The organism is Hymenobacter convexus (genome assembly GCF_030580955.1).
In the GTDB taxonomy this organism is placed as follows: Bacteria; Bacteroidota; Bacteroidia; order Cytophagales; family Hymenobacteraceae; genus Hymenobacter.
On record NZ_JAUQON010000007.1, the window covers coordinates 1 to 56,530 of the forward strand.

Genomic DNA, 56,530 nt, shown 5'->3' on the forward strand with positions numbered 1-56,530 from the left:
ATTCAGAAAAAAAACATCAAGCACAACAGCCGCCCGCGCACCCGAAGCATCTCTACTGCAACAGTAAATCTGATTACTTGCGCAGTAGAGATGCTTCGGCTGCGCGGACGCCAGATGAGCATGACGTGCTCCTTTCTGTAAATCTAACTACTTTCTGAACGCAGCCGGGGCGGGCGCATCGGGCAGAATGGCACCGGGCTTGGGCAGCACCGGGCTTTCCAGGTCGTCATCGCTAAAATACGGCGCCAGCTGCTGCTGGATGCTTTCCGGGATGGGCACGGGCCGACCGGTGGTGGTTTTCACAAACACCATGAGCGTGTGGCCTTCGGTGAGCAGCTCGTGGGCTTCGTTGTAAATCTCGTACTCAAACAGCACCCGCGTGCCTTCGGGCGGCTGGCGCAGCAGCAGGCGCACGGTCAGCAGGTCGTCGTAGCGCGCCGGGCGGCGGAAGCGGGTGCGCAGCTCCCCTACTGGCATGCCCACGCCATCGGCCTCCAGCTCCTTGTAGCTGATGCCGAGCTTGCGAAACGCCTCGGTGCGCGCCACTTCAAAATACGCCGCGTAGTTGCCGTGGTAGACGTAGCCCATCTGGTCGGTTTCGGCGTAGCGCACGCGGATTTGGATGTCGGATTGATACATGGGCTTATATTTCTTCGGTGGAATTTAGGTCGTAGAGGGTAACCAAATCCAACAGGTAATGGCCAATTATTTTCACCAAATGCAAATCGATGACTAGCACCAAAAAAGCATTTTCATCATCTGTAGAAACCGATACGTGTAGGTACTGACCTGATGGGCTCTGATAGACATAGCGGACTATCCCATCTAATAAATTGAAGCCTTCTAAATCCGATTCTGGTACTGCTTCAACATAGGGCCAAATGTCTAGAACAGGCTCCGCAGTTTGCGACACATCCAGCATCGGTGCCGCGAATGTTTCTTGATATTCTTCGTAGCTCAGCTTGTGTGTTTTCATAAACGCACGCCGGTTATTTAATACCAGCTCTGTTCAGCGCCGCTTGGTAGCGCCGCGCATTGGCAATGTGCTCCGTCTCGTTTGTAGCAAAGGCGTGGTAGCCGCTGAAATCCTCTTTGGCGCAGAAATACAAGTAATTGTTGCTCTCCGGCTTGAGCACCGCGTCGATGCTGGCGATGCTGGGCAGGTTGATGGGGCCGGGCGGCAGGCCGGCGTACTTATAGGTGTTGTAGGGCGAGTCCTTTTGCAGGTGCACGTTGAGCACGCGCTTGATGGTGAAGTCGTGGTTGGCGTAGACCACGGTGGGGTCGGCCTGCAGCTTCATGCCGCGCTTGAGGCGGTTCAGGTACACGCCGGCGATGCGGGGCCGCTCGTCGGCGTGCTGCTGCTGCTCGGCTTCCACAATGCTGGCCAGGGTGCTCACCTGGGCGCGGGTAAGGTGCAGCTTCTCGCGCTCGGCGTCGCGCGCCGGCGTCCAGAATTGCTCATAGGACGTTTTCAGCCGCTGCATCAGGCGCTTGGCCGAGGTGTTCCAGTACACATCGTAGGTATTCGGGATGAACATGGTGAGCACCGTGGTGGTATCGAAGCCCAGGCTTTTGGTGTAAGCCGGGTCGCGCAGCAGCGAGTCGAGCCGGGCGGCGGGCACGTCGACCTGGCTGGCGAGCTTGGTCACCAGCTCGTTGCGCAGGCGCACGGTGTTGAAGGTGAGCTTCACCGGCGACTGGGCGCCGCTCTTGAGCACGTTGATGAGCTGGCGGTTGGTGAAGCCGTCCTTCAGCTCGTAGTTGCCGGGCTTCACGGCGCCGGGCTTGTCGTACTTCATCAGCCGGGCCACGAAGTGCAGCGAGAGCTTGTCGACCACGGCGCCGGTTTTGTCGATGGCATCGAGGGCGGTTTTCCAGGTGGCCCCGCGCGGAATCACCACGTAGGTAGGCTTGCCCTTGGTTTCGATGTTGGCGGTGAAGAACACCTGGTAGAAATAATACGAAAAGCACACCAGCGCGAGCGTGAACACGACGCTGACCACGCCCCAGCGTTTGCGACGTTTGAGGGCATCATCGCGGCGTTCGAGGACGGACTTTTGGGCAGGTTTGGCCATGGGAAATAAAGCGGATAGCAAAGGAGCGGGGCCAAAAGTACGAAGGCCGGCAACCCGGGCGCACACGGCCCGCGTAGTTGTTTCGTTTCGGCTAGGCGTAGTACCTTGCCCGCCTCTTCGGCACTGGCCGGCCCCGCGCCGCCGCCGGGAGCTGTCCATTGCCGGCTGCGGCTGGCCCTCACGCATTCAATCATCCCCCACCTCATGCCCGCCACCCTTCTCCGCATTCACCCCGAAAATCCGCCACAAAACCGTATTCAGCAAGCTGTTGACGTGTTGCGCAAAGGGGGAGTTATCATTTACCCCACCGATACCGTGTACGGCATCGGCTGCGATGTAACCAATGCCAAGGCCGTGGAACGCGTGTGCCGCATCAAGGGCATCAACCCCGAAAAAGCCAACCTGAGCTTCATCTGCTACGACCTGTCGCACATTTCCGACTACGCGCACGGCATCAACACGGCCACGTATAAGGTCATCAAAAAAGCCCTGCCCGGCCCGTTCACTTTCCTGTTCGAAGCCAGCGCCAACGCCCCCCGCTTCGGCGGCACCAAGCGCAAAACCGTCGGCATCCGTGTGCCCGACAACCAGATTATTCGCCAGCTGGTGAAGGAGTTGGGCAACCCCATCGTGAGCACCTCGGTGCGCGAAAGCGAGGAAACCCTCGAAGAATACGTAACCGACCCGGACCTGATTTACGAAAAATACCGCCTGCTGGTGGACCTGGTAATTGACGGCGGTTTCGGCGGCAACACCCCCAGCACCATCATCGACTGCACCAACGACGACTTCGAGCTGGTGCGCGAAGGCGCCGGCGACATCGAGCCATATTTGTAGGCATTGGGCTCCGCCTGTCATTGCGAGGCCGCAGGCCGTGGCAACCGAAGGTCAGCGTAGCTAATCCGTTCTGTCAAAACCAGACACTTTCTTTCACCACAAAGCCCCGGCACTGCGCAGTGCCGGGGCTTTGTGCTTTGTTAAATGGGTTGATAGGCTTGTCATTTCTCAGGGCTAGTCGCTGAGAAATGGACGGATTGCCGCGTTTCGCTACGCTCTGCTCGCAATGACAAACGACTCTCTACCGTTTGTGCTTCCACCGTCGGTGCGTCCACAGATACTGCTCCGGCGAGGCGCGCATATCCGTTTCCAGCTGCCGGGCAAAGGATTCGGTGACCGGAAAGGTACCGGCCGGCGCCAATTTGGCCACCCGGCCATCGGGGAGTTCCGTGAACGTGACTTCGTAGTAGCCGCGCCGCACGCGGCGGATGCCCACGTAGAGCACCGCGCAGTCGAGCTGCACGGCCAGCCGGTCGGCGCTGGTGTAGAAGCTCGTGTCCTGATTCAGAAAATTGGTCCAGTAGGGCTTGTCTTCGGGGCCGGCGGCCTGGTCGGAGAGCAAGCTGAGGGTGTGGCCCTGGCCGCGGTGGGCCACCAAGTAGCGCAGCGTGGCCAGCATGGGCACGGCATCGGCACCGAGGCGGGTGCGCAGGCGCCGCATGAAGCTCTCGAAGAACAGATTATTCAACGGCTTATACACACCGGCCGCCCGGCCGGGAAACTCCAGCGCCGCCCCGCTCAGAATCCACTCCCAGTTGCCCATGTGCGAGCCTAGCGACAGCACCAGCCGCTTCTCATCAAAGTGGCGCGTCATCAACTCAGGATTGGTGAAGCGCATGCGCTGCCGCAACTCCTCGGGCGAAATGGCCGCCAGCTTCAGAATCTCGACTACTACCTGCGAAAAGTGACGATAGAAAGCCCGGCCCGTGCGCTCAATCTCGGCCGGCATTTTCTCCGGAAAGGAGTTGCGCAGGTTTTCCGTCACCACGCGCCAGCGGTAGCGCACCACGTAGGCCAGCAACAGGTAAATCAGCTCCGCAAACACATACAGCACCGCCAGCGGCAGGTGCGCCAGGCCCAGCAGCAGCCAGCGCAACGGCTCGAAGTACCAGGCATAGGGCCGGCCGGTGCCGGAAGAAGCGCCTTTCGTGGCCATGCCTATTTAGCGGCCGGGGCGCTTACCTGCCCAAACTCGGCCGAGGCGCGCTGGCCAATGGCGCGGTGCCCTGCGAGCAGCTTCTTGTTGCCGGGGCCGCCATACACCTCAATGAACAGCGTGAACGGCCCATCGGGCAGCGGCCCCAGTGGCATCTGACCCACGATGGTGGTGGGCCGGCCGCTTTGGGGGGTGAGGTCGGCGTCAGCATCGGCGGCTGAGCCGTCGGGGGTGGTGAGGTGGTAATGCACGCGCAGGGGCTGGCCCACGGGCGCGTTGTGCAGCTCGGTGTAGAAGAACACGTTATCGGCCCCGCGGCCATAGACGCCGCCGGCGGCGCGAGTGAGACGGTAGCCGCCGCGGGCGAAATTATCGTCGCCCCCACTCTTGGCGGCCGGGCGCGAGAGCAGCACTACATCCGAGATAAACGGGCCGGCCGGCCCTTCCAGCACCAGCGGCTTTTCGACGGTGGTTTCGCCGCCGGCACTGCGGTATTGGTCCTTCACGGTGCCGCGCAGGGTGTATTTGCCATCGGGCAGCAGGATGCGCTTGAGGAAGCTCTGCGGGTTTTTAATGGCAATGGTGGTGTCATTCAGCACCGGCGGCTTCAGCGTGATGACTTCGTGGTAGGCGGAAGTGCCATCGGCTTTGAGAATGTCCAGCGTGACCACGGCCGACGATTGGAACGCCTTGGGCGCCCGCTGCCGGTACTGCAGCGACTGGGTGGGTACCGTGACGTAGATTTCCACCTCGGCGCCTTTCTCCACCCGGTTCAGGTTGCGGAAGCGGGCCACGTCGAGCAGAATTTGGGGTGGCCCGGCGTGGGCAGCCAGTGTGGCGAAAGCGACGAGGAGAGTCAGGAAGTAGCGCATAAGGCAAAAGTACGGTGGGCGTGATGTAGCGTGGACTCTGCGAGTCCGCGCCCGGGCGAACATCTAAACAATGCGCGGACTCGCAGAGTCCACGCTACGATTCGTCCTGGCATGACGTTCTGTTCTATTTTTGTGCCAACAACCCGCCAAACATTTACCGCGCCCGCTTCGTTTACCAGCCGCTATGCGCTCTACCGTTGCCTTCATTCTGGGAATTCTGATGCTGCTGGGCAGCTTCGTGCCCGAGAATGACCTGGGCGAGCTGGCCAAGCTGCCCGAACTGGTGAAGCACTACGAATACCACCACTCGGCAGCCGGCGGCGGGCTGAATTTCGGCCAGTTCATTGCCGAGCATTACGGCGCGGGCACCAAGCACTACGCGGGCTGCACCCTCTCGCCCCGCCACCAGCAGGACCACCACAACCTGCCCCTGCGCTCCCACCACGGTTGCGGCACGGTGAGCTTCGTGGTAGCTTCCGTCACGCGGCTACTTTTTGTAGCCCGGCCGGAAATAGTGGCTGCCCCCGCCTACCGTGCCGCTGCTGCGCCGCGCTACGCCTTCAGCTTCAGCGCCTCGCTGGGCCAGCCGCCCCGAGCCTAGCCCGCCCGCGCCCCCGGACGCAGTGTGCCCGCGCCTAACCAGGTCCCGGCACCAAAATCCCGGCCCCTCCCCTCTCTTATTGGATTATCAGCGCCTCCCGGGCCGGCCATTGGCCGCGTCCGGGCCAGGCCATATTGCACCGTATTCGCATGATTTCGGCGATTATTAATTTCAGCATCCGCAACAAGCTACTGGTGGGTTTGATGCTGGCGGGCCTCATTGCCTGGGGCGTATTTTCGGCCGCCAGCCTGCCGCTCGACGCCATTCCGGACGTCACCAACAACCAGGTCCAGGTCATCACCCAAAGCCCCGCGCTGGCGGCGCAGGAAGTCGAGCAGCTCATCACCGTGCCGCTCGAATTGCAGCTGCGCACCATTCCGGGCGTCACGGAAATCCGGTCGATTTCCCGCTTCGGGCTCTCGGTGATTACCGTGGTGTTTGAGGAAGACGTGGACACCTACCACACCCGCCAGCTGGTGGCCGAGAAGCTCAAAGTGGCCGAAGCCGACCTCGGCCAAGGCCTGGGCGCGCCGGGCATGGCGCCCATCACCACCGGCCTGGGCGAGATTTATCAGTACACCATCAAAGTCAAAAAGGGCTACGAAAAGCAGTACGGCCTGGCCCAACTGCGCGAAATCCAGGACTGGCTGGTGAAGCGCCGCCTGGCCGGCGTGGACGGCGTGGTCGACGTGAGCAGCTTCGGCGGCTACGTGCGCGAGTACGAAGTGAGCGTGGACCCCGCCCGCCTGGCCGGCGCGGGCGTGAGCATGGCCGAACTCTACGAAGCGCTGCAGGCAAACAACGGCAACGCCGGCGGCAGCTACCTCGAGCGCGGCCCGCGCGCCTTCTTCATTAGGGGCGAGGGCCGGGCCACGTCGCTGCAGGATATCGGCAACATCGTGGTGAAGCCTGTGGCCCGGCCCGGCCAGGGCGGCGCGCCGCTGCTGGTGCGCGATGTGGCGGCCGTGCGCTTCGGTCACGCCGTGCGTTACGGGGCCATGGACCGCGACGGCCTCGGCGAAACTGTGGGCGGCGTAGTGCTCATGCTGAAAGGCGCCAGTTCCGAAGCCACCATCAAAAACGTGAAGGCCCGGGTGGCCGAAATCCAGCAAACGCTGCCTAAAGGCCTGGAAATTGACCCGTTTCTGGACCGCACGAAGCTAGTGGACAAGGCTATTCATACGGTGGTCAAAAACCTGATTGAGGGCGGCGTTATTGTGGTGGTAGTGTTGCTGCTCCTGCTCGGCAACCTGCGGGCCGGGCTGGTGGTGGCGGGCATGATTCCGCTGTGCATGCTCTTCGCACTGGGCATGATGCGAACCTTCGGCGTATCTGCCAACCTCATGAGCCTGGGCGCGTTGGACTTCGGTCTCATCGTGGACGGGGCCGTAATTATCGTGGAGGCCGTCATCGCCCACCTGCTGCACGAGCGCCTCAAAGCCGCCCACGAAACCATGGACGACATCACCGAGGGCGTCACCAACCGGCTCATGAAATCGGCCCTGTTCGGCCAACTCATCATCCTGATTGTGTACCTGCCCATCCTCTCACTCACCGGCGTGGAAGGCAAGATGTTTCGGCCCATGGCCCTCACGGTGAGCTTCGCCATTCTCGGGGCCATGATTATGTGCCTGACCTACGTGCCGGCCGTCACGGCCTGGGCTTTGAAGAAGAATATTAGCGAAAAGCCCAACCTGGCCGACCGCATTGTGGGCTTCCTGCACCGCGGGTACGACCCTATTATTCGGGCGGCGCTGGGGGCGCGCTGGCTAGTGGTGGGCGTGGCCGTGGGGCTGCTGGCGCTGGGCGGCTTCGTGTTTTCGCGGCTGGGCGGCGAGTTTATTCCGCAGCTCGACGAGGGCGACTTTGCCATGAACGTAACGCTCGCGCCGGGCTCTTCTTTGGACGAAAGCATCCTGCTCACGTCTCGGATACAGCGCATTCTGAAAAGCAAATTCCCGGAAGTCATTCAGGTGGTGGGCAAAATCGGCACTTCGGAAATCCCCACCGACCCCATGTCGCTGGAAGATTCCGACCAGATGATTATCCTGAAAGACCACGCCGACTGGACCAGCGCCCACACCCGCGAGGAGCTGGCCAACAAGATGCAGGCCGCCCTGGCTGGCGTGCCCGGCGTGAGCCTGGAGTTTCAGCAGCCCATCCAGATGCGGTTCAACGAGCTGATTTCGGGCGTAAAATCGGACGTATCGGTAAAGATTTACGGCGACGACCTCGACGTGCTTAAGGCCAAGGCCGACGAGGCCGCCGCGCTCATTCGCCCGCTACAGGGCGTGGGCGACATTAAAGTGGAGCAGATTATCGGCCTGCCGCAGCTGCGCGTGAGCTACGACCGCACCAAGCTGGCCCAGTACGGCCTGCGCGTGATGGACCTTAATACGCTGCTGCAAACCGCTTTTGCCGGCCAGACCACCGGCCAGGTGTACGAAGGCGAGCGCCGCTTCGACCTCGTGCTGCGCCTCGATTCGCTGCATCGCCGCGGCCCCGACGACCTCAACCAGCTCCTCGTCTCGCTGCCCGATGGCAACCAGATTCCCCTCAGCGAAGTGGCCACCGTGACGCTGAAACCCGCCCCGGCCCAAATCTCGCGCGACGACGCCCGCCGCCGCGTCAACATCGGCGTAAATGTGCGCGGCCGCGACGTGCAAAGCCTCGTGCAGGACATTCAAAGCAAGCTAAAAACCGGCTTGAGCCTGCCCGCCGGCTACAGCATCGTGTACGGAGGCCAGTTCGAGAACCTGAACCACGCCAAGGCCCGCCTGGCTATTGCCGTGCCGGTGTCGTTGGTATTGATTTTCATGCTGTTGTTCCTGGCCTTCCGCTCGGTGAAGGAGGCGCTGCTGATTTTTACGGGTATTCCGCTGGCGGCCATCGGCGGCGTGCTGGCGCTGGGCCTGCGCGGGATGCCATTCAGTATTTCGGCCGGCGTAGGCTTTATCGCCCTGTTCGGCGTGGCGGTACTCAACGGCATAGTGCTGGTCGCCAGCCTGAACGAGCTGGCTACGGCCGGCGTGAAGAAAATCCGCGAGCGGGTGCTGCGCGCTACCGAGGAGCGGTTCCGGCCGGTGCTGCTCACGGCCTCGGTAGCCTCGCTGGGTTTCCTGCCGATGGCACTGTCCGGCTCGGCCGGTGCGGAAGTGCAGAAGCCGCTGGCCACCGTGGTTATCGGCGGGCTGATAACGGCCACCCTGCTCACGCTGGTGGTGCTGCCGGTGCTTTACACCTTCTTTGTGGATGACGACGAGCCCAGCCCCGAAGTAGCCGCCGAAGAAGCCGAAGAGGCAAAAATTCAGGCCGAAACCGGCGAAGCACCGAAACCGGCTAGCCCTGATGCGAAAGATGCAGGCGCAGCGGGCGCGTCCGGCGTTTCGGCCGTGGTCTTGCTGCTGCTAGTGGCCCTGGCCGCCCTGCTGCCTGCCACCGCCCGCGCCCAGAAGGCCCCGACGGATGGCCCGCTCAGCATCTCGCAGGCGCTGAGTACCGGCCTGGCCCAGAGCCCACTGGTGCAAGCCGCCACCTTGCAGGCCCAGCAGCAGCAGGCCCTCACCCGTACCGGCTACGACCTGCCGCGCCTCGTGTTCGACTACCAGTACGGCCAGATTTCCGGGCCGCTGGCCGACCATAGCTTCAACGTGCTGCAGCAGTCGGCCTTTCCCACCGTGTACGGGGCGCAACGTAAAGTATTGCAAACCACGGCCGAGGCCGGCACCATCCGCGCCCGCGCCCAGCGCCGCGAGCTGAGCCGCAGCATTCGCTCGGGCTACTACAATCTGCTGGTGACTTACCGCCTCGTGGCCCTGCTGCGCCGGCAAGACAGCCTCTACCAACGGGCCGCCCGCGCCGCCCGCATCCGCTACCAGGTGGGCGAAACCAACCGCCTGGAGCAGGTATCAGCCGAAGCCCGGTCCCGTGAGTTGCAAAACCGCCTCGCTACCCTGCGCTCCGAACTGCTGGTGCAGCGCCGCCAGTTGGCCCTGCTGCTGGGCCAGCCCAACCTAGCCAGCATCGATACCACGGCCAGCCCCCGCGCCGTGCTGCTGCCCGCCGATACGGCGGCGCTCACGCCCGCCACCAACCCCACGCTGGCGCTCTACCAGCAGCAGCTCACCCTCAGCCAGCAGCAAACCAAGCTCGAAAAGCTTCGCCGCCTGCCCGACCTGCGCGCCGGCTATTTCAACCAGACCATCAACCAGGAAAGAGGCTTCAATGTGGCCCAGGCCGGCATCGCAGTGCCGCTGCTGGGCGGCGCCCAGCGCGCCCGCATTGCTGCCGCCAAAATCGGCGAGGAAGCTGCGCAGGTACAGTTGAACTACGCCAACACGCAGTTCGGCACCCAGCTCAGCACCCTGCGCCAACAGCTGGCCCGCGCCCAGGCGTCGCTGCTTTATTACGAGAACTACGCCCTCCCGCAAGCCCGCTTAATCCTCGATACCGCCGAAAAAAGCCACCGCGCCGGCGATATCGAATACGTGGAATACGTGGTGAATACCCAGCCCGCCTGGCAGATTCAGGAAGCGTATTTCGAGCAACTGCGACAGTACAACGAGCTGGTGGTCAATATCCAGGCATTGGCTGGGGCAGATGCACCGTAAAGCCGTCATGCAGAGCGCAGCGAAGCATCTCGCGTGCCGCCACTAATCAAATACGATTGATTCACTATTGCACGCGAGATGCTTCGCTGCGCTCTGCATGACCGGCAGAATATTTCTCTAACTCCTCCCATGAAAGTCCTCTCCTACATCGCCCTCCTCCCCTTCGTCATCGCCTGCGGCAGCAAAACCGAAAAGGCCGCTGACAAGCCCACGCCGCCCCCGCCCCGCGCGCCCAACGAGGTTTTCCTCTCCAAAGCCCAAATTCAGGCCGCCGGCATCGAACTCGGCACTTTCACCCGCCGCGACCTCGGTACCGAAGTGCAGGCCACCGGCCAGATTGACGTGCCTCCCAGCCACAAAGTTTCCATCACCGCCGTGATGGGCGGCTACGTACAGCAGCTGCCGGTACTGCCCGGCCAGCACGTACTACAAGGCAGCGTGCTCGCAACCCTGCGTAACCCCGACTACCTCAAACTGCAGCAGGACTACCTCCAGAGCCAGGCCCGCATTGTGTTTCTGAAGCAGGAAACCGCCCGCCAGCAAGTCCTCAACGATGAGGATGTGGGAGCGCGCCGCAAGCTCCAGCAAGCCACTTCCGAGTTGCGCACCGAGCAGGCCGCCGCCGGCAGCCTCGCCGCCCAGCTGCGCCTCATCGGCCTGAAACCGGAACGCATCACCGCCACGAATATTCAGCCCAGCGTGCCGCTCATCGCCCCCATCAGCGGCTATGTGAAGGCTGTGATGGTGAATCCCGGCCAGTTCGTCAACCCGCAGGATGTCCTCATCGAACTAGTCGACCGCTCCGACCTGCACTTGGAGCTTAAAGTATTCGAGCGCGACATCGCCAAGGTGAAAGTGGGCCAAGACATCCTATTCCGCGTGCCGGCCCAGGGAGCCAGCGCCCAGCCGCTGCCCGCCACCGTCTTCCTCGTGGGCAAAGCATTCGATGATGACGGCCGCACCGTGAGCGTCCACGCCCACCTGCACGACACCGGCCCCGATGCCGCTGCCACCGCTGCCCTGCTGCCCGGCCAATACGTCAGTGCCCGCATTCTCACCGGCCGCACGCCCCAGCGCACCTTGCCCGAAGACGCCCTCGTGCCCGGCGGCGAAGTCAGCTACGGTTATTACCAGGTAAAGTCCGATGCCAAAGGCAGCACCTTCCGTCGTTTCAGCCTCCGCCCCGGCGCCACCGACCAGGGCCAGGTAGCCGTGCGCCCGCTCGATAAGCTGGCTGACACCACGCATCTGGTTGTCAAAGGCGCGTATTTTCTGGACGCCGAGCGGAGTAAAGGCCAGGGCGGGGACGAGTAATACAAACGTCATGCAGAGCGCAGCGAAGCATCTTGCCCGCTGCCAGTAATCATTTACTATTGCGGTAAAGATGCTGCGCTGCGCTCTGCATGACGTTTCGCTGTGTTTTGCGCTCGCTCCCATCGTCCCAACTATGATTCTCCTCACCGAACTCCACTACCACCCGCCCGCCGCCCTCTTCGCGGCGCTCATGAACGCCGATGGCCTATTAATAGAAGCCCACGAGCACTACCGCAAGCAAACCTACCGCAACCGCTGCCTCATCCGCACGGCGCAGGGCGTGCAGCCCCTCACCGTGCCCGTGCTCGACGGCAACCGGGCCGAAAAAGTGAGCGTCTCGGAGATTGAAATCGACTACCGCCAGAACTGGATTCACCGCCACTGGCGCACGCTCCAAACCGCCTACGGCAACAGCCCGTATTTTGAATACTACGCCGATTACCTGCACGACATCTACGCCCGCAAGCCCTCCCGGCTTTTCGACTTGAACCTGCAGTTCCTGCAGCTTATGCTGAAGTGTTTCCGGCTGCCGCTGCCCGTGCAGCTCACCGCCGAATACCACGCGCACTACCCGGCGCAACCTTCTGCCGAAAATAATAGTCTAAGTACTAGCCCGCCAGCCGTAGCCGACCGCCGCGACTGGCTGACACCCAAAGCCGCCTCTATTGCCTCCAAACCTGACACTCCGGCAGCCTCCGCCCTCGTGCGGCCCTACCCGCAGGTGTTTGGCCCAGGTTTTGAGCCCGGCCTGAGTGTGCTGGACCTGCTGTTTTCGCAGGGCCCGGCGGCCGGCCGGTTTTTGCAATAACTCGCAAATTTCAGCCAGCGTTTGAATTACCCGGTGTGAACCGTATTTTGGTTCGAACCATCGCCCGAACCGGCTTGTTTTCAAGTCAACCCGGCCCAACCCGTTATCCGTGTTTCACGCCCGACGCGGGGCTTATTTGATTTTTCACTACGTTTATTGGCATGGAAGCTAAATTCTCAAACCGCGTCAAGGAGGTCATTTCCCTCAGCCGGGAGGAAGCCATCCGCCTCGGCCACGACTATATCGGCACCGAGCACCTCTTGCTCGGCATGATTCGCGAAGCCGAAGGCACGGCCCTCGGCCTGCTGCGCAAGCTGGGCGTGAGCATCGATGAGCTCAAATTCTCGCTCGAACAAGCCACGCGCAACACCGCCACGCAGGGCACCAGCATCACCGGCTCTATTCCGCTCACCAAGCAGACCGAGAAGGTGCTGAAAATCACCTACCTTGAAGCCAAGATTTTCAAATCGGAAATCATTGGTACCGAACACCTTCTGTTGTCCATCCTGCGGGACGAAGACAACATATCTTCCCAAATTCTCAGCAAATTCAACGTGAACTACGAAACTGTGCGCGACTCGCTGGATTACCACGGTAATGCCGGTTCTGCTCCGCAAAACCGTACGCCCGACACGGACGACGACGACAACGACCGCCTCTTTGGGGCCTCGGGCCCCGGTGGCGGCCGCGGCGGCGCCAGTGCTGGCGGCACCACCAAAAAGCCCGGCGAAAAATCGCGCACCCCGGTGCTCGACAACTTCGGCCGAGACCTCACCAAACTCGCTGAGGAGGACAAACTTGACCCCATCGTAGGCCGCGAAAAGGAAATTGAGCGCGTAGCCCAAATTCTGAGCCGCCGCAAAAAGAATAACCCCATCCTCATCGGCGAGCCCGGCGTGGGCAAAACCGCCATCGCCGAAGGTCTCGCCCTGCGCATCATTCAGAAAAAGGTGAGCCGCGTGCTCTTCAACAAGCGCGTGGTGACGCTCGACTTGGCTTCGCTGGTAGCCGGCACCAAATACCGCGGCCAGTTCGAAGAGCGCATGAAGGCCGTGATGAACGAGCTGGAAAAGTCGCCTGACGTGATTCTCTTCATCGATGAGTTGCATACCATCGTGGGCGCCGGCGGCGCTTCGGGCTCGCTCGACGCTTCGAACATGTTCAAGCCGGCGCTGGCCCGCGGCGAGATTCAATGCATCGGCGCCACCACGCTGGACGAATACCGTCAGTACATCGAGAAGGACGGTGCCTTGGCCCGTCGTTTCCAGATGGTGATGGTGGACCCCACCACGCCCGAGGAAACCATCGAAATCCTGCACAACATCAAGGACAAGTATCAGGACCACCACCACGTGGTGTACACCGATAAGGCCATTGAGCAGTGCGTGATGCTGTCGGACCGCTACATGTCGGACCGTTTCCTGCCGGACAAGGCCATCGACATTCTTGATGAAGCCGGTGCCCGCGTGCACATCAACAACATCGTGGTGCCCGAGGACATTCTCACGCTCGAAGAGCAGATTGAGAACATCAAAGGCGAGAAAAACCGCGTGGTGAAATCGCAGAAATACGAGGAAGCCGCCAAGCTCCGTGACACCGAGAAGAAGTTGCTGGACCAACTCGAAACGGCTAAAAAGAGCTGGGAAGAGGAAACCAAGAAGAAGCGCTACACGGTGAAAGAGGAGAACGTGGCCGAGGTTATCGCCATGATGACCGGCATCCCCGTTTCGCGCGTGGCCCAGAACGAGAGCCAGAAGCTCCTCAACATGAACGAGGAGCTGCAAGGCAAAGTAATTGGCCAGGACAAAGCCATCAAGCAGTTGGTGAAAGCCATTCAGCGCACCCGCGTTGGCCTGAAGGACCCCAAGAAGCCCATCGGCTCGTTCGTGTTCCTCGGCCCGACGGGTGTGGGTAAGACGGAGCTGGCCAAGGTGCTCGCTACTTATCTCTTCGACAAGGAAGATGCGCTGGTGCGCGTGGATATGTCGGAGTACATGGAGAAATTCAGCGTATCGCGCCTGGTGGGCGCGCCTCCCGGCTACGTAGGCTATGAAGAGGGCGGCCAGTTGACGGAGAAAATCCGCCGCAAGCCGTACTCGGTTATCCTGCTCGACGAGATTGAGAAGGCGCACCCGGATGTGTACAACCTGCTCCTGCAAGTGCTGGATGACGGTATCCTGACCGACGGCCTCGGCCGCAAGGTGGACTTCCGTAATACCATCATCATCATGACCTCGAACATCGGGGCGCGTGACCTGCAGGACTTCGGCGCCGGCATTGGCTTCGGCACGAAGGCCCGCCAGGAGAACATGGACGAGCTGACGAAGGGCACAATCACCAACGCCCTGAAAAAGACGTTCTCGCCCGAGTTCCTCAACCGTTTGGACGACGTCATCGTCTTCAATTCGCTGGAGAAGAAAGACATCCACCGCATCATCGACATCAGCCTCAGCAAGCTCCTCTCGCGGGTGCAAGCCCTCGGCTACCGTGTCGAGTTGACGGAAGCCGCCAAGGACTTTGTGGCCGATAAAGGCTACGACCCCAAGTACGGCGCCCGCCCGCTGAACCGCGCCATCCAGAAGTACATCGAAGACCCGATTGCCGAGGAAATCCTCAAAGCCCAGGTAGTACACGGCGATGTTATCACTGCCGACTACACCGAAGGCGCCGAGGAACTGACTTTCGCCGTGAGCAAGAGCGGGGAGGCCCAGAACCTTGCCAGCGACGAGCGCCCCGCCGACAAGCCGGAAGCGCCCGATGCCGACACGAAGAAGTAAGATTATGGCATAAGCTCTAGCGTGTGCCCGTCAGGAGAAGCCGGTTCCAGCAATGGGGCCGGCTTTTTTATTGTTGTTAAAAAAAGGAACGTCATGCTGAGCGGAGCCGAAGCATCTCTACCGCGCAACTAATCAATTTTAGTATTGCGGTAGAGATACTTCGGCTCCGCTCAGCATGACGTTCTGGGTTTGTAGGATACCCCGATGCAACAATTTCAATGGCTCATAATCTACCCGTAACCTACCTTTGGCCTCCCATCAGCGCACTTTCCTCCCACCCGCGCGCTTAACCTGACTTATGCCCGACCCACACGCCCACGCGCACCTTTCCAAAACCGAATTGCTGGCCCGCAAAAACGAAGAAGCCCTGCTCGGCGGCGGCCAGGCCCGCATCGATGCCCAGCACAAAAAAGGCAAGCTCACCGCCCGCGAGCGGATTGATTTGCTGATGGATGAAGGCTCTTTCGAAGAAATCGGCAAATTTGTGATGCACCGGGCCAAGGACTTTGGCCTCGATAAAGAGCATTACCTCGGCGATGGCGTGGTGACGGGCTACGGCACCGTGAACGGCCGACTGGTCTACGTTTTCTCGCAGGATTTCACGGTGTTTGGCGGCTCGCTGAGCGAAACCCACGCTGAGAAAATCGTCAAAATCATGGACCTTGCCATGAAAAACGGCGCCCCGGTTATCGGCCTCAACGATTCGGGCGGCGCCCGTATTCAGGAGGGCGTGGTGAGCCTCGGCGGCTACGCCGATATCTTCTATAAGAATACACTGGCATCGGGCGTGGTGCCGCAGCTTTCGGCCATTATGGGGCCGTGCGCGGGTGGCGCGGTGTACTCGCCGGCCATTACGGACTTCATTCTGATGGTGGAGCACACGAGCTATATGTTCGTGACCGGCCCCAACGTGGTGAAAACCGTGACCCACGAGGAAGTGACCAGCGAAGAACTGGGCGGCGCCAGCACGCACTCGGCCAAGAGCGGCGTCACGCACTTCTCGTGCGCCAACGAGGTGGTGGCCATCAACCACATCAAGCAGCTGCTAAGCTACATGCCGCAGAACTGTGAGGAAACCGCCCCGCATCAGCCCTACGAAGCCAGCGGCGACGAAAGCCGCGCCGTGCTCGACAAGCTGATTCCCGAGAATGCCAACCAGCCCTACGACATGCGTGAGGTGATTGAAGGCATCATCGACGCGAATTCCTTCCTCGAAGTACACCAGAATTTCGCCGAGAATATCGTGGTGGGTTTTGCGCGTCTGGCGGGCCGCAGCATCGGCATTGTGGGTAACCAGCCGGCGGTGCTGGCCGGTGTGCTCGACATCAACGCTAGCACCAAAGCCGCGCGTTTCGTGCGCTTCTGCGACTCGTTTAATATCCCGCTGCTGGTGCTGGAAGACGTGCCTGGCTTCCTGCCCGGCACTGACCAGGAATGGCGCGGCATCATCACCAATGGCGCCAAGCTGCTCTACGCCTTCTGCGAAGCCACCGTGCCGCGCATCACCGTGATTACCCGCAAGGCCTACGGCGGCGCGTATGACGTGATGAATTCCAAGCACATCGGGGCCGATTTGAACTACGCCTGGCCCACGGCCGAAATCGCCGTGATGGGCGCCAAGGGCGCGGCTGAAATCATTTTCAAGCGCGAAATCGCTGCCGCCGAAAACCCTGAAGCCAAGCTCCAAGAAAAGGTGGACGAATACCAGGAAAAATTTGCTACCCCCTACCGCGCCGCCCACCGCGGCTTCGTGGACGAAGTAATTCTACCTTCGCAGACCCGTCAGAAGCTAATTCGGGCATTTAAAATGCTGGAAAATAAAGTGGACACCATGCCGCGCAAGAAGCACGGCAATATTCCGCTGTAATATTGACTTATTATGGCTATCTGGGCGGTAATCGGTTTTTCCCTCTTGCTATTTAGTGCCCTCGTCAGATTTAAAATTGGACGTATTGCACTCGACATCATCCTGCTAATTGTAGCAGTATTAGGAAACACTACAGCCCCTTCTATAGGAGAGTCTAAAGATTCCGTTGAGGTCAGCAATGCATCAATTATAGGTAGCGCAATTTGTTTCGTATTTGCAATTGCTGCCTTTTACATATAAACGCTCAAACCCCCTACCATGCGTCCAGAATCGTTCGAATTCCTTCAAAAATACCTCAATAACCCCTCTCCCACTGGCTTCGAAAAGGAGGGCCAGAAACTGTGGCTGGACTACCTCAAGCCCTACATCGACGAATATTTCGTGGATACCTACGGCACCGTAGTGGGTGTCATTAATCCCGAGGCGAAATACAAAGTCGTCATCGAAGCCCACGCCGATGAGATTTCCTACTTTGTGAACTACATCACTAAGGAAGGCTACCTCTACCTGCGCCGCAATGGCGGCTCCGACCCGCTGGTGGCGCCGAGCAAGCGCGTGAATATTTTCGGCGAAAAGGGCATTGTGAAGGGTATTTTTGGCTGGCCGGCCATCCACGTGCGCAAGGTGGAGCAGGACAAGGCGCCGACCATCGAAACCGTGTTTCTGGACTGCGGCGCAAGCAGCGCCGATGAGGTGGCCGAAATGGGCATCCATGTAGGTTCGGTAGTGACGTTCGAGGACGAATTCACGGTGCTGAACGACAAATTTTACGTGGGCCGGGCGCTTGACAACCGCGTGGGTGGCTTCATGATTGCCGAGGTGGCCCGCATGCTGAAAGAGAACAACAAGAAGCTGCCCTTTGGCCTCTACATCGTGAATGCGGTGCAGGAGGAAATTGGCCTGCGCGGCGCCGAAATGGTGGCCCACCGCATCAATCCCGACGTGGCTATCATCACCGATGTGACGCACGACAGCCAGTCGCCGATGTATGAGAAAAAGACGGCCGGTGACATCAGCTGTGGCAAAGGCCCGGTGATTACCTACGGCCCCGCCGTGCAGAACAACCTGCGCGACCTCATCCTCGAAACGGCAAAGCAGGCCGAAATTCCCTTCCAGCGCGCCGCTGCTACCCGCGCTACCGGCACTGACACCGATGCCTTCGCCTACTCCGGCTCCGGCGTGGCCTCGGCCCTGATTTCGCTGCCCCTCAAATACATGCATACCACAGTGGAAACCGTGCACAAAGACGACGTGGAAAGCGTAACGCGCCTGATTTACGAAACGCTGCTCCGTATCGAGGACGGCCACGACTTCCGTTATTTCAAGTAGGCATTTAAAACCGTCTGTCAGCCTGAGCAGAGCGAAGGACCTTATCACGACTGAGCCGTTTGCCTCAACGTGATAAGGTCCTTCGCTTTGCTTAGGATGGCAGCATTTCGCAGATGGAACTACCAATAATTCCTTCCCTCCCACTCACCGTCACCGACCAAATGGGCCGGCGCGTGGCCGTGCCTTTTCCGCCGCGGCGCATTGTGTCACTGGTGCCTTCCCAAACGGAATTGCTGTTTGATTTGGGGCTTGGAGAGAAAGTTATTGGCGTCACCAAATTCTGCGTTCATCCACCCGAAGCCCGCACAAAAGCCACTGTTATTGGCGGCACGAAAAACTTCGACTTTGAAAAAATAGCCGCGCTGAAACCCGATTTAATTATCGGTAACAAGGAAGAAAACTATCAGGCTGGAATCGAACAATTAGCGGCCGACTACCCGGTGTGGCTGAGCGACATCAGTAACCTGCCGGAAGCACTGGATATGATTCGGCGCGTTGGCTTTATTGCCGGTGCGAAGGAGAAGGCAGAGGCGCTGGCTGCCGAAATAGATGCTTCTTTCGTCGCTTTGGCCACTTCTACAAAAGAGGCCTCGCCTGTATCTGTGGCTTACTTCATTTGGCGCAAACCTTACATGGTAGCCACCACGGGCACTTTTATTGATGCCATACTGAGCCGGGCCGGCTTCACCAATGCCTTTGCTAAACAAGTCCGCTATCCGGAAATAACCGCTGAGCAGTTAGCTGCCGCAGCCCCGCAGCGCATTTTTCTATCCTCTGAGCCCTACCCGTTCGGCGAAAAACACCTAGCCGAATTTCAGGCTATTTGTCCCGACGCGGAAATTGAGATTGTCGACGGCGAATTATTCAGCTGGTACGGTAGCCGCTTGCGGAAGTCAGCGGCTTATTTTAGTCAGCTTCGCTGATTATAAATCCTGCTTTTGCCAACTCATTCCAGTATTGCGGGTATGATTTCCGCACCACTGACGGCGCTTCGATATGGAGCGGGCCGCGCAGGGCCAACGGCGCGAAGGCCATGGCCATGCGGTGGTCGTGATAAGTTGCCACTGACTGATTTTCAACCGCAAATTCTTTAGATTCGGCCCGGAAACGGCCGTCACCCAGGTCGCGCAGGTCGCCGCCGAATTTGGCCAGCTCCGTTTGCAAGGCTGCAATTCGGTCGGTTTCCTTGATGCGCAGGCTTTCGAGTCCGGTCAGGTCCACGGGCCGGTTGAGGGCGGCGGCTACTACAGCTACGGTTTGGGCGAGGTCGGGGCAGTCGCTGAAATCGACGGTCTTAATTTCGGTCTGTGGCGCGAGTGGCACTTGCTGCAAGTGGATGCCGTTGGGCAAAAACGTAGTTTTTACGCCAAATTGCGTCATTATTTGGGCAATGGCCTGGTCGCCCTGCAAGGACTTTTGCCGCAGGCCTGGCAAGGTAATTTCAGCGCCCGTCGGCGCCAATGCCACCAACGAGTACCAGTAGCTGGCCGCTGACCAGTCCGACTCCACTGTGTAATTGGTGGGCTGGTACTGGCCGGGCTGCACCGTCAGCGTCGCGCCATCGACCGAGGCAGCACCGCCGAAAAGCTGCATCAGCGCCACGGTCATGTCGATGTAAGGGCGCGAGCCCACGTGGCCGATGAGCGTGAGGCGCAGGCCGCCGGGCAGCCGTGGCCCCACCATCAGCAGGGCCGAGATGTACTGGCTGCTGATGTCGCCGCGCACCGACAGCGCCGTAGGCTCCGTTGCATCAGGCGCCGCCGTGAAGCCTCCAAATTCCAGCGGTGGGTAGCCCTCCCCGTTTAAATACGAAATATTGGCCCCGGCCTGCCGCAGCGCCTCCACTAGCACAGCAATGGGCCGCTCCTGTGCGCGCGTGGTGCCCGTCAGGCGCCCGCGCCAGCCCGTCACGGCCAGATAAGCCGTTAGGAAACGCATCACGGTGCCGGCATCCTCAGCATCAAGCACCTCCGCATTAGAAGCCTCTTTCAGCAAGCGTTGCATAAGCTGCGTGTCGTTGGCATCGGATAGATTATCGACCGTGCCGCCCTCGGCCAGTGCTTGCAGGATGAGGGCGCGGTTGGCTTCGCTTTTGGAAGCCGGGAGGAGGGCGGTGCCGCGCAACGGGCCGCCGGGCCAGGATAAGTACATGAGCTTGAAGCGCATGCTTTCGCATGCGCTATTATTTAGTTGTAATGTTCGGATGGGCGCAAGCCGAAGCTTGCGCCTGAGGCTACGCCTGCAATCGATGGTAGTAGCGCAACGACTCCGCTATTTCGGCTACCGTCACCGGCTGGTCGTACACGCCGTGGCCAATGCCTTCCAGCAAGGTGCAATTGATGGTGGCGCCCGCGTTTTTCTTGTCCTGCAAGGCAAATTCGGCAATAGCCGTCGTTTCTATCAGCACGAAAGAAAGCTTGTCGAACACCGAAAACACGAAGGTTTCGATTTTGTCCAGCTCGTCGGTGCTCAATAGGCCGCGCTGCACCGAGAGCCAGCTTTCGCACACCAGGCCGGCAGCCACGGCCTCGCCGTGCAGCGCCTCGCGGCCGGGCTGGAGCAGCAGGTAGCTTTCGAGGGCGTGGCCCACGGTGTGGCCGAAGTTGAGCAGCTTGCGCGGCCCGGCCTCCAGGGGGTCGTCGGCCACGATGCGCTGCTTGAGCGCCACCGATTCGCTGATAATGGGAGTCCAGTCGTCGGTGAGCCAGCCCAGGCGGCGGTTGGTGTTGAAGGCGTCGGCATCGGCAATGAGCCAGTGCTTGATGACTTCGGCGTAGCCGGATTTTACCTGGCGCGGGTCGAGGGTTTGCAGAAATTTGGGGTCGATGAACACGGCAGCCGGCGCTTGAAATACGCCCAGCTGGTTTTTATAGCCCTGGAAATCGATGCCGGTTTTGCCGCCCACGCTGGCATCCACCTGCGCCAGTAGCGTGGTGGGCACCTGCACGAAGCGGATACCGCGCTTGTAGAGCGCCGCCGCGAAACCGCCCAGGTCCGTGACCACGCCGCCGCCCAGGTTCACTAGTACGGCGTGCCGGTCGGCGCGCTGCTCGGTGAGATGGTTCCACACCACTTCACAGCTGGCCAGCGACTTATACTCCTCACCGGCCGGGATTTCGATGAGGCAGTAATTGGCCGGCAAATGCGATTCGAGCAGCGGCAGGCAGGCGCGCACCGTGTGCGAATCGACCAGCACAAACACCCGGCTCACGGCCGGCCGGTACAGGAGTTCGGCCAGCGCAGGCAGGGCGTTGGGACCAATGATGACGGAGTTGTCCATGGGGCAAAAGTCAGGATAAATTTTTCAGTTCTACGGGCACCGCCAGAGCAACCATTTGGCCGGTGCGTCGGTCAAGGGGCTAAGTGGGCCGCTGGCAAACACACTTTGCCCTCACCCACTGCTTCTACCTTCTCTTCTCCGCTATGAAACGCTCTTTTTACTTCAACTCCTTTTTTCTGCTCCTGGCAGCCGGCGCGTTTGCCGGCTGCACCAAAGGCTCCGTCTCGCCCGAAGCCGAAAAAGCCGACCTGCTGGTGGGCCGCTGGCAGCTCACCCAAACCGACGGGGGCCTCACGGGCCAGGTGAGCCCCGCCAACCCGGCCCAACGGCAGGAAATTGTCTTCGACAATAATCAGCAGGCCACGTTTTTGGTGAATGGCGCCGTCAGCCACAAAGCCAGGTACACGCTATTCCAAGCCAACTCCTACGTCAACCGTCGGCCCCAGACCTTCGTGGCTTACGGCCGCCGAAGCGGTACGGAAAAGGCGTTTATCGAACGGCTTTCGCCCAATCAGCTGGTCATCGTGGAAGACTATGCCGATGGCCGGGGCTACTACTACACCCGTCGCTAAGCCCGCGGCATTCCCCTTTTTCACCATGAATACGCCGTTTCGCCTCCCGCTGCTTTTTTCTCTAATTGCCGCCCTTGCCTTAGTGAGTTGCGCGCCCGATGAGGAGGAAGCCACGCCCACCCAAGTCGGCTTGGCCGGCAACTGGCGCCTGGTTCACCGGCTGTGCTACTGCACGCCCGGTCCTCCGCCCAATGAAACGGCCACTTTCACAGACACCCGTTTTTCGTTCTTCAAAAACAACCAGCCGATTTCTAGCGGCACCTATTCCGCTGCTTCGGTCACGGCCTGCGGCATTCCCATGCCTGCCCCTGGCATTCGCTTGGTGGACGCCGCCAACCTGGGCACGCGCGATGCCATCATCACTCAGCATGGCGACTCGCTGGTGCTCAACTACGGCGGCCCCTGCGATGCGCCCGTCGACACCTACCTACGCCTGCACTAGCGCCTATAGCCCCGGCCCGAGGTGCGACACCCCGTCTACCTGCGGGCGGCCGTTAAGCACCTCGGTTTGCTTGCGAATGCTCTCGATGTGAATCAGTTTGTAGAGCTCGGCCACAAACTTGTCGTTCACGTTCAGCTTGCCGGCCCACTCGGTGCGGGTATTGAAAATCTCCTGCCAGCGGTCGAACTGCAGGATTTTTACGTTATTTTCCTTCTTATACTCAGCTAGTTCTTCCACCAGCGCCATGCGGCGGGCCAGGGCCTCCACAATTTCGCGGTCGGCCACGTCCATTTTCTGGCGCAGTTCCTCGGCTTTGTTGAGGTATTCGGCGTTGTTGGAGGAACGGTAGCGGTATTTCAACTCATTCAGGATTTCGCCCAGGCGCTGGGGCGTCACCTGCTGCTCGGCGTCGCTCAGGGCGTGGTCCGGGTCGGGGTGGGTTTCGATGATGAGGCCATCGTAGTCCAAATCCAGGGCCTTTTGGGCGATGGGCAGCAGCAGGTCGCGCCGGCCGCCGATGTGGCTGGGGTCGCAGATGAGGGGGATGTGCGGGAAGCGCGTTTTCAGCTCAATGGGCAGAATCCACGTCGGCGCGTTGCGGTAGCGGCTTGGAGCAAACGTACTGAACCCCCGATGAATAGCTGCTAAATCCTGAATCCCGGCCCGCTCCAGCCGCTCCAGCGCGCCGGCCCACAGGGCCACGTCGGGGTTCACGGGGTTTTTCACCATCACGGGCACGCCGGTACCGGCCAGCACATCGGCCAGCTCCTGCACCGCGAAGGGGTTCACGGTGGTGCGCGCCCCAATCCAGAGCACGTCGATGCCGTGGGCCAGGGCTTCTTCCACGTGGCGCGGCGTGGCCACCTCAATGGTGGTGGGAATGCCGGTTTCGGCCTTCACCCGCTGCAGCCAGGGCAGCGCCACCGCCCCCATGCCCTCAAACGAGCCCGGCCGGGTGCGCGGCTTCCAGATGCCGGCCCGGAACAAATCAATTTTGCCCAGCGCCTTGAGGCCGCGGGCGGTAGTCATCACCTGTTCTTCGGTTTCGGCCGAGCAGGGGCCGGCAATGAGGATGGGCTGGCCCTTTTGGGCCAACATGCGGGTGAAGAACGTATTAGTAGCGGCGGGCATCGGAAGGGGCCAAATGAAGCGGATTTCCCAACTGGGAGCCGAAAGGCCCGGCAAACGTAACTCGTTTCAAGGGAACGTTGTTTACCGGTTACCTTCGCCGGCCCGAACGGTTCTGCTCAAAATCCCACCTCCTGCCCCACCGCCTATGTCGCCCGCCGCTCCCACCCAAGCCCCACCCATTTCCTTCGAGGATACCCGCGTAGCCTTTGCTTCCAAGTCCGATGCTCAGCTGCGCAAAGTGTACGCGCTGTTTGCGGCCATGAACAACGGCACCCTGGTGAAAACCGGCAGCGGCCTGATGAAAACGGCACTGAAATGGGGCGTGCCTGGCACGAAATTCCTCATCAAGCATTCCATTTTTGAGCAGTTTTGCGGCGGCGAAACCATTGCCGAATGCCGCCCCGTCACGGCTGAGCTGGGCAAGTACAACATCGGCACCATCCTCGACTACTCGGTGGAAGGCAAAGGCAGCGACGCCAGCTACGACCACACCCGCGACGAAATCCTGGCCACCATTGACGAAGCGCATCGGTCGAAGCACATTCCCTTCTCGGTATTCAAAGTAACCGGCGTGGCCAACGTGGCCATTCTGGAGAAAATCCAGGCCGGGCAGCTGCTCACGGCCCAGGAGGAGGCTGCCCACGCCCGCGCCGTGGCCCGCGTGGAAGCCATTTGTGCCCGTGCCCATCAGCACGGCGTCCGCCTGTTTGTGGATGCTGAGGAAAGCTGGTTTCAGCACACCATCGATTTGCTGGCCTACGACATGATGGCCAAGTATAACCGCGAGAAGGCCATTGTCTGGAACACCTACCAACTCTACCGCCACGACCGCCTCGACGCGCTGAAGGCCGCCCACGACGCCGCGGCCGAAGCCGGCTACTACATCGGCGCCAAGCTGGTGCGCGGCGCCTACATGGAAAAGGAGGCCCGCGTAGCCAAGCAACGCGGCTATCAAAACCCCATCAACCCCACCAAAAACGCCACTGACGCCCTCTACGACGAGTCGCTGCGCTACTGCGTGGCGCACATCGACCGCATCAGCATCTGCGCTGGCACGCACAACGAGGCCAGTTCCTTGCTGCTCACCCAGCTCATGCAGCAGGCCGGCCTACCCCCCCAGGACCCACGCGTGTGGTTTGCCCAGCTCTACGGCATGAGCGACAACCTCACCTATAACCTGGCCAACGCCGGCTACAACACCGCCAAGTACCTGCCTTACGGTCCGGTGGCCGCCGTGATGCCCTACCTGCTACGCCGGGCCGATGAAAACACGGCCATCGCCGGCCAGAGCAGCCGCGAATTTCTACTTATTCAGAAAGAAATTCGGCGCCGTCAGGGCAAGTAACGACCTATATCATAAAATTATAATTACCTATCAATCAAATAGTTACAGCACAAATACTGCCGACTCTGAATAATTTGGAATGATTGTGGGTACGAGCAAGCCCAAAGGGGCTGAAATTAGCTAGCTATGGCCCGGCAAAACCCTGGGCCGTGCCATTTAAATTCGCTAATTTTCAGCCCCCAAATCGGTTTTTGTTCACTTGAACCCCTATCATGATTGGTCGCATTCGCACGTATTTAATTCGTTATGCCCGGTTACAAACCGGAACGGTGAGCTACCTCACCCTGGTGCAGGAAGCCGAATTGGGATTGAATCTGGAGATTTCGCATGAAAAATCCCGTCTTAACGAGATGCTGGCCGAAATTTCCCTGACCGAGCAGGAAGAAGGGCGCCCGCCGCTGAGCTGCCTTGTGAAAGTGCAAGGCTCTAAAGGTCAAGGCGATAATTTCTATAAACTCTGCGAAAAAATGGGCATGGGCGAGTGGCGCAGCCTCAAGCAGGATGAGGAGTTTCTGAAAACCCTCATCCGCGACTGCCGCGAGTTCTGGCGCGACGAAGCCAACTTCCAGAAGTTTGCCCTACTCGGACAGCATGAGTAATTGAGAAACAGTGCCTAAGAGGCCTTCCTGCTGCTTCCATTGCGCGTGGCAGGGCGGCCTTCTTGTTTAATCAGCTTGGCACAAGCCGTAGGGAAGAAGCGCGAAAATGTTGTAAAATAAGCAGGATGTAACCTCTGCTGCGGTCCCCCCGTTAAGAGCCTCAACCAGCCGGTAGGTTGGCTCACTTTCCACATTTTCATTCCTTCCCTAGCATGAATACCAACGATTCGAACAACCCGCAAAACACCGGCACCGGCGCAGGCTCTAACTACGGCACCCAAAATACCGGCACCGGCATGGGCAACAGCACCGGTCTGAGCAATGAAGGCACCAGCTACAACGCTGGCACCGGCTCGACTTCCGGCACGGGTACCTCATCGTCTTCCGGCGCTTCGCTGGGCAACACGACTAATTCGACGGACGCTGACGACTTCAGCGCCACTGCCAAAGGTGCTGCCATTGCCGGCACCCCCGGCGCCGTAGTAGGCCGCGCCATCGACGGCGTGCAGAACACGGCCGACGAAGCGGCTCACGCCGTAACCGGCCGTCCTTACGACGACACCCCCAGCACCAACATGACCGGCATGTTCCGCGACCGCAGCAGCGCCGAGAAGGCTTACCAGTCGCTCTCGTCGCGTGGCTACGGCAAAGACGACGTGAACGTGCTGATGTCGGATGAAACCCGCAAAACCCACTTCGGTGACGACACCGCTCACACCGAGCTTGGCGACAAAGCCATGGAAGGTGCTGGCGTAGGTTCGGCCATCGGCGGCACCGCCGGTGCTATCATTGGCGCTATTGCTGCCATTGGTACGTCGGTAGCGCTGCCCGGTCTGGGCCTCATCATTGCCGGTCCGCTGGCCGCTGCGCTGGCGGGTGCCGGTGCCGGTGGCCTCACGGGTGGCCTGGTAGGCGCTCTGGTGGGCTCGGGTATTCCCGAGGAGCACGCCGCTGAGTACGAAGAAGGCATTAAGAATGGCGGCATTGTGATGGGCGTGAAGCCCCGCAACGCCGAAGATGCCAAGTACTTCGAAGATGAGTTCCGTCGCCACAACGGCGACAAGATTTACAAGTACTAAGCTCGTCGCAGGTTCCGACCTGTTTGTCATGAAAAAAGCCTTTCCCGTCTGGGAAAGGCTTTTTTGTTGCAACCTTCGGCCGGCCGGCACAGTTCTTAGGAGGTAATGGTCAGGCAGTTTTCCGCACGGGCACTTATTGCCTGTGCCGGGGCGTTTCGGAAGTAGGCAAAACTGCCCGCAGGTGCATGGCACCGGCCGTATATTTGAATTTCATCCTGTTTTATTCTTGCCAATGTCATCCTCCCGCTTGAAGGTCGGACTGTACGCCTTTTTGGTGACAGCCGTGTTTGTTCTGGCATCTTACCGGCTGTTCCGCCGGACCGACTCGGTGGTGCCGAGTAAAGACCAAGTGCTGATTGGCCTCATGATGAGCGGCCTCACCTCTCAGCACTACCAGCCCGAAAAAGTTGACGACGCCTTTTCGAAGCGCGTTTTCGACCTCTATTTGAAGCGGCTGGACTATCGTAAGCAGTTCCTGCTGGCTACCGATGTGGACCAGCTGCGCCGTTACCAGTCTCAGATTGACGACCAGGTGAAGCGTGGCAGCCACGAGTTTCTGGACCTGAGCACCAAACTTATACTGGAGCGCACCAAGGACGTGCAGGGCCTCTACCGCGATATCCTGTCGAAGCCCTTCGACTTCACTGTGGAAGAGTCCTTCCAGACGGACTTTGATAAAGCCGCCTTTCCGGCCAACAAAGCGGCCCAGCGCGAGGTGTGGCGCAAGCTGCTGAAGTACGAAACCCTCAGCCGCGTGTCGGAAATGATGGAAGCCCAGGAGAAGGCCAAAGAAGCCAAACCTACCGGCGCAACCGCCGCGCCCAGCGCCGCCAGCGCGGCTGCCCCCACCGCTGCCGAGCCCATGCGCACTCCCGCCCAAATGGAGGCCGAGGCCCGCAAGCGCGTGCTGAAATACTACGACGAGCAGTTTGAGGAACTCGGCGAAACCGACGCAAACGACCGCCTGGCCGAGTATGCCAATGCCATTGCCAACACTTACGACCCGCATACTGAGTACTTTGCGCCCAAAGCCAAGGAAGATTTCGACTACGAAATGACCGGCCGCTTCGAAGGCATCGGGGCTACACTTCGCGAAAAAGACGGCCTGATTTACATCGAAGAAATCATTCCCGGCTCGGCTTCGGCCCGGCAGGGCGAGTTGAAAAAGGGCGACGCCCTGCTGCGCGTAGCCCAGGGTGCCGCCGAGCCGGTGAGCATTGAGGGCTGGCACACGAGCAAAGCCGTGACGCTGATTAAGGGCAAGAAAGGCTCCGAAGTGCGTCTCACGGTGAAGAAGCCCGATGGCAGTACCAAAATTATTTCCATCATCCGCGACGTGGTGGTGGTTGATGACAAATACGCCCAATCATCGGTGATTACCGACAAAGGCCAGAAGTTTGGCTACCTGCGCCTGCCCAGCTTTTATGCTGATTTCAGCGACAACGGTGGCCGCAACTCCTCGGACGACGTGCGCAATGAGCTCGCCAAGCTCAATGCGGAAGGCGTGAAAGGTGTGATTCTGGATTTGCGCTTCAACGGAGGCGGCTCGCTTAGCGATGCCGTGTCGATGGCGGGCCTCTTCGTGGAATCCGGGCCGATGGTGCAGGTGCGCGACGGCCAGGGCCATGCGCAGGTGCGGAACGACAACGACCCCCGCGTGCAGTACAGCGGCCCGCTGGTGGTGCTGGTGGACAAGCACAGCGCCTCGGCATCGGAGATTCTGGCCGCGGCCATGCAGGACTACCACCGCGGCGTTATTATGGGCTCGACCAGCACCTACGGCAAGGGCACTGTACAACAGGTATTCGACCTCGACGACGCCCTGCCGGCCGAACTGAGCAGCGTGAAGCCGATTGGCTCGCTCAAGCTGACGATGCAGAAGTTCTACCGCATAAATGGGGGCTCGACCCAGTTCAAAGGTGTAGCTTCGGACATTGTGCTGCCCGACCTCTACTCCTACCTCGACGACGGCGAAAAGGAATCGGACTACCCGCTGAAATGGGACGAGATTCAGCCGGCTCGGTACAAGACCTGGGGTGATGCGCCCAACATTGAGAAGCTGCGCGCCGCCAGCAAAGCCCGGGTGGCCACCAACGCCAGCTTCCGGGTGATGGAAGAAATGGCAAAGAGCATGCGCAAGCGCAAGGACGAAACTACGGTTTCGCTCAAGCTCAGCGCCTATCAGGCCGAGCAGCGGCAATCGAAAGCTATTTCGGACCGCTACGAAGCCGCTCAGAAAACCACTTTGCCCCTGGCCTTCTCGCCCCTCGCGGCCGATTTGCGGGTGCTGGGTGGCGACACGGTGCGCATCAACCGGGCCGCCCGCCTCACCAATGGCCTCAAGAAGGATATCACCATCGGCGAGGCCGTGGCGGTGATTCAGGACGAAATCAAGCAAAAGTAGAGGAGTCAGGGTGGTTTGAAGCCATTTATGGCCTGCTAACCACCGTAAACACTCGGTTGAACGAAAGCCCCCGCATCATCTGGTGCGGGGGCTTTTTTGGCACATTTTTAGAATGACAACCTCAATAGCAAACGATAGTCATTAATTAATTGAAAAATATTTTTGTAATATGCATGCAAATTACTGATTAACAGAAACATGGTGCACATTTTAAATTGACAAAAAAGTTAGCATTAAAGCAACTAAAAACATGCCTACTGCTGTTTACTTAGCATGACGACTCAAGAGGAAACCCGCATCATTCCGCTCAACCCGCAGGTAGACGCTCCTGCCGATGAGCTTCAGCAGAAATTGGCTGATGAAAACTGGCGCAAGTCAATTCCGGCGCAGGTTTTCCTCAACTATTTCTTTGCCATTAACTATCACATTCAGGAAAACGACGACTTGCTCGGCGGGCTCCAGAACCTGCCGTTCTTCCGCAGCCACACGGCCGAGCTGAACGACGCCGACGTAGCTGCGCTCACTAAACTGCTGCACACCAGCTGGAGCACGGAGTACGCCCTACGCGCCACGGCCGAGCTGGGCGATGAAAACTTCCTGCGCAACGCCCTGCACTGGACTTTCCCGCAGGCTTATCATGCCATTCAGTCGGGCCTGCAGGCCTTCCTGTACACCACGGGTGTGCGCTCGACCAACAGCCAGCTCACCCGCCGCGAAGTGGGACGGCTGGTGGTGAAGAATGCCTACCCGCGCCCGGTATCGTTTTACGCGGCTGGCGCTTATGGTGACTTCAGCATTCATCGCTTGCCGCTAGCTGGCTACAAGGCCGGGCTGCACATTGCCAGCAAGGAGATTGATGCCCAGGCCCAGATTGGCCAGTTCCTGCGCACCACGCGCAAGATGAAGGCGCAGTGGACCCGCGCGCAGGTGCAGGCCAACCCCAACACGGCCATCCGCAGCCAGAAGACGGGCCGCCCGCTGGATAAGTGGACGTCGGCTCACTGGCAGCAGATTACCTGGCGCTTGGGCTACACCACCATCTTCGACCTGCTGGGCCGCCTGCGCATATCGGAATCGACCCGCGAGATTGAACGCTATGTGGAAGCTGATATTGATTTCAGCCTGTTTCACGCCTCGCTGCTCAACATTGTGAGCTACCTCAACGGCGTGCACGAAACCTACGTGGCCAAGGCCTTGGGCCTGGAGCGCTACCGCCAGCTGGTGGCCGAGCTGCCGGTGCACCTGCAGTCGGGCTTCGTGCAGGAGCGGCTGCATACCCGCGTTGAGCCGGTGCTGGCGCCCACGCCGCCGAGCGCCCCGGCCCTCAACGCCGAGGCTCCGCAGTACCGCATGGCCGCTTAGTCTGGACCGCGGATTCAGGCATATTTTTTGGATTTCGCGGATTTTGCTAATGGAAAGCCGCTCCGGTTTCGGAGCGGCTTTTTCGTGCCGTACTTTTGTGGTTCACTTTTTATTTATCACGGCTGAGCACTTGGCTTCTAAGTGTTCCGATTGGCTCGCTTGAATCGTCCACGAAATCCGTGGAATCCGAAAATCCGAGCGAAACGAAGTTCGGCGAAGCCAATCCGTGGTTCAGACATCATTATGCAGCACCTCAGCGAACAGGAAATTCAGCGCCGCCAGAAACTCGAAGAGCTGGAAAAGCTGGGCATTGAAGCGTATCCGTCGGAATTATTTGACGTGACGTTTTACGCCAAGGAAATCCATGACAACTACCACCCCGAGCTGAATAACTTCCAGGAAGTGACGCTGGCGGGCCGTTTGATGTCGTCGCGCGTGATGGGCAAGGCCTCGTTTGCGGAGCTGATGGACACCTCGGGCCGCATTCAGCTCTACATCAACCGCGACGAAATCTGCCCCGGCGAGGACAAGACGCTGTATAACGTGGTATTCAAGAAGCTACTCGATTTGGGCGACTTCATTGGCGTGAAAGGCCACGTGTTTAAGACGCAGGTGGGCGAAACGTCGGTGCACGTAACGGAACTGAAACTGCTCTCGAAAGCCCTCCGCCCGCTGCCCGTGGTGAAAACCCATAAGGACGAAACCACCGGCGAGGTGACGACCTACGACGCCTTCACCGACCCCGAGCAGCGCTACCGCCAGCGCTACGTGGACCTAGTGGTGAACCCCAGCGTGCGCGACACCTTCATCAAGCGCACGCAGCTGGTGCAGTCGATGCGCAATTTTCTGAACGACAAAGGCTATTTGGAGGTAGAAACGCCGATTCTGCAGCCACTTTATGGCGGGGCGGCGGCGCGGCCTTTCACCACGCACCACAACACGCTGGACATGACGCTGTACTTGCGCATTGCCAACGAGTTGTACCTCAAGCGCCTGATTGTAGGCGGGTTCGATGGAGTGTACGAGTTCAGCAAGGACTTCCGCAACGAAGGCATGTCGCGCTTCCACAATCCGGAGTTCACGCAGATGGAACTCTACGTGGCCTACAAAGACTACGCCTGGATGATGGACCTGGTGGAGGAAATGGTAGAGCGCGTGGCCATGGCCCTGCACGGCCAGACGGAGGTGCAGGTGGGTCAGAACGTTATCAACTTCCAGCGGCCCTGGCAGCGCTACACCATGTTCGAGGCCATCGAGAAGTACACCGGCAAGGCCATCGGCGAGATGGACGAAGCGGCTTTGCGCGCAACGGCGCAAGAGCTGAACGTGCACCTCGACCCCAGCATGGGCAAAGCCAAAATCATCGACGAGATTTTTGGCGAGCACGTGGAGCCCAAGCTCATCCAGCCCACATTCATCACCGATTACCCGGTAGAAATGTCGCCGCTGGCCAAGAAGCACCGCGACCGGCCCGGCATGGTGGAGCGCTTCGAGGCCATTTGCAACGGCAAGGAAATCTGCAACGCCTTCTCGGAGCTCAACGACCCCATCGACCAGCGCCAGCGCTTCGAGGACCAGCTGGAGCTGGGCAAGCGCGGCGACACCGAAGCTATGGTGCTCGATGAGGACTTCCTGCGGGCGCTGGAGTACGGCATGCCGCCCACGGCCGGCCTGGGCATCGGTATCGACCGCCTGAGCATGATTATGACCAACTCACACTCCATTCAGGACGTGCTGTTTTTCCCGCAGATGAAGCCGGAAAACGTACAGAAAGAAAAGCAGGAGGAGAAATAATTCCAACGTCTGTCATCCTGAGCGCAGCGAAGGACCTTATTACGTTTGGAACAGCTGTGAACTGTTCTTGGGTGATAAGGTCCTTCGCTGCGCTCAGGATGACAGACGATTTAAATACGCTAAAAATCGAAAAGCCCCGCACGAAATGTCGTGCGGGGCTTTTCTTTTTACAACCTTCTTACCCTTCAAACCGCTTTTCTTAACAGAAGCTTGCGATGGATTCGTCTGATTTTACTGCTGAGTTGTTTGACCAATTTCAGCAGAAGCTCCTACGACCGGCAATTTTACTGATAATATTTTCGGCCTTCTTTCAAGTTGGTTGTGAGGAGTTTTACGAAGCGAGGTGGTGGAAGTTACAACAGGGGCAAAAATGCCATAATTATGTTCCTTCTACCAAGGGCCGCTACAGCAGGGGTTGGTGGCGGAAATCATCGCCGCTGCCGTCGTAGTCAGTATCGGCATCCGGATAGTTGCCGGGGGCGTCGAGGCCTTCGAGGAGTCGGTTGGCGGCCTGCTTGTCTTCAGGTACGAAGGCTTCGGAGTTGGTGTGGCCGGGCGTTTGGCCCTGCGCTTTGGCCAGGGTGTCTTTGAAGAGCTTGCTGAGGTCGCCGCTCCACTTGGAAGCGGTGCGCTTGAGGCCGGAACGGGTTTCATCGCCGGTTTCGGGTGCCAGGAGCAGCCCGGCCACGATGCCGGCTGTGGCGCCGGCCAGCAGCGAAATGATGACTTTGCCTTTGTCGTCTTTCATGGTGTTGCGGGAAAAGAGAGATACTTGATTGATTGCATAACGCAGAAGCGGGCCGCGTTGTTGGGGGCAGCAAAAAGCCCCACGTCTTGCGGCGCGGGGCTTTTAAGCTTCAGCAAATAGCTGGGAAGACCTACAGGTCGTTCAGCATTTTGGTGATTTCGGCTTTGCCTTTGCCAAGCTTGTCTTGCAGCTTGCCCACCAGCTCGTCGCCTTTGCCTTCGGTATAGGTCAGGTCTTCGTCGGTCAGTTGAGCGTATTGCTGCTTCAACTTGCCTTTTACTTCGTCCCAGTTGCCTTTGATTTTCAGGCTGCTGCCGGGCAGCGTTACGCCGAGGTCTTCGAGCTTGCCGGCGTACTCTTTGAATTTAGCTTCGAGGTCGGAGCCCAGTTTGGTAGCCTGCTCGCCGAGCTGGCCGCTGTATTTGGAAGCAACACCTTTCCAGTTTTCGCGCGTGGCCGAGCCTTTGTCGGGGGCCAGCAGCATACCGGCGATGATGCCAGCGCCTGCACCCGCGAGGGCAGCCAAAAGGATTTTACCGGCGTTGTTTTCTTCTTCGTGGTACGACATGGTAATGGTAATGAAGGGTGAATGGGTGAAAGAATCTGAGGAGGCGCGGCTCGAACACAAAACGAAATATTCTGTTTTAGCGCCGCGTTTGGTCTGGCTGCCTATACGAAGGCTATGGTCAGGGGTTGAGCTTAGGAATAAATTTTCCGAATCGGGCCACACCTAAAGGGCCCTGTCGGTCTGGCCTCGCCCGATTCTGCGCCCGTAGGCGTAGATTCGCCCCTCCCCATGCCTGGCACCATGAAATCACCCTTGCTTCTTTACGCCGCCCTGCTGCTGGCCCCAGCCTGCCAACGCGCCACGCCCGCCACCGCCGACGCCGACTGCATCGACCCGAGCAAAGTGAAGCCCGACGGCATCTGCACCATGCAATACGAGCCCGTGTGCGGCTGCGACGGCAAAACCTACTCCAACCCCTGCGTGGCTGGCAATGCGGGCGTGCGCACCTTCACCAAAGGCCCCTGCCCCGAGGCTCAGCCCAAATAATCCCAATTCCCCGTTGCCAACCGCTCAAGACCGTTACCGCGACTTCTGCCGCACCGCGCCCGACGTGCCGGTGTTTGCGCAGCCCTGGTACCTGGATGCCTGCGCCGAAGGCGGCGCCTGGGACGTGGCGCTGGCCGAAGAAAACGGCCATGTGGTAGCGGCGCTGCCGTATTTCTTTAAGCAGAAAGGCCCATTTCGCTACGCCACCATGCCGCCGTTTGTGAAATGGCTGGGGCCGTACCTGCTGCCCGAGTTTCGGGGGGTGTTGAAGAAGGAGCATTTGCTACTGGAGGAGTTGATTAAGCAGTTGCCTGCTTTGGCGGCTTTCAAGCAGAATTTTTACCCCAGCACCACCAACTGGCTGCCGTTTTACTGGGAGAAATACCGCCAAACCACTTACTACACATACCGCCTCAATGGCTTGCACAACCTGGCCCAGATTGAAGCGGGTATCAACCGCAACATCCGGCGCAACCTGCACAAGGCGCGCGAGCAGGTGCAAGTGGTGCATAGCCTCGGCCCCGAACGGTTTTATGAGCTCAACAAAATGAGCTTCGACCGGCAGGGCCTGCCCATGCCCTATTCCTGGGCGCAGTTTCAACGGCACGATGCGGCGCTGGCGGCCAACAGCGCCCGGCAGTTTTTCTTCGCCGTGGATGCGCAGGGGCAGGTCCACTCGGCTTCGTATTTGATTTGGGATAAGCAAGCGGCCTATTATCACCTCGCCGGCGACGACCCAGCCCTGCGCGACAGCGGCGCGGGCATCCTGCTAATTTGGGAGGCCATTCGCTACGCCAGCGAGGTATTGGAGCTGGCCTGCTTCGATTTTGAGGGCAGCATGCTGCCCGCGGTGGAGCGCATCCGGGTGCAGTTTGGGGCGGTGCAAACGCCGTATTTCTTTGTGTGGAAGTATAATTCGCGGCTTTTTGAGCTGTTGGAGCGCGTGAAACCGTAATAGTTGAACATCAAAAGAGAACGTCATGCAGAGCGCAGCGAAGCATCTTGCCCGCTACTACTAATCCGGATGATTGAATTGCGTTGTGCGGTAAAGATGCTTCGCTGAGCTCTGCATGACGGCCTGTTAATCCTAATTAACACTCTTATTTTCAAATATATGCCCGAAAAACGCTACGTCCTCAACCCCTCCCCTTTCGTGGTGCCCACTACCGATGGCAAGCTCATCGAAGAACACGTGGGCGGTGCCAGCACCGGCACCTCGGCCTACAGCCTGGCCCACATGGTGGCCCCGCCGCTCTGGAGCGAGCCGCACCAGACGCCCAGCTTCGACGAAATCACCATTGTGGTGCGCGGCCGGAAGCGGTTTGAAATCGATGGCGACGTGGTGGAATTGCAGGCCGGGCAGGCCTTGCTGATAAAAGGCGGGGCGCGGGTGCGCTACTCCAATCCCTTTAATGATGAGTGTGAGTACTGGTCTATTTGCGTGCCGGCCTTCAGCCCCGACACGGTGAACCGCGAGGCTGAATAACCATCGTATTTTCCATTAAGTCAGTACATTTAGCCGCATGGACCAACGCATCATCGACCTCTTCGACGAATACACCCACGCCCCGCTGTCCCGCAAGGATTTCATGGAGCGGCTGGTGAAACTGGCTGGCGGCACCGCCCTGGCCTTTTCGGCCCTCTCGGTACTAGAGCCCGGCTACGCGGCCGCCGCCACCGTGGTACCAGAAGACGATAACCTGGAAACCGAGGAAGTGAGCTGGCCCGGCGACGGCGCCACCGTACGCGGCTACCTGGTGAATCCGAAAGGCAAGAAAAAGCGCGGTGCCGTGGTCGTCATCCACGAAAACCGGGGGCTGACGCCGCACATTAAGGACGTGACGCGGCGCGTAGCGCAGGCGGGCTACCTGGCGCTGGGTGTGGATGCGCTGAGCGTGGTAGGTGGCACGCCGGCCGACGAGGACGAGGGCCGGAAGCTCATCGGCCAGCTCGACCCGCTGAAAAACCTGAACAACTACCTCGCGGCCCTCACCTATCTGCGCGGCCGGCCCGACTGCAACGGCCGCACCGGCGCCGTGGGCTTCTGCTGGGGCGGCGGCCTGGTGAACCAGTTGGCCGTGCACGACCCCAAACTGAACGCCGGCGTGGCCTACTACGGTGCCCAGCCCAAGGCCGAGGATGTGCCCAAAATAAAGGCCGCCCTGCTGCTGCACTACGGCGGACTCGATACGCGCATTAATGCTGGCATTCCGGCCTACGAGGCAGCCCTGAAAGCGGCCGGCACCAAGTACGAGCTGTATGTGTACGAGGGTGCCAACCACGCCTTCAACAACGACACCTCGCCGGCCCGCTACAACGCCGAAGCCGCCAAGCTGGCCTGGGACCGCACCCTGAAACTATTCAAGGAAAAACTGGGATAGTTGGGCAACCGCGGCGGTTTTAGCGGCATCTTTGCGGTATCGACCGGTACTCATGTCGCGTAAGAAGCTACCCCTTCTCTTCGCTGCCTTGGCCTTCAAAGCCACGAGCAGCATGGCCCAAAGCCAGCCATCCCCGGCGCGGCAACCCGTTACTGACCCTGACTATCAGCAGGTGACGGTGCCGGTGCCCCGCGCCGTGTCGCTGGTGACGGACGTGGCGGCGGCGCTGTTTTCGCGCAGCTCCGACGGCAAAAGCAAAGTGCAGGACATCATGGACCGCCGCCGCAAACGCTCCGAAACCGGTGACCAAAACCTGAAAGTGAGTATTCCGAAGAACGGGCTGACGCGCACGCTGGGGCTGGTGGAGTGAACCAGCGTTTGACTAACTAAAAAAACGTCATGCTGAGCGCAGCCGAAGCATCTCTACCGCAGGAGTAAATAATTACCTCCTCGGTAGAGATGCTTCGGCTGCGCTCAGCATGACGTTTTTTTTTTTAGCGCATACCGCCAACGTGCTCTACTGCGGCTTCGCCGCTGCAGGCAGCGGCTTACGGGGCAGTTTCTGGTCGCGCATGGCGGCATCGTACACGAAGCTGGCTACTACCACGGACGCCTGTTTCAAGTCGTCGGCGATGAGGCGGTCGTAGGTGTCCTGGTTGGTGTGGTGGGTGGTGGGGAAATAGTCGAGGCCATCTTGGATAAACTGGAAGCCGGGCAGGCCCACGGCGTCGAAGGCGATGTGGTCGGTGCTACCGGTGTTGCGCAGCGTCACGGTGCTGGCGCCGAGGTCGGCGAAGGGCGCGAGCCACTGCTGGAAGATGGGCGCCACAGCCTCGTTGCCCTGGGCGTAAATGCCGCGGATTTTGCCGGCGCCGTTGTCGAGGTTAAAGTAGGCGGCCAGCTTCTCGTGCTCGGGCTTGAGCTGCATGGTGGTGGGGTCGGCGAAGTGGTTTTTCACGTAGCCGCGCGAGCCGTGCAGGCCCTCTTCCTCCTCGCCCCACAGGGCAATGCGGATGGTGCGGCGCGGCTTCAGGCCGCTGGCTTTGAGGATGCGGACGGCCTCCATCATCACGGCACAGCCGGCGGCATTATCCGTAGCGCCGGTGGCGGCGTGCCAGGAATCGAGGTGGCCGCCGAGCATGACGACTTCGGATTTCAGCTTTTTGTCGGTGCCGGGAATTTCGGCCACCACGTTGTAGCCTTTCAAATCCTGAGTCTGGAAGCGGGTTTTGGTTTCCATCTCCACTTCTACCGGCACGCCGGCTTCCACCAGCCGAATGAGGCGCAGCTGGTCCTCGGGCGCGGTTTCAATTTCAGGCAGCGCGGGCTTGGCATCGGCGGCGTAGGGGGCGCCGTTGCTGGTGTTGAAGGTGCCGTAGATGCCGCCGCGGGCACTGAGCACGCCGGCCGCGCCTTCGCTCACCAGCATCTCGGCCACGGCGGTGCGCAGGGCGGCCATGGCTTTGCGGGAGGCCAGCATGGTGGCATCGGGCGCGGTGCGGGCTGGGGCGGTGGCCGGCTCGGTCATCTTTTTGAGGTCCTCGTCGGAATAGCGGCGGATGGCGCCCTCGGTGGCGGGCTTGGGCGGGGTAGCCACGCTCATCACCACGATTTTATCGCGCAGCTGGCCTTTGTACTGGGCCAGGTCGGCTTCGGTGGCGGCTTTCATTACGACAACCTGCTTGCGCACGGGGCCGGGCGTGCTGGGCGTCCAGGCCTTCGGGATGCCTACGATGGTGTGGTAGTAGGGCGCCGTCATGGCCACGTACGACTTCTCGATGTCCCAGCCGCGGCCGAAGTCGCCCCAGGCTTCGATGTTGGCGTTCACGAGGCCGTATTTGGCGAGCTGGGCTTTGGTCCACTCGTTGGCGCGCTTCAGGCCGTCGGAGTTGGCGAGGCGCGGGCCGTTCACGTCGGTGAGGTAAAAGGCGGTTTCCATCACCTTGGAGCGGTTCATGCCTTCGTCGCGGATTTTGGCGAGGGCCGCCGCGTCGAGTTTTTCAGCCGTTTGGGCCCAGGCGGGCGCTGCTGTAGCCAGCGTGCCGGCCAGGGCCAGGAGCATCAGTTTGTTCATTGAAAGGGGATTGAATGGGCTTTTGTATCGGTCTAAGGTAAGCAAAACGGCAAACGTGTGGCAGCGGGCATGAAGCCCCAAAAGCCTGAAAACCGGCTCCTCGCGGCATTCCTGGAGACGCTTTCCGTGGTTCGGTCTGGCAATAGCACCGGTTGGTCGGTGCCTGGCGCCTCCCCGTCCACCCTGGCGTTTTTGGTCGCAGTTCGGCCGGTGGTTTGCAAATACCCTGGCAGGATGAGTCGATTCTCACCTCCGGCGCCCGCTGTCTGCAGCATTCGAGCCCAGCTTTTTTCACTTCCCTTCTTCACCCCTCTTCATCTAGAAACCATGAAAGCTTCCTTGTTTTCCATCATCGCCGCTGCTGCCCTCTTCACTTCCTCCGCCGCCTTTGCCGCCGAGGGGCCCTTCGACCACCGCTACGATGGCCGTGACGACCGCAACAGCAAAGACTTCAACTACGGCTACGACCGTAACCACCGCGTAAGCAATGCCGAAAAAGCCCGCTGGGAAGCTGCCCACCGCAACGACGGCCGCCGGGATGACGACCGCCGCAACGACCGCGACGACGACCATTTCGACCGCAACCAGAACTATGGCTTCGACCGCAACCACCGCGTAACGGCCCAGGAACGTGCCCGCTGGGAAGCCCAACAACGTGCTCAGCGCGAAGCTCAGGAACGGGCCCAGCGCGAAGCTCAGGAGCGCGCCCGTTACGAAGCAACTCACCGCCAATATGGCCACCGCTAAGATGGCCGGCCGGCGCTAAAGCCTGATTTGGGCGATGATTCGGACCTCTTGGTCCAGCTTAATGCGCCAGCGCTGGCTTTCCGCCCCACGTTTGCACTGCTTGTGTGAACCACCCGTGGAGATGTGGCCCCCGGCACTGCGGTGTCGGGGGCCCTTTCCAGCAGTCTTGCCCTCTATTCTTTTTTTAACATCACCCCCCACCAAACCCATGAAAACCTCATTCCTTTCCATCCTCGCGGCAGCCAGCCTGATGGCCAGCACGGCAATAGCCGCGCCCGCCACCAGCCACACTGCCGCCACCGTGCTGCAGAACCCCTACGACCGGCAGAACGACCGCAACGACAAGGACTTCAATTACGGCTTCGATAAGAAGCACCGCGTGACGCCCGACGAGCGCAAGCGCTGGGAAGAAGCCCACCGCAACGACCGCAAAGACGACAAGCATGACCGCAAAGACGAGCGGAAGTACGACAAGCGCGACGACCGCAACGACAAAGATTTCAACTACGGCTTCGACAAAAAGCACCGCGTAACGAACGAGGAACGCGCCCGCTGGGAGGCCGCCCACCGCAACGACGGGCGCCGCTAAGCCGCGCACCGGCCCGAACTGACGCAAAAAGTCCCGCTTGATTACTCTCGTTGGGACTTTTTCGTACAACGCTTTTGCAAGACCCATTTCCGTTTCTCACCTCCCAACCATTCCAACCAATTTCATGAAAAAGTCCCTGTTGCTCCTGCTGGCCGCCTGCGCCATCACCATTGGCAGCGCCGCTGCCCAAACCACCCCCGGCGATGGCATGCAAGGCCAAGGCGGCGGCTACGGCCGTATGCAAGGCAATCCTGATGAGATGGCCAAGCGCCAGACCGAGCGCATGACCCAGGAGCTCGGCCTCAGCGCCGACCAGTCGGCCAAAGTGCAGCAAATCATGCTGGCCCGCGGCCAGGAAATGCAGGCCATGCGCGGCCAGGCCGGCGGCGACCGCGACAAGATGCGCGAGCAAATGCAGGCCAGCCGCACCAAATACGACGCCCAGTTTAAAGAAGTGCTGACCGCCGACCAGTACACCAAATACACCGCCATGGAGGCGAACCGCATGAACCGCGGCGGCGGCCGTGGCATGGGCGGCCCCGGTGGCATGGACGGCCGGCCCGTTGATGGCGCCAGCATCGACAAGATGAAAGCCAAAACGGACGACGGCGAAAAAGTCAAAGTAAAGGGCGACAAGGTGAAGACCAAAGTCGATGACGTAAAGACGAAAACCACTAACTAAGCCGTTGCTCCCGGCACTGTTTAGACAAAAGCCCCGGCTATCTGGCCGGGGCTTTTTGTTTTTCAGGCATTTAGAACCCTATAGATTAACGTCATGCTGAGCTTGTCGAAGCATCTCTACCGCGCAACGTAATTATTTACTAGTGCGGTAGAGATGCTTCGACAAGCTCAGCATGACGTTCTTCCTATCCGGCAGTGTAAACGCCTCAAACCAGCGGACCCAGCAGCTTGTCGGGGGTGATGGGCAACTCGCGCACGCGCCGGCCGGTGGCGTGGTACACGGCGTTGGCCACGGCGGCACTGAAGCCCACCAGCCCGATTTCGCCCAAGCCCTTGGCGCCAATGGGGTCGAGGACCGGGTCGGGCTCATTGATGAACTCGACTTCAATGGCGGGAATGTCGGCGTTCACGGGCAGGTGGTAGTCGGCCAGGTCGTGGTTCACCACGCGGCCGTAGCGGTGGTCGAGGCGGGCTTCTTCCAGCAGGGCAATTCCTATTCCCCACACCACCGAGCCCAGCACCTGGCTGCGGGCGGTTTTGGCGTTGAGCACCCGGCCCGCGTCTACCACGCTCACCACCCGGCTCACCCGCACCTCGCGGGTGAGCGGATGCACCCGCACTTCCACGAAATTGGCGCAAAACGACTTACCCGAGTAGTTTTTCATCTCCGGCGACTCTTCGGCTTTCTGCGTCACCTCCAGCGCCGGCAGCCTGTGCTGCTTCAGCACCTCGCCGAAACTCAGGCGTCGGCCGTTCTTTTTGGCGGAGATGACGAAGCCACTATCGACGGTCAATTCTTCGGCTTTAACCTTGCCTAGTGCCTTGCCCGGCACGCTCACGGCCAAATCCAGCAGCTGCTTTTTCAGCGCCGCGCACACCTTGTGCACGGCCGAGCCCACCGACGTAGCCGTGTGCGAGCCGGCCTGCAAGGGCGCGTCCGGCAGCGCGGACTCGCCCAGCTCGAAGTGGATGCTGGCGGCGGGCACCCCGCTGGCATCGGCCGCAATCTGCGTCATGATGGTGGCGGTGCCGGGGCCGGTGTCGGCGGTGGCGCTTTGCACCAGCAGGGTGCCATCGGGCAGCAGGCGGGCGCGGGCAGTGGCCGCGCTGCGCTCGGCTTTGTAAATGCCGGTGCTCATGCCCCAGCCCACGAGATAGCCGTCGGCCTGCATAGAGCGGGGCGCGGGCAGGCGTTTGCTCCAGCCGAAGAGCGCCGCGCCGCGCTCGTAGCATTGGCGCAGATGCTTGCTGCTCCAGGGTTTGCCGGTTTCGGGGTCGCGGTCGGCGTAGTTTTTCAGGCGCAGGGCCAGCGGGTCCATGTTGAGGGCCACGGCTAGTTCGTCCATAGCGCTTTCCAGGGCAAAGGAGCCGCTGGTTTCGCCGGGGCCGCGCGTCCAGGCCGGCGTGCTCAGGTCGAGGGGCACAAGACGGTAGTGGGTGTTCAGGTTGGGCACCGCGTAGGCCGATTTGGTGGGGTGCACAATGCGCTCCTCGAACTGCTCGTGGCGCGAGGTGCCGCCGTAGGCTCGGTGTGTGAGGCCCACCAACGTGCCATCGGCCTGGGCGCCGAGGCCCAGGCGTTGGATGGACTGCGGCCGGTAGCCCACTTGGTTGAACTCGTGGTCTCGCTGGTTCATCAGCTTCACCGGCCGGCCCACCAGCTTCGCTCCCAAAATAGCGGCCACTTCCGGCGGCCAGATGCGCGACGAGCCCCCGAATGCCCCGCCCACAAACTGCGAATGCACCTGCACACTCTCGGCCGGCAATTGGAACATGCGCATCAAATCCTGCTGCGCCAATTTGGGCCCCTGCGTTTTGGTATAGACCGTCAGCTTCTCACCTTCCCAAAGCGCCACCACGGCGTGCATTTCCATGGGGTGGTGCACCTGCAGGGGCGTACGGTATTCCTGCTCAATGTGCACGGGCGCTGTTTTATAGGCGTCGGGCTGGCCGCGCAGGTACTCGCCTTCTTTTTTCGGCGTCAGGTTTTGGGCGAGGCTTTTCGCCAGGTCTGTCTGGTGCGGGCTCGTTTCATATTCTACCCGAATAAGCGAGGCGGCGTATTGCGCCTGCTCCAGTGTTTCGGCCACAGCCAAGGCCACGGGCTGGTTGCTGAAATGCAGCTGGTCGTCGAAGAAAACCTTCACTTCCTGGCCTTCCACGCGCGGGTTTTTGGCAGTTTCGGCCTTCAGGTAGCCGGGTACTTTGGGCGCGTTCAGGTGCGACACGATGCGCAGCACGCCGGGCGCCTGCTCGGCCGCCGCCACGTCGAGCCGCCGGATGCGGCCGCGGGCAATGGCACTGCACACCAGCACGCCGTGCGCGCAATCCGGCAGGGCGTATTCGGCGGCGTAGCGGGCCCGGCCGGTCACTTTCAAGCGGCCATCCACGCGGTTGAGCGGGGCCCCGGTGCTGGGCGGGGCTGGCGGAGTATTTTCCATAGCAGTTGGGTAGAATAATACCCTGGCTGTACGGCATGGTATGGCGGGCGTTTCACCCAATTGCCCGGAATGGTTTGGGCAACCGGACATAACGCGGACGTTGCAGTCCGCGTCCGCACACCGTTAAAATTGTTCGGGTGTCCGCCGGGGGCGCGCACTACAGCGTCCGCGCTACATCCTCACGCTGCCACGGCCACCCGCTTCCGGGCCTCGGCAATGGCCGGCGCATGCGCCGCGGCCCAGTTGCCGAATTCAATCACGGCACCCAGCAGGCTTTGGCCCAGTTCGGTGAGAGCGTATTCCACGCGAGGCGGCACCTCGGCATATACAGTGCGCGCCACCAGCCCATCGGCTTCCAGCGCCCGGAGCGTGACCGTGAGCATGCGCTGCGAAATGCCGTCGATGCGCTTGCGTAATTCATTGAAGCGCAGGCTGTCGGTGCTGCCCAGGTGCAGAATAGACAGCAAAGACCATTTGTCGCCGATGCGGTCCAGAATGTCGCGCACGGGGCACAGGCCGAAGCCGTTGACCGGCACGGTAATAATTTTTTTGGCCGCCGCCCGAACTTCAGCGGCTTGATTTTCAACAACAGTTACTTCCATGTGCCTTGGGCAGAATTAAATGCCTTCTTGCGCCGGGACAAAAGGGCCGAATACCTTTGAGTTACCAAAAGTAACCATTGGCCCTTAAACTCCCAACTATATGATTGCCATCACCGGCGCCACCGGCCACCTCGGCCTCGCCACCATCCAAGCACTCACCGCCAAAATCGCGCCTTCCGAAATCGTCGCCGTGGTGCGCGACCCGCAAAAAGCCGCTGACACCCTCCCGCAGGGCGTGGTGGTGCGCCAGGGCGACTACAACGACCCGGCCTCGCTCCTCGCCGCCTTCCAGGGCGTCGAAACCGTGCTGCTCATCTCCACCAGCGAGCTGGAATACGAAGCGCGGATGCGCGAGCACAAAAACGTGATTGACGCCGCCAGGCAAGCGGGAGTACGCCACCTCGTGTACACCAGCGTGGTCAATCCATCGGCAGAATCGGCGTTCGGCGCGTCGCCCGGCCACTTCGCTACCGAAGAATACCTGCGCGCCTCGGGCCTGACCTATACCATTTTGCGCAACACGCTCTACCTTGACATCATCCCGATGCTGGTGGGCGAAGGCACGCTGCCCAGCGGCCAGCTTTACGCCTCGGCCGGCGATGGCAAGGTGAGCTACGCCCTGCGCGCTGAAATTGGCGAGGCGTTGGCCAACGTGCTGGCCGGCCAAGGCCACGAAAACCAGGTGTACGACATCGCCCCCGGCCCCGCCTACTCCTTCCAGGATATTGCCAACGGCTTGAGCGAAGTGACCGGCCAGCCCGTAGCCTACGTGCCCGTATCGGGCGAGGACATTGCGGCCGGCATGCGTCAGCACCAAGTGCCCGAGCCCTTCATCAACCTGCTGCTGGGCATGAACCAGGCAATAAAAGACGGCGAGTTCGACGCGGCCAGCCCCGCGTTTGAGCAACTGTTGGGCCGCAAGCCGACGGGTTTGAAAACGTACTTGGCGGGCGTGTACGGCAAGTAATTGTTGAACGAATGTAGCCAGAAAGCTCCCCGGCGGGCCGCTGAATTGCGGCCCGCCGGGGAGCTTTCTGGCGTTTCCACCCGCCGCGCTAGCAACTGCAGCCACCGCAGTTACTGCAGATGCACAACTTGTTTGCACAGAATAAATGATGGGTGTGCATTTCAGTCAAAGGATGCATCTTTCTGTTTCAAAGCCCCTAAAACAGTTCACTAGGATGAAAAAATTATTTCTGCTCTTACTTTTTGTCGCGTATAGTCAAGCCACATTAGCGTGTGACTGTATAATGACTCCAGTTCAGCAACATATTAAATCAACCCCTTATCTACTTACAGGAAAGGCACTTGAGATATTGGACGGTAATACCAGAGAAGGAAGAGACTACCATAACTTTTTGCGCAGCATTGGTATTCAAGACACGATTTCGCGAGGGTATTCTATGCGAATTATTATTGAAAACGACTTTAAAGGCAGATACAAGGCCGGTGATATTATTGAAATACACTCTACCTATTCCAATTGTGACATGCTATTTAGCATGGACAAAACCTATGTTTTATTTCTTCACAAAGAGCAAAATAAATTATTTCCTACTTACTACTCCTATTCCAATGTTCTGGATGGAAGTCAAGCATCCATTGATTTAGTGCAGGCCATTCGCACAGAACTTAAAAGTGGCCATTAGTCCACAACAACCCCGCCCCCGCCCCGCCCGTCTAACCGGCTCCACTTACCGCCCGCTTAGATGAGCCTTTGGGAAATTATTAAACGCCTGCTGCCCTTCGTGCGGCCTTACCGGCCGCTGGTCATTGCCACGCTGTTGCTCACGCTGGTGGGCTCGCTGGCCGCGCAGGTCAACCCCTTCGTGCTGCGCTACATTGTCGACAACGTGCAGGGCCTGCTCGACCGGCACGAGGCGCTGGCCGCCGGCTGGCCCATGCTGGCGGCGGTGAGCGGCATCCTGCTGGGCAAGGAAGTCGTCAACACCTTCATCACTTTCGGGCAGAAATACTACGGCGAGAAAATCCGCATCAACGTGAGCAGCACCTTGTCTCAGCAGGCCGTGAGCCGGATTCTGAGCTACGAGCTGGGCTTTTTCTCCGACGAGGGCAACCAGACCGGCAAGCTCCAGACCCGCATCGACCGCGGCGTAGAAAGCCTCATGAAGCTGGTCCAAAACTTCTTCATCGACATCCTGCCGCTGTTTGCCAACGCCCTGGTGGCTCTGGTGGTGATGTTCGTGGCCAACAAATGGGTGGGGCTGGTGGCGCTGGCCATCCTGCCGGTGTACTTCTGGCTGAGCTTCCGGCAGGCCGACCGGTTGCAGGGCGTGCGCCGCGGCCTGCAAAAGCTGCGCGAGGAGAAAAACCACGGCCTCATCAGCATCATCGACTCGATTGTGATCATCAAAAGCTTTGTGCGCGAAGCCTTTGAGGCCAACAAGCAGGCCGACACCCAGCAGAAGCTGGTGAGCGCCCAGCTGGTGACGCGCAAAACCAACTTCCGCTACGACGGCCTCAAAACCTTCGTCGAGCAGATTGGCGTGGTCGTCATCATCATCCTCACGGCCTACCTCGTGCTCGACCGCCAGATTTCCATCGGCGCCATCATGTTCCACATCCTGCTCTTCAACAACGTGTCGGCGCCCATCCGGCAGCTCCACCGCATCTACGACGAGATGAACGAGGCCCTCACCTACTCCGAAGGTTTCTTCGCCATCCTCGACGCCGACGCCGCCATCGAAGAAACCGGCCCGCTGCAGCCGGCCGACGTGCGCGGCACCTTCGAAATCTGCAACGTCGATTTTACCTACCCCAGCGGCACCCAGGCCCTGCACGACGTCTGCCTCACCATCGAAGAAGGCAAAACCACTGCCCTCGTCGGCCTCAGCGGCGCCGGCAAAAGCACCATCATCAACCTGCTCTGCAAGTTCTACGCCCCCGATTCCGGCCAACTGCTCCTCGACGGCCGCCCCCTGGCCGACTACGACACCCACGCCCTGCGCCAGCGCATCGGCTTGGTGCTCCAGAAAAACCACATTTTCAAGGGCACCATCGAAGAAAACATCCGCTACGGCGACTTCGCCTCCACCCAGGCCCAAATCGAAGCCGCCGCCAAGCAAGCCTACCTGCACGACCAGATTCTGGACCTGCCCCGCCAGTACCAGTCCGATGCCCAGCAGCTCAGCGGCGGCCAGCAGCAGCGCATCGCCATCGCCCGGCTCTTCCTCAAAAACCCGCCCATCATCTTCCTCGACGAGCCCACCGCCAGCCTCGACGCCATCGCCACCGAGCAAATCAAAAACTCGCTCGACGCCATCAAGCAGGGCCGCACGGTGGTCATCATCTCCCACAGCCTCGCCCAAATCGTGGATTCGGACTGCATCCACGTCATGAAAAAAGGCCGCCTCGTGGAAAGCGGCACCCACGACGAGCTCTACGCCCGCCACGGCACCTACCGCGAAATTTTCGACGCCTCGGCCCGGAGTTTAAACATTGAGAAGCTGGCCAAGACCATGGCCGACGACGGGGACGAGGTGCTGGATACGGCTTCGTGAGAACTGTACATTTGAGCTATGATTCCACGATATACCAGTAATTTTTTTTGCACGCCCTTTCTCTGGCTTTGCATTTTGCTTCTTGCTTACTCCTGTGAGATTAATTATTCTACTGAGGTTACAAGCACCGAAAATAAGGAGAAGTCAATTGCAGAAATGAGCCAAGAAGCATGCGATTGTTTTAGCAAGCAAAAAGGTGATATTGATGCTCGGATGGCACCTTGTATAAAGAGCACAACTTTCTCTCAGAAAGTCGAGCTTCCAGAAGGATATAGTATACAAGACTCAGTTGCAGCGGTGGAAAATATGAAATCTAAAGTAGATTCCATGAATTCAAGGAAGGCAGCTGACATGTCTGCGATGATGCAGACTATGGTTGTTTCATGTGATGCTTTTGGGTCAGAATTCGAAACGTTATATGAAAAAACGTACCCTGTTGATAGCTCAGTAGCTAATCTGAATTCCATCAAAACATTAGAAAGCAGATTTCAAACGGCATCTATTCCCGATACTGCCAAGAAAGCAGTGCTGAATGAGCTAATCGCAAAGAATATTGGAGCTAGAAGATTAGCGGAAGGATTGCGGAGATGCCAACAAATGAAAAAGCTCTTTAAGGATGAATCAGGGGCTTACTATGCAAGCGCTTTCATATACAGTTTGCAGGGAAAATACCCTCTTGCTATCAACGAGTTGGCACAAGAGAGTTCATCCGAAAGAAATAGCGACTTAAATAAGATGTTCATTGCTTTGATGAAAAGAAAAGCACAACGCAACAAATAACCATCGAAGACCTGCAAGCCCTTTGCCTGCGCCTGCCCGGCACCACCGAGGACCTGAAATGGGGCGTGCATCTGTGCTTCAGCGGGGGCGGCAAATGCTTCTAGATTCGTAAATTCGCTGACCATGGCCCCGAACCAACCGCTCACCAACCTGCAACAGGAACTCCTGAAACTGTACGCCCAGCAAGTCAGCGAAACGGACCTGCTCAACATCCGCACGCTGATTGGCCAGTACTTCGCCCAGCGCCTCACCAAGCTGGCCGACCACGCCTGGGAGCAGCAAGGCTGGACCGTGCAAACCATGCACGACTGGCTGAACAAAGAAAACCAGTAGCTGAATACGCGCGCCAGCAAGACCATGACCATCGACCTCACCCACGTCGACACCAAAGCTGCCTTTCACCACCTGATGAAGCGCGAGCTGCACTTCCCCGACTGGTACGGCGTGAGCTGGGACGCCTTCTGGGACGCCATCATCGCCGTGGTCGAAATGCCGGATTGCGTGGTGTTGGAGCACTGGCAGGCCTTCGCCCAAGCTTGTCCCAAAGACATGCTGATTCTGCGCGACATCATCGCCAACTACCCCCAGGAGAAGCCCGGCAAGCAAATTTTGCTGGGCTCATAGGCTGCGTCAACAGCGTTGCCTTTATATCGGAAGAGAGAGGTTGTTTAAAGCCCGACCATAACCCCTGCCAAGCCGGAAGCGTTAGGAAACCATCCACATTCTAACCTTTCCACATAAAATGGCAAACCAAACCGCCCTCATCACCGGGGCCAGCAGCGGCATCGGCCGCGAGCTGGCCAACTGCTTCGCGCAAGACAAATACAACCTCGTCCTCGTGGCCCTGGAGCCCGACCTGCTCGACAAAGCCGCTTCGGAAATCCGCCAGCAGTTCGGCGTCGAAGTCACGACCATTGCCAAGGACCTGTTCAAACGCGACGCGCCGTTCGAGGTCTACAACGAAATCAAGCAGAAAGGCACCCAGATTGACGTGCTGGTGAACGACGCCGGCCAGGGCCAGTACGGCACCTTCGACACCACCGACATCAACCGCGAGCTCGACATCATTCAGCTCAATATTGGCGCCTACGTGGTATTTGCCAAGCTCTACCTGCAGGAATTCAAGGCCCGCAACGAAGGCAAAATCCTGTTTGTGGGCAGCATTGCGGGCGAGTTGCCCGGCCCGCTGCAAGCGGTGTACCACGGCACCAAAGCCTTCGTGAATTCCTTCGTGGAGTCCATTCAGGAGGAAAATAAAGATTCGAACGTAACCATCACCAACCTGTTGCCGGGCATCACGAAGACGGATTTCTTCAACAAAGCCCACATGACGCAGGCCAAAAACGTGGCCGAAGGCCAGGGCATGGAACCCGCCGACGTGGCCAAGGAAGGCTACAAAGCCCTGATGAAGGGCGAAGGCCGCATCATTGCTGGGGTGATGAACAACGTGCAGGTGGGCTTCAGCAAGGTGATGCCCGACCCGCTGGTGGCCGCTCAGGTGCACAAGCAGAGCGCGCCGGTCGACGGCGACGAGAGCGCCCGCTAGCGCATGCCTTATTTATAAATTACTCGCGGAGCAGCAAATATCCCCGTTGGCCGAAGTGCAGCAGCGCTTTGGCCGACGAGGATATTTTAGCTTCATGAGAATTATGCTTTTGACGCGACAACTTTACGGTTTCGCTTCCGTTTTTCGCCTTTTCTTCCCGCTGCGGCCTTTTGGGCGGCTATTACATGCGTCTTTTCGTTTTTTCTCCCCTGAGTGCCTCGGCACGCCAATATTTGCAGCGACTCGCGCCGGATAACCTGGAAATTACTTTTTGCAATGATTTGCCCACGGAGCAGCAGTTTCCGGCTTTTCAGGAAACGGCGCTGCTGATGGGAAACCCGCCGCCGGCCTGGTTCACGGCGGGCCCGCCGCCGCTGCTGCGCTTCTGGCAAATCGACTCGGCCGGCTTCGAGCGCTACCGTCATCTGGACTTGCCCATTCCGGTGGCCAACATGGGCGACTTCTTTGCCTGGCCCTGCGCCGAAACCATGGTGGGCGGCCTGCTGGCCCTCTACCGCCACCTGCCCGAACTGGCCGTGCTCCAATCGCAGAAAAAATGGGTGGGCGGGGCCTTCGTGCGCAACCGCGCCGGCCTGCTGCGCGGCAAGCGCGTGGTGGTGCTGGGCGCCGGCGCCATTGGGGTGGCCGTCCGCCAGCAGCTCGGCGGCTTCGAGTGCCAGGTGCAGCTGCTGGCCCGCACCGACCCTTCGGCCCAGCTCCACACCAAAGAGCAGCTGAAGGCCGTGCTGCCCGAAACCGACATTGTCATCAACACCCTACCCGGCAGCGCCGACGGCTATTTCTCGGCCGATTTGGTGCAGGCCATGCGCCCGGGCAGCATCTATGCCAGCGTGGGCCGCGGCAATACCACCGATGAACCGGAACTGCTGCGTCTGCTGCAAGCCGGCTACCTCGGCGGCGCCGTGCTCGACGTGACGGCCATCGAGCCCCTGCCCGCTGACAACCCGCTCTGGACCCTGCCCAACGTGCTGCTCACCCAGCACACCGGCGGTGGCCAGGCCCTCGAAGACGAAAGCAAAGTCGACGTCCTGCTCCACAACCTGGAGCAGCTTCGCAACGGCCAGCCCCTGGAGAATCTGGTGGAACTGAGTAAGGGGTATTAGGCAGGATGATAAGAGCGTTTGCCCACGCCTGTCATCCTGAGTGAAACGAAGGACCTTACACCGAAGAACAGCTTGCAGTAATTCGATTGATGCAAACCTGATAAGGTCCTTCGCTCCGCTCAGGATGACAGGCGTGGGCCCACAATCTTACCACTCCACTACCGCGGCAGCCATGGCTCCTTTGCCGCGAAAATGGCTTTGAGCGTGTACGATTTGGCTTCCGCGGCCGTCATTTGATACGACCAGCCCACCCGCCCCGCCGGATTAGCCCCCGGGCCGGACGACTTATACTCCGCGAAATAGGCCGTTTTCTCGTTTTCCGGGTTCTTCCAGTTATCCCAGCCGGGGGCGGCGATGTGGCCGCCCATTTCGGTATTGATATACACCACGCGGGCGTTGGGGCGCCAGGGCCGGCCCAGGTACACCTTCTTGGCGCGGGCGGTATCGGCGAGCAATTTGCAATTCAAAAACACGAAGCCAAACGTCTGCTGGGGCGGCGTAGAAGCCGCCGTGATGAACGAGTTCTTCTTACTGAGAACGGTGCAATGGTCGAACACGGCCGTACTGGCGCCGAAAATAAAATCCGTCGTGCCCTCAATGTAGCAGTTTTTGAAATACTGCCGGGTGTGGTCGGTGGCCAGAAACAGCACGTCCTGGTTGCCCACCATGCGGCAGTTGGTGAAGGTGGCGCGGTCGGCCTCCACATGCAGGGCCACGGCCTGGCCGGCGGTGTAGCCTGCCGTGTTTTCAAACGTCAGGTTTTCGGCCGAAAAGTCGTTGCCTTGCACCAGCACCGAGTGCGAGCTATACGTGTTGTGCCCGCCCGCGTCGCCGGTGTGGTCGTCGAAGGTGAGGATGGTGCTGGCCTTGTCCTCGCCCACCAGCCGGATGCACGTTTTGAGGGTGGGCACCACCAGCTTTTCGCGGTAAGTGCCCTTTTTGATGCGGATGGTGACGGGCTTTTGCGACTGGTTGGGCACGGCGTCCACGGCTTCCTGCACGGTGCGGTAGGTGCCGGTGCCGTCCTGCGCCACGGTGATGGGGCCGGTTTTCGGGGCGGTTTGGGCGAAGGCTGGGGTGGCGGCCAACAACGCAAGAATCAGTAGTTTCATTTGGGATGGGATGTAGCGTGGACTCTGCGAGTCCGTGCGTGGCGGGTGTCGTTCGGGCAAGTGCGGACTCGCAGAGTCCACGCTACAACTATTTTGCTTCCGGCTGCCAGCCGTGCAGCACGTTTTCGCGGGTGTATGCTTTGGCTTCGGTCTCGGTGAGCTGGTGCGACCAGGGCGCGCGGCGGGTGGGCGCGGCGCCGGGGCCGGTTGACTGGTACTCGGCGTAATAGGCCGTTTTCTTGTTCGACTCTTTATCCCACGGGTCCCAGCCTTCGGGCCGAATCACGGCGCTCAATGCGCAGTTCAGGTACACGGTTTTGGCGTAGGGGCGCCAGGGCCGGCCCAGGCCGAAGCTGCCCGCCGGGGCGTCGCCGGTGATGCGGCAACGGCTGAACACGTAGCCAAACCGCGCCGTATCGGGCGTGCTGGCGGCCGTCACGAATCCGCCTTTTTTGCAGAAAATCTCGCAGTCCTCAAACCACGCCGTGCTGGAGCCGAAGATAAAATCCACGGTGCCTTCAATGTAGCAATTCTTGTAAAACTGCCGGCTGCCGCGCCCATACGTGTAGAGCGTGTCCTGAAATCCCAGAAACCGGCAGTTCACAAACGCGGCCTTGTCGCCATCAACCCACACGGCCACCGCCTGCCCCACCGGCCCCGACGAGTTCTGAAACGTCAGGTTCTCGGCCGAAAAATCGGAGCCGTAGAGGTAGCAGCTGGCCGAGCCCGAGGTGCCTTTATCTTCCCCAAAGATGTTTTTCTTCTGGTTGTAGTCGTCGTAAGTCAGGATGGTTTTGTCCCGGTCTTCGCCAATGATTCTGACCATTTGCTTGGAACCAGCCAGGATTAATTTCTCCTTATAAATCCCCTTTTTGATAAAGATGGTCGTGACTTTTTTGCGGAAATCCGGCACCGCATTAAAAGCCTCCTGCACGGTGCGAAACCGGCCGCTGCCGTCCTGCGCCACCACGAAATCGTAGCCAAAGGCCCGGCCCAACGACAGGCCACTCAGCAGTATTAGCAACAACAGAATCTTCATGACAGCAAGTTAAATCGACCGTAAACCTAGCGGCTGGCAACCCCAAAAGCACGCAATTTCTGCGCAATCGTTGCCGGCCGCGCGGCGGAAAAAGACTTCCGGCCTTGTGCACTTCTACCCTATCGGGCATCGGCTTCTCAAACCCAAGCCCTTGTCCGATGCGCATTCTGCTACTAATCTGCTGCTCCTTCCTGCTCACACTTCCAGCTATGGCCCAGAAAACGACTGTTTCGGGCCGGGTTCTGGAGCTCGACAGCACCAAAGACGTCGGGGTAGCGGGCGCTACCATCCTGCAAACCGGCACCACCAATGGCGCCTCGTCCGATGCCGAAGGCAATTTCACGTTGACTGTGCCCGGCAGACTGGACAGCGTTGCCCTGACCGTTTCATTTATCGGCTACGTGCGGCAGCAGGTCTGGATACGGGCGGGCCGTAGCCGCAACATTCGGCTGGCAGTCAATACCCGAGCCATCGTGTGTACCACCATTCTTTACCCTCTTTGTGAGTTGGGGCTCAGCAGTGGGCTGCGCTATGCGCCATACGGCGGCTCGTTGAGGCTTTACGGGACACGGCTGCTCCATGTGCCCGTGAGCGCCTCGATAAGCTACCAAACCAATTTCAGAGACAATAACGCGCTACTTGCCAGGCTCACGCTACCTGCGCTCTACCAACGCAGGCGGCTTACAATATCTGAATCCCTTGGCTACCAACGACTTCAAGCCATCCCCGTTAGCCTCCATTTTCGCAGCTACACCGGTACATTTTCAATCGGCTTGTACCGCATTGGGCCGGTGCGCATGCCAACGCTGCTGCTTGGCGGCGGCTACGCCCGCTTGCGGGCGCTACAACCCGAAGCGGCTGCAGAGCGGGCGTCTTTCGGTTACAGCTTCGGCCTGAACCACGATTCGTGGCTCCATGCCTTTCACCTTTTTTATAGTGCGCAAGCCACCCGCTGGGATGACTACTGGCAGTTTCAGGGGCAGCTGACGCATGGGTTTGGCTGGGGGCTGCAAGCCGGCGTAGCGTTCAACCAGCTTCCGCATTATTCGGAAGTTTCGCTAGTGCTAAACCGCACGTTCTTTTAGCCACGCTCGTGCAGTTGGTGTATTAGCAAATGTTAAGCTTAAGCACACGCAAAAAGCCCGGCCAACCGGCCGGGCTTTCGCTTTATCAATTAGGTCAGGTTACTCCTGCATGCCGGAAACCTTCGTCAGCACATCCACGATTTCGGCCGAGATGCCGGTGGTGCTGAAGCCGCCGTCGTGCATCAGGTTCTGCATGGTTACGTAGCGCGTCAGGTCCGAAAAGAGCGAAATGCAGTAGTCGGCGCAGGCTTCGGCCGGGGCGTTGCCCAGCGGCGACATCATGTCGGCGAAGTTGTAGAAGGCGTCGAAGCCGGTGATGCCGGTGCCGGCCGTGGTTTTGGTGGGCGACTGCGACACCGTGTTCACGCGCACTTTCTTGAGCTTGCCGAAGCGCTGGCCGTAGCTGCGGGCAATGCTTTCGAGCATGGCCTTGGCCTGCGTCATATCGGTATAATCGAGGAAAGCACGCTGCGAAGCGATGTAGCTCAGGGCCACAATGCTGCCCCACTCGTTCATGGCGTCCTGCTTCTCGGCCACGGCCATCATCTTGTGAAACGACATGGCCGACACATCGATGGTTTGCTGGAAGAATTTGTAGTCCAGCTCGCCGTAGTGCTTCTTTTTGCGGATGTTGGCGCTCATGCCAATGCTGTGCAGCACGAAGTCAATCTTGCCGCCCAGCTTCTCCTGCGCGCCCGAAAAAAGCGCCTCCAGCTCCTCCGTCGAGGTGGCATCGGCCGGAATAATCGGGGCGTTGCATTCCTCGCTCAGCTTGTTGATTTCGCCCATGCGCATGGCCAGCGGCGCGTTGGTGAGCACGAAGCGGGCGCCTTCGGCGTGGGCCCGCTGGGCCACTTTCCAGGCAATGGAATGTTCGTTGAGCGCGCCGGAAATGATGCCGACTTTGCCGGCGAGGAGATTGTTAGCCATGGGGTGGTTTGGTGGAATGGTGAGATGTGAGTCGCCTGTCATTGCGAGGCAGAGCCGAAGCAATGCGTCCTGTTCTCAGCGACCAGCTTATTAGATGCGACAAGCCCAACCGTTGGGTTTGCGGCGGCAAGTTAGCAGTTGGCTTTGTCACATTATCAGGTTGGTCGCTTAGAGCGGACGGATTGCCGCGTTTCGCTCCACTCCACTCGCAATGACAGACGGCCGCCTTATGCCGCCACCTCGCCCCGCAGCGCCAGCAGCTCGCGGGCGCTCTGGAAGGCATTTTCGCTAGGCTTGGCGCCCGCAATCATGTGCGCAATTTCTTTAATACGGTCCTCCTGGTTCAGCTCACGGATGCGGCTCACAGTGCGGTCGGCCCGGTCTTCCTTGTACACGAAGTAGTGCACGTCGCCGGCGGCGGCCATTTGCGGCAGGTGCGAAATGGTCACCAACTGGTGTTTCTGCGCCATCTGCTGCATCATGCGGCCCACTTTCACGGCAATTTCGCCCGAAATACCGGTATCAATTTCGTCAAATACTATCGTGGGCAGCGCCGTCTTATCGGCCAGCATATACTTGATGCACAGCATCAGGCGCGAGAACTCGCCGCCCGATGCGGCCTTGCTCAAGGTTTGAGGCTGAGCGCCTTTGTTGGCCGTGAAGAGGATGTTCACCACGTCGGTGCCGCTGGCGGCGGGGGCGCCGGTGCTGTGCTGAATCACAATGCGGGCGTTGGGCATGCCGAGGTCGGCCAGCAGCAGGCCCAGCTGTTTCTCGAAGTTCGGAAACGACTTGCGGCGGCTTTCCGAGAGCTTGGCGGCCTGCTTGGTCACGGCGGCCAGTGCGGCATCCGAATCCTTACGCAGGCGGTTGATTTCCTTGTCCAGATTCAGCACCGAGCTCACTTTCTGGCGCAGCGTGTCGCGCACGGCAATCAGGGCGGGCAGGTCGCGGGCCTGGTGCTTGCGCTGCAAGGTGTAGAGCACGTTCAGGCGGTCCTGCAGCTCCTCGGCGCGGGCAGGGTCACCTTCGGTGCGGCGCTCGGCCACTTCCACTTCGTCGGCAATGTCGTGCAGCTCAATCAGGCAGCTTTCCAGCCGCTCGCGTAGCTCCTTGAAATTGTCGGCGTAGTTGGCCACCTGGCCCAGTAGCACCGAAGCATCCTTCATGGTGCCGGTGGCACAGCTTTCGCTGTCGCGCAGCCCGTGCAGCGCCTGGCTCAGCTTGTACTTGATTTCCTCGGCGTGCTCCAGCTGCTTCACCTCCTGCTCCAGCGCATCCTGGTCTTCGGTATCGAGGCGGGCCTCTTCCAGCTCGTTCAGCAAAAAGCTGTTGTAATCCAGCTCCTTGCTGGCCTGCGCAGCCTGGCTTTCCAACGCCTGCAAATCAACTTCCAGCTTGCGGTACTGCCGGAAAGCGCTGCTGTACATGGTGCGCTGCGGCACCAGCCCGGCGTACAAATCGAGCAGGTTGAGCTGAAAAACCCCGTCGCCCAGCAGCAGCGTATCGTGCTGCGAGTGGATGTCCATCAGGTTGGCGCCGATTTTCCGCAGGGCTTCCAGCGTCACGGGCGTGTCGTTCACAAAGGCGCGCGACTTACCGTTCGGGCTGATTTCGCGCCGCAGAATGCAGTGCGCGTCGTAGTCCAAATCTTCCGATTCGAAGATATCCTGCAGTTGGTAGTTGGCAATATCAAACTGCCCTTCAATCACGCACTTGCGCTCGGTATCGAACAGCATGCGCGAGTCGGCCCGGTTGCCGAGCAGCAGGCCAATGGCACCCAGCATAATGGATTTGCCAGCACCGGTTTCGCCCGTAA

General features: G+C 59.8%; 51 protein-coding genes (1 of these 51 cut by a window edge). 34 read left to right on the plus strand and 17 right to left on the minus strand.

Going from position 1 to position 56,530, the window contains the following annotated elements; translation table 11 throughout:
- Positions 1-147 precede the first annotated feature (147 nt).
- The 3 genes from Q4S41_RS15365 to mltG are packed head-to-tail and all read right to left on the minus strand — an operon-like array spanning position 148 to position 2,078.
- Complete coding sequence (locus Q4S41_RS15365; protein ID WP_369811309.1) at positions 148-639, minus strand: acyl-CoA thioesterase; 492 nt, start codon at positions 637-639, stop codon at positions 148-150.
- Between the two features lie 4 nt (positions 640-643).
- Entirely contained in the window at positions 644-976 is a 333-nt protein-coding gene (locus tag Q4S41_RS15370; RefSeq protein WP_305032011.1) for a hypothetical protein, read from the minus strand.
- 13 nt (positions 977-989) lie between these two features.
- Complete coding sequence (gene mltG, locus Q4S41_RS15375) at positions 990-2,078, minus strand: endolytic transglycosylase MltG (RefSeq protein ID WP_305032012.1); 1,089 nt, start codon at positions 2,076-2,078, stop codon at positions 990-992.
- 204 nt (positions 2,079-2,282) lie between these two features.
- Between mltG and Q4S41_RS15380 the strand changes: the two genes are divergently transcribed.
- A complete protein-coding gene (locus Q4S41_RS15380) occupies positions 2,283-2,915 on the plus strand; it encodes an L-threonylcarbamoyladenylate synthase (protein WP_201986540.1) in 633 nt (210 codons plus the stop codon).
- 241 nt (positions 2,916-3,156) lie between these two features.
- On the opposite strand, the gene Q4S41_RS15385 is transcribed toward Q4S41_RS15380, so the two are convergent.
- Both Q4S41_RS15385 and Q4S41_RS15390 read right to left on the minus strand, forming a co-directional pair.
- Positions 3,157-4,071 (minus strand): lysophospholipid acyltransferase family protein, encoded by a 915-nt coding sequence (locus Q4S41_RS15385; protein WP_305032013.1) that lies wholly within the window; start codon positions 4,069-4,071, stop codon positions 3,157-3,159.
- A gap of 2 nt (positions 4,072-4,073) precedes the next feature.
- Positions 4,074-4,943, minus strand: coding sequence for a hypothetical protein (locus Q4S41_RS15390; RefSeq protein ID WP_305032014.1), 870 nt, complete (start codon positions 4,941-4,943; stop codon positions 4,074-4,076).
- Positions 4,944-5,127: 184 nt separating this feature from the next.
- Between Q4S41_RS15390 and Q4S41_RS15395 the strand changes: the two genes are divergently transcribed.
- From Q4S41_RS15395 to Q4S41_RS15430, 8 genes are all read left to right on the plus strand, one after another.
- Positions 5,128-5,544: a hypothetical protein gene (locus tag Q4S41_RS15395; protein ID WP_305032015.1), complete on the plus strand. Its 417-nt coding sequence runs from the start codon at positions 5,128-5,130 to the stop codon at positions 5,542-5,544.
- A 149-nt stretch (positions 5,545-5,693) separates the two neighbouring features.
- Positions 5,694-10,154 carry a CusA/CzcA family heavy metal efflux RND transporter gene (locus Q4S41_RS15400; protein WP_305032016.1) on the plus strand — a complete coding sequence of 1,487 codons (4,461 nt, stop codon included), beginning with the start codon at positions 5,694-5,696 and terminating at the stop codon, positions 10,152-10,154.
- A 129-nt stretch (positions 10,155-10,283) separates the two neighbouring features.
- Positions 10,284-11,468 (plus strand): efflux RND transporter periplasmic adaptor subunit, encoded by a 1,185-nt coding sequence (locus Q4S41_RS15405; RefSeq protein ID WP_305032017.1) that lies wholly within the window; start codon positions 10,284-10,286, stop codon positions 11,466-11,468.
- Between the two features lie 133 nt (positions 11,469-11,601).
- Complete coding sequence (locus Q4S41_RS15410) at positions 11,602-12,276, plus strand: WbqC family protein (protein WP_305032018.1); 675 nt, start codon at positions 11,602-11,604, stop codon at positions 12,274-12,276.
- 161 nt (positions 12,277-12,437) lie between these two features.
- Positions 12,438-15,053, plus strand: a complete 2,616-nt coding sequence (locus Q4S41_RS15415) for an ATP-dependent Clp protease ATP-binding subunit (RefSeq protein WP_305032019.1) — start codon at positions 12,438-12,440, stop codon at positions 15,051-15,053.
- Between the two features lie 298 nt (positions 15,054-15,351).
- The gene (locus Q4S41_RS15420) at positions 15,352-16,920 is read left to right on the plus strand and encodes an acyl-CoA carboxylase subunit beta (protein ID WP_305032020.1); all 1,569 of its coding nucleotides are present in this window, start codon (positions 15,352-15,354) and stop codon (positions 16,918-16,920) included.
- A gap of 258 nt (positions 16,921-17,178) precedes the next feature.
- Positions 17,179-18,249 carry a M42 family metallopeptidase gene (locus tag Q4S41_RS15425; protein WP_305032021.1) on the plus strand — a complete coding sequence of 357 codons (1,071 nt, stop codon included), beginning with the start codon at positions 17,179-17,181 and terminating at the stop codon, positions 18,247-18,249.
- A 113-nt stretch (positions 18,250-18,362) separates the two neighbouring features.
- Positions 18,363-19,172 (plus strand): helical backbone metal receptor, encoded by an 810-nt coding sequence (locus tag Q4S41_RS15430; protein WP_305032022.1) that lies wholly within the window; start codon positions 18,363-18,365, stop codon positions 19,170-19,172.
- Here the strand turns inward: Q4S41_RS15430 and Q4S41_RS15435 are convergent.
- Positions 19,156-20,400 carry a 3-phosphoshikimate 1-carboxyvinyltransferase gene (locus Q4S41_RS15435; protein ID WP_305032023.1) on the minus strand — a complete coding sequence of 415 codons (1,245 nt, stop codon included), beginning with the start codon at positions 20,398-20,400 and terminating at the stop codon, positions 19,156-19,158. The two genes, Q4S41_RS15430 and Q4S41_RS15435, sit on opposite strands and share 17 nt — an antisense overlap.
- Positions 20,401-20,482: 82 nt before the next feature.
- Positions 20,483-21,529 carry a 3-dehydroquinate synthase gene (aroB, locus tag Q4S41_RS15440; protein WP_305032024.1) on the minus strand — a complete coding sequence of 349 codons (1,047 nt, stop codon included), beginning with the start codon at positions 21,527-21,529 and terminating at the stop codon, positions 20,483-20,485.
- Positions 21,530-21,672: 143 nt separating this feature from the next.
- On the opposite strand from aroB, the gene Q4S41_RS15445 reads away from it, so the two are divergent.
- Both Q4S41_RS15445 and Q4S41_RS15450 read left to right on the plus strand, forming a co-directional pair.
- Entirely contained in the window at positions 21,673-22,101 is a 429-nt protein-coding gene (locus Q4S41_RS15445; RefSeq protein ID WP_305032025.1) for a hypothetical protein, read from the plus strand.
- A 25-nt stretch (positions 22,102-22,126) separates the two neighbouring features.
- Positions 22,127-22,543 carry a hypothetical protein gene (locus Q4S41_RS15450; RefSeq protein ID WP_305032026.1) on the plus strand — a complete coding sequence of 139 codons (417 nt, stop codon included), beginning with the start codon at positions 22,127-22,129 and terminating at the stop codon, positions 22,541-22,543.
- A 3-nt stretch (positions 22,544-22,546) separates the two neighbouring features.
- On the opposite strand, the gene Q4S41_RS15455 is transcribed toward Q4S41_RS15450, so the two are convergent.
- Positions 22,547-23,674, minus strand: a complete 1,128-nt coding sequence (locus tag Q4S41_RS15455; protein ID WP_305032027.1) for a chorismate mutase — start codon at positions 23,672-23,674, stop codon at positions 22,547-22,549.
- Positions 23,675-23,819: 145 nt separating this feature from the next.
- On the opposite strand from Q4S41_RS15455, the gene Q4S41_RS15460 reads away from it, so the two are divergent.
- The 6 genes from Q4S41_RS15460 (at position 23,820) to lysS (ending at position 32,257) form a co-directional block, all read left to right on the plus strand.
- The gene (locus Q4S41_RS15460; protein ID WP_305032028.1) at positions 23,820-25,019 is read left to right on the plus strand and encodes a proline dehydrogenase family protein; all 1,200 of its coding nucleotides are present in this window, start codon (positions 23,820-23,822) and stop codon (positions 25,017-25,019) included.
- Between the two features lie 212 nt (positions 25,020-25,231).
- A complete protein-coding gene (locus Q4S41_RS15465) occupies positions 25,232-25,618 on the plus strand; it encodes a hypothetical protein (protein ID WP_305032029.1) in 387 nt (128 codons plus the stop codon).
- A 212-nt stretch (positions 25,619-25,830) separates the two neighbouring features.
- A complete protein-coding gene (locus Q4S41_RS24595) occupies positions 25,831-26,697 on the plus strand; it encodes a hypothetical protein (protein WP_369811310.1) in 867 nt (288 codons plus the stop codon).
- 232 nt (positions 26,698-26,929) lie between these two features.
- Entirely contained in the window at positions 26,930-29,101 is a 2,172-nt protein-coding gene (locus Q4S41_RS15475) for a carboxy terminal-processing peptidase (protein WP_305032030.1), read from the plus strand.
- A gap of 273 nt (positions 29,102-29,374) precedes the next feature.
- Positions 29,375-30,463 carry a hypothetical protein gene (locus tag Q4S41_RS15480; protein ID WP_305032031.1) on the plus strand — a complete coding sequence of 363 codons (1,089 nt, stop codon included), beginning with the start codon at positions 29,375-29,377 and terminating at the stop codon, positions 30,461-30,463.
- A 243-nt stretch (positions 30,464-30,706) separates the two neighbouring features.
- On the plus strand, positions 30,707-32,257 hold the full coding sequence (gene lysS, locus Q4S41_RS15485) for a lysine--tRNA ligase (protein ID WP_305032032.1): 1,551 nt from the start codon (positions 30,707-30,709) through the stop codon (positions 32,255-32,257).
- Positions 32,258-32,660: 403 nt separating this feature from the next.
- Here the strand turns inward: lysS and Q4S41_RS15490 are convergent, their stop codons facing one another.
- The gene (locus Q4S41_RS15490) at positions 32,661-33,005 is read right to left on the minus strand and encodes a YtxH domain-containing protein (protein ID WP_305032033.1); all 345 of its coding nucleotides are present in this window, start codon (positions 33,003-33,005) and stop codon (positions 32,661-32,663) included.
- A gap of 130 nt (positions 33,006-33,135) precedes the next feature.
- Entirely contained in the window at positions 33,136-33,573 is a 438-nt protein-coding gene (locus Q4S41_RS24600) for a CsbD family protein (protein ID WP_369811311.1), read from the minus strand.
- 240 nt (positions 33,574-33,813) lie between these two features.
- Here Q4S41_RS24600 and Q4S41_RS15500 point away from each other — a divergent pair, with 240 nt between their 5' ends.
- The 5 genes from Q4S41_RS15500 (at position 33,814) to Q4S41_RS15520 (ending at position 36,810) form a co-directional block, all read left to right on the plus strand.
- Entirely contained in the window at positions 33,814-34,059 is a 246-nt protein-coding gene (locus Q4S41_RS15500) for a Kazal-type serine protease inhibitor domain-containing protein (protein WP_305032034.1), read from the plus strand.
- 13 nt (positions 34,060-34,072) lie between these two features.
- Positions 34,073-35,014, plus strand: a complete 942-nt coding sequence (locus tag Q4S41_RS15505; RefSeq protein ID WP_305032035.1) for a GNAT family N-acetyltransferase — start codon at positions 34,073-34,075, stop codon at positions 35,012-35,014.
- A gap of 159 nt (positions 35,015-35,173) precedes the next feature.
- Positions 35,174-35,545 (plus strand): cupin domain-containing protein, encoded by a 372-nt coding sequence (locus tag Q4S41_RS15510; RefSeq protein WP_305032036.1) that lies wholly within the window; start codon positions 35,174-35,176, stop codon positions 35,543-35,545.
- Positions 35,546-35,582: 37 nt separating this feature from the next.
- The gene (locus tag Q4S41_RS15515; protein WP_305032037.1) at positions 35,583-36,440 is read left to right on the plus strand and encodes a dienelactone hydrolase family protein; all 858 of its coding nucleotides are present in this window, start codon (positions 35,583-35,585) and stop codon (positions 36,438-36,440) included.
- Positions 36,441-36,528: 88 nt separating this feature from the next.
- The gene (locus tag Q4S41_RS15520) at positions 36,529-36,810 is read left to right on the plus strand and encodes a hypothetical protein (protein ID WP_305032038.1); all 282 of its coding nucleotides are present in this window, start codon (positions 36,529-36,531) and stop codon (positions 36,808-36,810) included.
- A gap of 147 nt (positions 36,811-36,957) precedes the next feature.
- On the opposite strand, the gene Q4S41_RS15525 is transcribed toward Q4S41_RS15520, so the two are convergent.
- Positions 36,958-38,514, minus strand: a complete 1,557-nt coding sequence (locus Q4S41_RS15525) for a M28 family metallopeptidase (RefSeq protein WP_305032039.1) — start codon at positions 38,512-38,514, stop codon at positions 36,958-36,960.
- Between the two features lie 327 nt (positions 38,515-38,841).
- Between Q4S41_RS15525 and Q4S41_RS15530 the strand changes: the two genes are divergently transcribed.
- From Q4S41_RS15530 to Q4S41_RS15540, 3 genes are all read left to right on the plus strand, one after another.
- Positions 38,842-39,261: a hypothetical protein gene (locus Q4S41_RS15530; protein WP_305032040.1), complete on the plus strand. Its 420-nt coding sequence runs from the start codon at positions 38,842-38,844 to the stop codon at positions 39,259-39,261.
- A 208-nt stretch (positions 39,262-39,469) separates the two neighbouring features.
- Positions 39,470-39,850 (plus strand): hypothetical protein, encoded by a 381-nt coding sequence (locus tag Q4S41_RS15535; RefSeq protein WP_305032041.1) that lies wholly within the window; start codon positions 39,470-39,472, stop codon positions 39,848-39,850.
- A 124-nt stretch (positions 39,851-39,974) separates the two neighbouring features.
- Positions 39,975-40,532: a hypothetical protein gene (locus Q4S41_RS15540; RefSeq protein WP_305032042.1), complete on the plus strand. Its 558-nt coding sequence runs from the start codon at positions 39,975-39,977 to the stop codon at positions 40,530-40,532.
- Between the two features lie 205 nt (positions 40,533-40,737).
- Here Q4S41_RS15540 and Q4S41_RS15545 read toward each other — a convergent pair whose 3' ends face one another.
- Both Q4S41_RS15545 and Q4S41_RS15550 read right to left on the minus strand, forming a co-directional pair.
- Complete coding sequence (locus Q4S41_RS15545) at positions 40,738-42,972, minus strand: xanthine dehydrogenase family protein molybdopterin-binding subunit (protein ID WP_305032043.1); 2,235 nt, start codon at positions 42,970-42,972, stop codon at positions 40,738-40,740.
- A gap of 179 nt (positions 42,973-43,151) precedes the next feature.
- Complete coding sequence (locus tag Q4S41_RS15550; RefSeq protein WP_305032044.1) at positions 43,152-43,574, minus strand: winged helix-turn-helix transcriptional regulator; 423 nt, start codon at positions 43,572-43,574, stop codon at positions 43,152-43,154.
- A gap of 100 nt (positions 43,575-43,674) precedes the next feature.
- Between Q4S41_RS15550 and Q4S41_RS15555 the strand changes: the two genes are divergently transcribed.
- The 8 genes from Q4S41_RS15555 (at position 43,675) to Q4S41_RS15590 (ending at position 50,545) form a co-directional block, all read left to right on the plus strand.
- Positions 43,675-44,541 carry an SDR family oxidoreductase gene (locus tag Q4S41_RS15555; protein WP_305032045.1) on the plus strand — a complete coding sequence of 289 codons (867 nt, stop codon included), beginning with the start codon at positions 43,675-43,677 and terminating at the stop codon, positions 44,539-44,541.
- A 283-nt stretch (positions 44,542-44,824) separates the two neighbouring features.
- Entirely contained in the window at positions 44,825-45,223 is a 399-nt protein-coding gene (locus Q4S41_RS15560) for a hypothetical protein (RefSeq protein ID WP_305032046.1), read from the plus strand.
- A 60-nt stretch (positions 45,224-45,283) separates the two neighbouring features.
- On the plus strand, positions 45,284-47,095 hold the full coding sequence (locus tag Q4S41_RS15565) for an ABC transporter ATP-binding protein (protein ID WP_305032047.1): 1,812 nt from the start codon (positions 45,284-45,286) through the stop codon (positions 47,093-47,095).
- A gap of 18 nt (positions 47,096-47,113) precedes the next feature.
- Positions 47,114-47,875, plus strand: coding sequence for a hypothetical protein (locus Q4S41_RS15570; protein ID WP_305032048.1), 762 nt, complete (start codon positions 47,114-47,116; stop codon positions 47,873-47,875).
- 123 nt (positions 47,876-47,998) lie between these two features.
- Entirely contained in the window at positions 47,999-48,208 is a 210-nt protein-coding gene (locus Q4S41_RS15575; RefSeq protein WP_305032049.1) for a hypothetical protein, read from the plus strand.
- A 24-nt stretch (positions 48,209-48,232) separates the two neighbouring features.
- Complete coding sequence (locus Q4S41_RS15580) at positions 48,233-48,499, plus strand: barstar family protein (RefSeq protein WP_305032050.1); 267 nt, start codon at positions 48,233-48,235, stop codon at positions 48,497-48,499.
- A 118-nt stretch (positions 48,500-48,617) separates the two neighbouring features.
- Positions 48,618-49,421: an SDR family NAD(P)-dependent oxidoreductase gene (locus Q4S41_RS15585; RefSeq protein WP_305032051.1), complete on the plus strand. Its 804-nt coding sequence runs from the start codon at positions 48,618-48,620 to the stop codon at positions 49,419-49,421.
- A gap of 185 nt (positions 49,422-49,606) precedes the next feature.
- Positions 49,607-50,545, plus strand: coding sequence for a D-2-hydroxyacid dehydrogenase (locus Q4S41_RS15590; RefSeq protein WP_305032052.1), 939 nt, complete (start codon positions 49,607-49,609; stop codon positions 50,543-50,545).
- A 158-nt stretch (positions 50,546-50,703) separates the two neighbouring features.
- Here the strand turns inward: Q4S41_RS15590 and Q4S41_RS15595 are convergent, their stop codons facing one another.
- Both Q4S41_RS15595 and Q4S41_RS15600 read right to left on the minus strand, forming a co-directional pair.
- Positions 50,704-51,657, minus strand: a complete 954-nt coding sequence (locus tag Q4S41_RS15595) for a pectinesterase family protein (RefSeq protein ID WP_305032053.1) — start codon at positions 51,655-51,657, stop codon at positions 50,704-50,706.
- Positions 51,658-51,745: 88 nt separating this feature from the next.
- Complete coding sequence (locus Q4S41_RS15600; RefSeq protein ID WP_305032054.1) at positions 51,746-52,696, minus strand: pectinesterase family protein; 951 nt, start codon at positions 52,694-52,696, stop codon at positions 51,746-51,748.
- Between the two features lie 209 nt (positions 52,697-52,905).
- On the opposite strand from Q4S41_RS15600, the gene Q4S41_RS15605 reads away from it, so the two are divergent.
- Positions 52,906-53,781 (plus strand): carboxypeptidase-like regulatory domain-containing protein, encoded by an 876-nt coding sequence (locus Q4S41_RS15605; RefSeq protein ID WP_305032055.1) that lies wholly within the window; start codon positions 52,906-52,908, stop codon positions 53,779-53,781.
- A 99-nt stretch (positions 53,782-53,880) separates the two neighbouring features.
- Here Q4S41_RS15605 and Q4S41_RS15610 read toward each other — a convergent pair whose 3' ends face one another.
- The gene (locus tag Q4S41_RS15610; RefSeq protein ID WP_305032056.1) at positions 53,881-54,711 is read right to left on the minus strand and encodes an enoyl-ACP reductase FabI; all 831 of its coding nucleotides are present in this window, start codon (positions 54,709-54,711) and stop codon (positions 53,881-53,883) included.
- A 227-nt stretch (positions 54,712-54,938) separates the two neighbouring features.
- Positions 54,939-56,530 carry the 3' portion of a DNA repair protein RecN gene (gene recN / locus Q4S41_RS15615; RefSeq protein WP_305032057.1) on the minus strand. 79 nt of this gene lie beyond the right edge of the window, so the window shows 1,592 of its 1,671 coding nt (coding positions 80-1,671); its start codon lies beyond the right edge, outside the window; it ends in the stop codon at positions 54,939-54,941.

Excerpts from the sequence above, each read along its gene's own strand:
- Q4S41_RS15500 (WP_305032034.1), top strand. The coding sequence starts at position 33,814 with ATGAAATCACCCTTGCTTCTTTACGCCGCCCTGCTGCTGGCCCCAGCC.
- Q4S41_RS15400 (WP_305032016.1), top strand. The coding sequence starts at position 5,694 with ATGATTTCGGCGATTATTAATTTCAGCATCCGCAACAAGCTACTGGTG.
- Q4S41_RS15585 (WP_305032051.1), top strand. The coding sequence starts at position 48,618 with ATGGCAAACCAAACCGCCCTCATCACCGGGGCCAGCAGCGGCATCGGC.
- Q4S41_RS15545 (WP_305032043.1), bottom strand. The coding sequence starts at position 42,972 with ATGGAAAATACTCCGCCAGCCCCGCCCAGCACCGGGGCCCCGCTCAAC.
- Q4S41_RS15540 (WP_305032042.1), top strand. The coding sequence starts at position 39,975 with ATGAAAAAGTCCCTGTTGCTCCTGCTGGCCGCCTGCGCCATCACCATT.
- Q4S41_RS15370 (WP_305032011.1), bottom strand. The coding sequence starts at position 976 with ATGAAAACACACAAGCTGAGCTACGAAGAATATCAAGAAACATTCGCG.
- Q4S41_RS15395 (WP_305032015.1), top strand. The coding sequence starts at position 5,128 with ATGCGCTCTACCGTTGCCTTCATTCTGGGAATTCTGATGCTGCTGGGC.
- Q4S41_RS15590 (WP_305032052.1), top strand. The coding sequence starts at position 49,607 with ATGCGTCTTTTCGTTTTTTCTCCCCTGAGTGCCTCGGCACGCCAATAT.
- Q4S41_RS15445 (WP_305032025.1), top strand. The coding sequence starts at position 21,673 with ATGAAACGCTCTTTTTACTTCAACTCCTTTTTTCTGCTCCTGGCAGCC.
- Q4S41_RS24595 (WP_369811310.1), top strand. The coding sequence starts at position 25,831 with ATGAATACCAACGATTCGAACAACCCGCAAAACACCGGCACCGGCGCA.
- Q4S41_RS15490 (WP_305032033.1), bottom strand. The coding sequence starts at position 33,005 with ATGAAAGACGACAAAGGCAAAGTCATCATTTCGCTGCTGGCCGGCGCC.
- Q4S41_RS15510 (WP_305032036.1), top strand. The coding sequence starts at position 35,174 with ATGCCCGAAAAACGCTACGTCCTCAACCCCTCCCCTTTCGTGGTGCCC.
- Q4S41_RS15525 (WP_305032039.1), bottom strand. The coding sequence starts at position 38,514 with ATGAACAAACTGATGCTCCTGGCCCTGGCCGGCACGCTGGCTACAGCA.
- Q4S41_RS15430 (WP_305032022.1), top strand. The coding sequence starts at position 18,363 with ATGGAACTACCAATAATTCCTTCCCTCCCACTCACCGTCACCGACCAA.
- Q4S41_RS15465 (WP_305032029.1), top strand. The coding sequence starts at position 25,232 with ATGATTGGTCGCATTCGCACGTATTTAATTCGTTATGCCCGGTTACAA.
- Q4S41_RS15365 (WP_369811309.1), bottom strand. The coding sequence starts at position 639 with ATGTATCAATCCGACATCCAAATCCGCGTGCGCTACGCCGAAACCGAC.
- Q4S41_RS15560 (WP_305032046.1), top strand. The coding sequence starts at position 44,825 with ATGACTCCAGTTCAGCAACATATTAAATCAACCCCTTATCTACTTACA.
- Q4S41_RS15420 (WP_305032020.1), top strand. The coding sequence starts at position 15,352 with ATGCCCGACCCACACGCCCACGCGCACCTTTCCAAAACCGAATTGCTG.
- Q4S41_RS15595 (WP_305032053.1), bottom strand. The coding sequence starts at position 51,657 with ATGAAACTACTGATTCTTGCGTTGTTGGCCGCCACCCCAGCCTTCGCC.
- Q4S41_RS15455 (WP_305032027.1), bottom strand. The coding sequence starts at position 23,674 with ATGCCCGCCGCTACTAATACGTTCTTCACCCGCATGTTGGCCCAAAAG.
- Q4S41_RS15475 (WP_305032030.1), top strand. The coding sequence starts at position 26,930 with ATGTCATCCTCCCGCTTGAAGGTCGGACTGTACGCCTTTTTGGTGACA.
- Q4S41_RS15580 (WP_305032050.1), top strand. The coding sequence starts at position 48,233 with ATGACCATCGACCTCACCCACGTCGACACCAAAGCTGCCTTTCACCAC.
- Q4S41_RS15605 (WP_305032055.1), top strand. The coding sequence starts at position 52,906 with ATGGCCCAGAAAACGACTGTTTCGGGCCGGGTTCTGGAGCTCGACAGC.
- Q4S41_RS15385 (WP_305032013.1), bottom strand. The coding sequence starts at position 4,071 with ATGGCCACGAAAGGCGCTTCTTCCGGCACCGGCCGGCCCTATGCCTGG.
- Q4S41_RS15575 (WP_305032049.1), top strand. The coding sequence starts at position 47,999 with ATGGCCCCGAACCAACCGCTCACCAACCTGCAACAGGAACTCCTGAAA.
- mltG (WP_305032012.1), bottom strand. The coding sequence starts at position 2,078 with ATGGCCAAACCTGCCCAAAAGTCCGTCCTCGAACGCCGCGATGATGCC.
- Q4S41_RS15610 (WP_305032056.1), bottom strand. The coding sequence starts at position 54,711 with ATGGCTAACAATCTCCTCGCCGGCAAAGTCGGCATCATTTCCGGCGCG.
- Q4S41_RS15410 (WP_305032018.1), top strand. The coding sequence starts at position 11,602 with ATGATTCTCCTCACCGAACTCCACTACCACCCGCCCGCCGCCCTCTTC.
- Q4S41_RS15550 (WP_305032044.1), bottom strand. The coding sequence starts at position 43,574 with ATGGAAGTAACTGTTGTTGAAAATCAAGCCGCTGAAGTTCGGGCGGCG.
- lysS (WP_305032032.1), top strand. The coding sequence starts at position 30,707 with ATGCAGCACCTCAGCGAACAGGAAATTCAGCGCCGCCAGAAACTCGAA.
- Q4S41_RS15600 (WP_305032054.1), bottom strand. The coding sequence starts at position 52,696 with ATGAAGATTCTGTTGTTGCTAATACTGCTGAGTGGCCTGTCGTTGGGC.
- Q4S41_RS15515 (WP_305032037.1), top strand. The coding sequence starts at position 35,583 with ATGGACCAACGCATCATCGACCTCTTCGACGAATACACCCACGCCCCG.
- Q4S41_RS15555 (WP_305032045.1), top strand. The coding sequence starts at position 43,675 with ATGATTGCCATCACCGGCGCCACCGGCCACCTCGGCCTCGCCACCATC.
- Q4S41_RS15530 (WP_305032040.1), top strand. The coding sequence starts at position 38,842 with ATGAAAGCTTCCTTGTTTTCCATCATCGCCGCTGCTGCCCTCTTCACT.
- Q4S41_RS15535 (WP_305032041.1), top strand. The coding sequence starts at position 39,470 with ATGAAAACCTCATTCCTTTCCATCCTCGCGGCAGCCAGCCTGATGGCC.
- Q4S41_RS15425 (WP_305032021.1), top strand. The coding sequence starts at position 17,179 with ATGCGTCCAGAATCGTTCGAATTCCTTCAAAAATACCTCAATAACCCC.
- Q4S41_RS15480 (WP_305032031.1), top strand. The coding sequence starts at position 29,375 with ATGACGACTCAAGAGGAAACCCGCATCATTCCGCTCAACCCGCAGGTA.
- Q4S41_RS24600 (WP_369811311.1), bottom strand. The coding sequence starts at position 33,573 with ATGTCGTACCACGAAGAAGAAAACAACGCCGGTAAAATCCTTTTGGCT.
- Q4S41_RS15565 (WP_305032047.1), top strand. The coding sequence starts at position 45,284 with ATGAGCCTTTGGGAAATTATTAAACGCCTGCTGCCCTTCGTGCGGCCT.
- Q4S41_RS15405 (WP_305032017.1), top strand. The coding sequence starts at position 10,284 with ATGAAAGTCCTCTCCTACATCGCCCTCCTCCCCTTCGTCATCGCCTGC.
- Q4S41_RS15460 (WP_305032028.1), top strand. The coding sequence starts at position 23,820 with ATGTCGCCCGCCGCTCCCACCCAAGCCCCACCCATTTCCTTCGAGGAT.
- Q4S41_RS15570 (WP_305032048.1), top strand. The coding sequence starts at position 47,114 with ATGATTCCACGATATACCAGTAATTTTTTTTGCACGCCCTTTCTCTGG.
- aroB (WP_305032024.1), bottom strand. The coding sequence starts at position 21,529 with ATGGACAACTCCGTCATCATTGGTCCCAACGCCCTGCCTGCGCTGGCC.
- Q4S41_RS15380 (WP_201986540.1), top strand. The coding sequence starts at position 2,283 with ATGCCCGCCACCCTTCTCCGCATTCACCCCGAAAATCCGCCACAAAAC.
- Q4S41_RS15450 (WP_305032026.1), top strand. The coding sequence starts at position 22,127 with ATGAATACGCCGTTTCGCCTCCCGCTGCTTTTTTCTCTAATTGCCGCC.
- Q4S41_RS15390 (WP_305032014.1), bottom strand. The coding sequence starts at position 4,943 with ATGCGCTACTTCCTGACTCTCCTCGTCGCTTTCGCCACACTGGCTGCC.
- Q4S41_RS15435 (WP_305032023.1), bottom strand. The coding sequence starts at position 20,400 with ATGTACTTATCCTGGCCCGGCGGCCCGTTGCGCGGCACCGCCCTCCTC.
- Q4S41_RS15415 (WP_305032019.1), top strand. The coding sequence starts at position 12,438 with ATGGAAGCTAAATTCTCAAACCGCGTCAAGGAGGTCATTTCCCTCAGC.